Annotated in this window: 55 protein-coding genes and 1 other RNA gene (2 of these 56 only partly in view); 25 read left to right on the plus strand and 31 right to left on the minus strand. The window is 39.1% G+C overall.

Annotated features, from left to right (window positions below):
• Nucleotides 1-71: 71 nt before the first annotated feature.
• The 8 genes from H5159_RS17225 to H5159_RS17260 all read right to left on the minus strand — a co-directional run bounded on the left by H5159_RS17225 (nt 72) and on the right by H5159_RS17260 (nt 9,307).
• A complete protein-coding gene (locus H5159_RS17225) occupies nt 72-602 on the minus strand; it encodes a peroxiredoxin-like family protein (RefSeq protein WP_039489283.1) in 531 nt (176 codons plus the stop codon).
• A 113-nt stretch (nt 603-715) separates the two neighbouring features.
• Entirely contained in the window at nt 716-2,113 is a 1,398-nt protein-coding gene (locus H5159_RS17230; RefSeq protein ID WP_082007326.1) for a sigma-54 dependent transcriptional regulator, read from the minus strand.
• A 9-nt stretch (nt 2,114-2,122) separates the two neighbouring features.
• Nucleotides 2,123-2,497 carry an Hpt domain-containing protein gene (locus tag H5159_RS17235; protein ID WP_039489282.1) on the minus strand — a complete coding sequence of 125 codons (375 nt, stop codon included), beginning with the start codon at nt 2,495-2,497 and terminating at the stop codon, nt 2,123-2,125.
• A 108-nt stretch (nt 2,498-2,605) separates the two neighbouring features.
• On the minus strand, nt 2,606-3,418 hold the full coding sequence (locus H5159_RS17240; RefSeq protein WP_253947700.1) for a bifunctional diguanylate cyclase/phosphodiesterase: 813 nt from the start codon (nt 3,416-3,418) through the stop codon (nt 2,606-2,608).
• Between the two features lie 428 nt (nt 3,419-3,846).
• Nucleotides 3,847-4,137, minus strand: coding sequence for a hypothetical protein (locus H5159_RS17245; RefSeq protein WP_182780730.1), 291 nt, complete (start codon nt 4,135-4,137; stop codon nt 3,847-3,849).
• 695 nt (nt 4,138-4,832) lie between these two features.
• Nucleotides 4,833-7,643 (minus strand): PAS domain-containing hybrid sensor histidine kinase/response regulator, encoded by a 2,811-nt coding sequence (locus H5159_RS17250; RefSeq protein ID WP_182769104.1) that lies wholly within the window; start codon nt 7,641-7,643, stop codon nt 4,833-4,835.
• A complete protein-coding gene (locus H5159_RS17255; protein WP_024595979.1) occupies nt 7,636-8,247 on the minus strand; it encodes an isochorismatase family cysteine hydrolase in 612 nt (203 codons plus the stop codon). Before H5159_RS17255 ends, H5159_RS17250 begins: the two co-directional genes overlap by 8 nt.
• A gap of 22 nt (nt 8,248-8,269) precedes the next feature.
• Nucleotides 8,270-9,307 carry a response regulator gene (locus H5159_RS17260; protein WP_024595980.1) on the minus strand — a complete coding sequence of 346 codons (1,038 nt, stop codon included), beginning with the start codon at nt 9,305-9,307 and terminating at the stop codon, nt 8,270-8,272.
• Nucleotides 9,308-9,565: 258 nt separating this feature from the next.
• Here H5159_RS17260 and H5159_RS17265 point away from each other — a divergent pair, with 258 nt between their 5' ends.
• The 3 genes from H5159_RS17265 to H5159_RS17275 all read left to right on the plus strand — a co-directional run bounded on the left by H5159_RS17265 (nt 9,566) and on the right by H5159_RS17275 (nt 12,661).
• Nucleotides 9,566-9,829 (plus strand): GrxA family glutaredoxin, encoded by a 264-nt coding sequence (locus H5159_RS17265; RefSeq protein WP_024595981.1) that lies wholly within the window; start codon nt 9,566-9,568, stop codon nt 9,827-9,829.
• A gap of 160 nt (nt 9,830-9,989) precedes the next feature.
• The gene (locus H5159_RS17270; RefSeq protein ID WP_024606656.1) at nt 9,990-11,834 is read left to right on the plus strand and encodes a DEAD/DEAH box helicase; all 1,845 of its coding nucleotides are present in this window, start codon (nt 9,990-9,992) and stop codon (nt 11,832-11,834) included.
• A 236-nt stretch (nt 11,835-12,070) separates the two neighbouring features.
• Nucleotides 12,071-12,661, plus strand: a complete 591-nt coding sequence (locus H5159_RS17275) for a membrane protein (protein ID WP_024596511.1) — start codon at nt 12,071-12,073, stop codon at nt 12,659-12,661.
• Between the two features lie 76 nt (nt 12,662-12,737).
• Here H5159_RS17275 and H5159_RS17280 read toward each other — a convergent pair whose 3' ends face one another.
• The 9 genes from H5159_RS17280 to prmB form a co-directional block, all read right to left on the minus strand.
• Nucleotides 12,738-14,291 carry an AbgT family transporter gene (locus tag H5159_RS17280; protein ID WP_182693393.1) on the minus strand — a complete coding sequence of 518 codons (1,554 nt, stop codon included), beginning with the start codon at nt 14,289-14,291 and terminating at the stop codon, nt 12,738-12,740.
• Between the two features lie 142 nt (nt 14,292-14,433).
• Nucleotides 14,434-14,709 (minus strand): YfcL family protein, encoded by a 276-nt coding sequence (locus H5159_RS17285; protein ID WP_024596509.1) that lies wholly within the window; start codon nt 14,707-14,709, stop codon nt 14,434-14,436.
• Nucleotides 14,706-15,869, minus strand: coding sequence for an ATP-NAD kinase family protein (locus H5159_RS17290; protein ID WP_182780731.1), 1,164 nt, complete (start codon nt 15,867-15,869; stop codon nt 14,706-14,708). Before H5159_RS17290 ends, H5159_RS17285 begins: the two co-directional genes overlap by 4 nt.
• Nucleotides 15,859-16,413, minus strand: coding sequence for an elongation factor P hydroxylase (locus tag H5159_RS17295; RefSeq protein WP_039489259.1), 555 nt, complete (start codon nt 16,411-16,413; stop codon nt 15,859-15,861). Before H5159_RS17295 ends, H5159_RS17290 begins: the two co-directional genes overlap by 11 nt.
• 118 nt (nt 16,414-16,531) lie before the next feature.
• Nucleotides 16,532-16,993 (minus strand): zinc-ribbon domain containing protein, encoded by a 462-nt coding sequence (locus H5159_RS17300; protein WP_220496473.1) that lies wholly within the window; start codon nt 16,991-16,993, stop codon nt 16,532-16,534.
• Nucleotides 16,994-17,054: 61 nt separating this feature from the next.
• Nucleotides 17,055-17,702 carry a glutathione S-transferase family protein gene (locus tag H5159_RS17305; RefSeq protein ID WP_182780732.1) on the minus strand — a complete coding sequence of 216 codons (648 nt, stop codon included), beginning with the start codon at nt 17,700-17,702 and terminating at the stop codon, nt 17,055-17,057.
• 106 nt (nt 17,703-17,808) lie between these two features.
• Nucleotides 17,809-18,186 carry a DUF4112 domain-containing protein gene (locus H5159_RS17310; RefSeq protein ID WP_182673896.1) on the minus strand — a complete coding sequence of 126 codons (378 nt, stop codon included), beginning with the start codon at nt 18,184-18,186 and terminating at the stop codon, nt 17,809-17,811.
• Nucleotides 18,187-18,305: 119 nt separating this feature from the next.
• On the minus strand, nt 18,306-19,403 hold the full coding sequence (gene aroC / locus H5159_RS17315) for a chorismate synthase (RefSeq protein ID WP_008138551.1): 1,098 nt from the start codon (nt 19,401-19,403) through the stop codon (nt 18,306-18,308).
• Nucleotides 19,404-19,467: 64 nt separating this feature from the next.
• Nucleotides 19,468-20,403, minus strand: coding sequence for a 50S ribosomal protein L3 N(5)-glutamine methyltransferase (prmB, locus tag H5159_RS17320; RefSeq protein WP_007377743.1), 936 nt, complete (start codon nt 20,401-20,403; stop codon nt 19,468-19,470).
• Between the two features lie 152 nt (nt 20,404-20,555).
• Between prmB and smrB the strand changes: the two genes are divergently transcribed.
• Both smrB and H5159_RS17330 read left to right on the plus strand, forming a co-directional pair.
• Nucleotides 20,556-21,113 (plus strand): endonuclease SmrB, encoded by a 558-nt coding sequence (gene smrB, locus H5159_RS17325; RefSeq protein WP_007377742.1) that lies wholly within the window; start codon nt 20,556-20,558, stop codon nt 21,111-21,113.
• A 27-nt stretch (nt 21,114-21,140) separates the two neighbouring features.
• Nucleotides 21,141-22,070, plus strand: a complete 930-nt coding sequence (locus H5159_RS17330) for an AEC family transporter (protein WP_182780733.1) — start codon at nt 21,141-21,143, stop codon at nt 22,068-22,070.
• A gap of 1 nt (nt 22,071) precedes the next feature.
• Here the strand turns inward: H5159_RS17330 and H5159_RS17335 are convergent, their stop codons facing one another.
• The 3 genes from H5159_RS17335 to sixA are packed head-to-tail and all read right to left on the minus strand — an operon-like array spanning nt 22,072 to nt 23,660.
• The gene (locus H5159_RS17335) at nt 22,072-22,809 is read right to left on the minus strand and encodes an SDR family oxidoreductase (protein ID WP_182780734.1); all 738 of its coding nucleotides are present in this window, start codon (nt 22,807-22,809) and stop codon (nt 22,072-22,074) included.
• An 8-nt stretch (nt 22,810-22,817) separates the two neighbouring features.
• On the minus strand, nt 22,818-23,171 hold the full coding sequence (locus H5159_RS17340) for a RidA family protein (protein WP_165743672.1): 354 nt from the start codon (nt 23,169-23,171) through the stop codon (nt 22,818-22,820).
• An 18-nt stretch (nt 23,172-23,189) separates the two neighbouring features.
• The gene (gene sixA / locus H5159_RS17345) at nt 23,190-23,660 is read right to left on the minus strand and encodes a phosphohistidine phosphatase SixA (protein ID WP_024593905.1); all 471 of its coding nucleotides are present in this window, start codon (nt 23,658-23,660) and stop codon (nt 23,190-23,192) included.
• 191 nt (nt 23,661-23,851) lie between these two features.
• On the opposite strand from sixA, the gene H5159_RS17350 reads away from it, so the two are divergent.
• Both H5159_RS17350 and H5159_RS17355 read left to right on the plus strand, forming a co-directional pair.
• Complete coding sequence (locus H5159_RS17350) at nt 23,852-26,575, plus strand: insulinase family protein (RefSeq protein ID WP_182780735.1); 2,724 nt, start codon at nt 23,852-23,854, stop codon at nt 26,573-26,575.
• 54 nt (nt 26,576-26,629) lie between these two features.
• Complete coding sequence (locus H5159_RS17355; protein WP_182780736.1) at nt 26,630-28,882, plus strand: EAL domain-containing protein; 2,253 nt, start codon at nt 26,630-26,632, stop codon at nt 28,880-28,882.
• Here the strand turns inward: H5159_RS17355 and H5159_RS17360 are convergent.
• Nucleotides 28,879-29,073: a hypothetical protein gene (locus H5159_RS17360; protein WP_024604473.1), complete on the minus strand. Its 195-nt coding sequence runs from the start codon at nt 29,071-29,073 to the stop codon at nt 28,879-28,881. The two genes, H5159_RS17355 and H5159_RS17360, sit on opposite strands and share 4 nt — an antisense overlap.
• 139 nt (nt 29,074-29,212) lie before the next feature.
• Nucleotides 29,213-29,785 carry an elongation factor P-like protein YeiP gene (gene yeiP, locus H5159_RS17365; protein WP_002962153.1) on the minus strand — a complete coding sequence of 191 codons (573 nt, stop codon included), beginning with the start codon at nt 29,783-29,785 and terminating at the stop codon, nt 29,213-29,215.
• Between the two features lie 194 nt (nt 29,786-29,979).
• Between yeiP and H5159_RS17370 the strand changes: the two genes are divergently transcribed.
• The gene (locus H5159_RS17370; protein WP_024596739.1) at nt 29,980-30,366 is read left to right on the plus strand and encodes an MmcQ/YjbR family DNA-binding protein; all 387 of its coding nucleotides are present in this window, start codon (nt 29,980-29,982) and stop codon (nt 30,364-30,366) included.
• A gap of 35 nt (nt 30,367-30,401) precedes the next feature.
• On the opposite strand, the gene H5159_RS17375 is transcribed toward H5159_RS17370, so the two are convergent.
• From H5159_RS17375 to fadI, 3 genes are all read right to left on the minus strand, one after another.
• The gene (locus H5159_RS17375) at nt 30,402-30,911 is read right to left on the minus strand and encodes a GNAT family N-acetyltransferase (protein ID WP_024596740.1); all 510 of its coding nucleotides are present in this window, start codon (nt 30,909-30,911) and stop codon (nt 30,402-30,404) included.
• Nucleotides 30,912-30,985: 74 nt separating this feature from the next.
• Nucleotides 30,986-33,193: a fatty acid oxidation complex subunit alpha FadJ gene (gene fadJ, locus H5159_RS17380; protein ID WP_182780737.1), complete on the minus strand. Its 2,208-nt coding sequence runs from the start codon at nt 33,191-33,193 to the stop codon at nt 30,986-30,988.
• Entirely contained in the window at nt 33,193-34,503 is a 1,311-nt protein-coding gene (fadI, locus tag H5159_RS17385; protein WP_004335629.1) for an acetyl-CoA C-acyltransferase FadI, read from the minus strand. The genes fadJ and fadI overlap by 1 nt, the downstream gene beginning before the upstream one ends.
• A 306-nt stretch (nt 34,504-34,809) precedes the next feature.
• Here fadI and H5159_RS17390 point away from each other — a divergent pair, with 306 nt between their 5' ends.
• The 9 genes from H5159_RS17390 to H5159_RS17430 all read left to right on the plus strand — a co-directional run bounded on the left by H5159_RS17390 (nt 34,810) and on the right by H5159_RS17430 (nt 44,115).
• Nucleotides 34,810-35,766 carry a MoxR family ATPase gene (locus H5159_RS17390; RefSeq protein WP_007377762.1) on the plus strand — a complete coding sequence of 319 codons (957 nt, stop codon included), beginning with the start codon at nt 34,810-34,812 and terminating at the stop codon, nt 35,764-35,766.
• A 3-nt stretch (nt 35,767-35,769) separates the two neighbouring features.
• Complete coding sequence (locus H5159_RS17395) at nt 35,770-36,714, plus strand: DUF58 domain-containing protein (RefSeq protein WP_004335626.1); 945 nt, start codon at nt 35,770-35,772, stop codon at nt 36,712-36,714.
• A gap of 2 nt (nt 36,715-36,716) precedes the next feature.
• Nucleotides 36,717-37,151: a DUF4381 domain-containing protein gene (locus tag H5159_RS17400; protein ID WP_004335624.1), complete on the plus strand. Its 435-nt coding sequence runs from the start codon at nt 36,717-36,719 to the stop codon at nt 37,149-37,151.
• The gene (locus tag H5159_RS17405; protein WP_182780738.1) at nt 37,144-38,130 is read left to right on the plus strand and encodes a VWA domain-containing protein; all 987 of its coding nucleotides are present in this window, start codon (nt 37,144-37,146) and stop codon (nt 38,128-38,130) included. The genes H5159_RS17400 and H5159_RS17405 overlap by 8 nt, the downstream gene beginning before the upstream one ends.
• Entirely contained in the window at nt 38,130-40,073 is a 1,944-nt protein-coding gene (locus tag H5159_RS17410; protein ID WP_182780739.1) for a VWA domain-containing protein, read from the plus strand. The genes H5159_RS17405 and H5159_RS17410 overlap by 1 nt, the downstream gene beginning before the upstream one ends.
• Nucleotides 40,067-41,725, plus strand: coding sequence for a BatD family protein (locus tag H5159_RS17415; RefSeq protein ID WP_182780740.1), 1,659 nt, complete (start codon nt 40,067-40,069; stop codon nt 41,723-41,725). The genes H5159_RS17410 and H5159_RS17415 overlap by 7 nt, the downstream gene beginning before the upstream one ends.
• Nucleotides 41,726-41,786: 61 nt before the next feature.
• Nucleotides 41,787-42,344: a sigma-70 family RNA polymerase sigma factor gene (locus H5159_RS17420; protein WP_032827217.1), complete on the plus strand. Its 558-nt coding sequence runs from the start codon at nt 41,787-41,789 to the stop codon at nt 42,342-42,344.
• Nucleotides 42,344-43,096, plus strand: a complete 753-nt coding sequence (locus H5159_RS17425) for a DUF3379 family protein (RefSeq protein WP_138489429.1) — start codon at nt 42,344-42,346, stop codon at nt 43,094-43,096. Before H5159_RS17420 ends, H5159_RS17425 begins: the two co-directional genes overlap by 1 nt.
• A gap of 164 nt (nt 43,097-43,260) precedes the next feature.
• Nucleotides 43,261-44,115: a Tim44 domain-containing protein gene (locus H5159_RS17430; RefSeq protein ID WP_182780741.1), complete on the plus strand. Its 855-nt coding sequence runs from the start codon at nt 43,261-43,263 to the stop codon at nt 44,113-44,115.
• Nucleotides 44,116-44,162: 47 nt separating this feature from the next.
• On the opposite strand, the gene ggt is transcribed toward H5159_RS17430, so the two are convergent.
• Entirely contained in the window at nt 44,163-45,836 is a 1,674-nt protein-coding gene (ggt, locus tag H5159_RS17435; protein WP_182695810.1) for a gamma-glutamyltransferase, read from the minus strand.
• Between the two features lie 98 nt (nt 45,837-45,934).
• Nucleotides 45,935-46,477: a GNAT family N-acetyltransferase gene (locus H5159_RS17440; protein ID WP_182780742.1), complete on the minus strand. Its 543-nt coding sequence runs from the start codon at nt 46,475-46,477 to the stop codon at nt 45,935-45,937.
• 51 nt (nt 46,478-46,528) lie between these two features.
• Here H5159_RS17440 and H5159_RS17445 point away from each other — a divergent pair, with 51 nt between their 5' ends.
• Nucleotides 46,529-46,894, plus strand: a complete 366-nt coding sequence (locus tag H5159_RS17445; protein WP_024596750.1) for a hypothetical protein — start codon at nt 46,529-46,531, stop codon at nt 46,892-46,894.
• Between the two features lie 101 nt (nt 46,895-46,995).
• Here H5159_RS17445 and fabB read toward each other — a convergent pair whose 3' ends face one another.
• Nucleotides 46,996-48,207 carry a beta-ketoacyl-ACP synthase I gene (gene fabB / locus H5159_RS17450; protein WP_182780743.1) on the minus strand — a complete coding sequence of 404 codons (1,212 nt, stop codon included), beginning with the start codon at nt 48,205-48,207 and terminating at the stop codon, nt 46,996-46,998.
• Nucleotides 48,208-48,386: 179 nt separating this feature from the next.
• Between fabB and mnmC the strand changes: the two genes are divergently transcribed.
• The 3 genes from mnmC to H5159_RS17465 all read left to right on the plus strand — a co-directional run bounded on the left by mnmC (nt 48,387) and on the right by H5159_RS17465 (nt 51,605).
• Entirely contained in the window at nt 48,387-50,396 is a 2,010-nt protein-coding gene (gene mnmC, locus H5159_RS17455; protein ID WP_182780744.1) for a bifunctional tRNA (5-methylaminomethyl-2-thiouridine)(34)-methyltransferase MnmD/FAD-dependent 5-carboxymethylaminomethyl-2-thiouridine(34) oxidoreductase MnmC, read from the plus strand.
• Between the two features lie 67 nt (nt 50,397-50,463).
• On the plus strand, nt 50,464-50,787 hold the full coding sequence (locus H5159_RS17460) for a hypothetical protein (RefSeq protein ID WP_182737328.1): 324 nt from the start codon (nt 50,464-50,466) through the stop codon (nt 50,785-50,787).
• A gap of 182 nt (nt 50,788-50,969) precedes the next feature.
• Nucleotides 50,970-51,605 (plus strand): NAD(P)-binding oxidoreductase, encoded by a 636-nt coding sequence (locus H5159_RS17465; protein ID WP_182780745.1) that lies wholly within the window; start codon nt 50,970-50,972, stop codon nt 51,603-51,605.
• A gap of 176 nt (nt 51,606-51,781) precedes the next feature.
• On the opposite strand, the gene H5159_RS17470 is transcribed toward H5159_RS17465, so the two are convergent.
• On the minus strand, nt 51,782-52,540 hold the full coding sequence (locus H5159_RS17470) for a sulfite exporter TauE/SafE family protein (RefSeq protein ID WP_182780746.1): 759 nt from the start codon (nt 52,538-52,540) through the stop codon (nt 51,782-51,784).
• 186 nt (nt 52,541-52,726) lie between these two features.
• Here H5159_RS17470 and H5159_RS17475 point away from each other — a divergent pair, with 186 nt between their 5' ends.
• The 3 genes from H5159_RS17475 (at nt 52,727) to H5159_RS17485 (ending at nt 55,332) form a co-directional block, all read left to right on the plus strand.
• Nucleotides 52,727-53,731, plus strand: a complete 1,005-nt coding sequence (locus H5159_RS17475; protein WP_024596755.1) for a YHYH protein — start codon at nt 52,727-52,729, stop codon at nt 53,729-53,731.
• Between the two features lie 35 nt (nt 53,732-53,766).
• Nucleotides 53,767-54,063: a hypothetical protein gene (locus tag H5159_RS17480; RefSeq protein ID WP_024596756.1), complete on the plus strand. Its 297-nt coding sequence runs from the start codon at nt 53,767-53,769 to the stop codon at nt 54,061-54,063.
• Nucleotides 54,064-54,225: 162 nt separating this feature from the next.
• Complete coding sequence (locus H5159_RS17485) at nt 54,226-55,332, plus strand: hypothetical protein (RefSeq protein WP_310742397.1); 1,107 nt, start codon at nt 54,226-54,228, stop codon at nt 55,330-55,332.
• Nucleotides 55,333-55,430: 98 nt separating this feature from the next.
• On the opposite strand, the gene ssrA is transcribed toward H5159_RS17485, so the two are convergent.
• Nucleotides 55,431-55,787, minus strand: a transfer-messenger RNA (tmRNA) gene (gene ssrA, locus H5159_RS17490).
• A 263-nt stretch (nt 55,788-56,050) separates the two neighbouring features.
• Here ssrA and H5159_RS17495 point away from each other — a divergent pair.
• Nucleotides 56,051-57,671: the 5' portion of a DUF342 domain-containing protein gene (locus tag H5159_RS17495; RefSeq protein WP_182737335.1), read on the plus strand. The gene runs 5 nt beyond the window's last position; only the first 1,621 of its 1,626 coding nucleotides appear in the window; the start codon lies at nt 56,051-56,053; the stop codon falls past the right edge of the window.
• Nucleotides 57,660-57,671 carry the 3' portion of a ribonuclease T gene (gene rnt / locus H5159_RS17500; RefSeq protein WP_002961267.1) on the minus strand. It continues 693 nt past the right edge of the window, so 12 of the gene's 705 nt are visible here — the last part of the coding sequence; its start codon lies beyond the right edge, outside the window; it ends in the stop codon at nt 57,660-57,662. The genes H5159_RS17495 and rnt overlap by 17 nt on opposite strands.

Raw genomic sequence — 57,671 nt, forward strand, 5'->3', positions numbered from 1 at the left:
AAAATTAAAAATAAATAAAAATAAATAAAAAAAGCACTAAAAAGTGCCTTTTGAAACCATGAAAATGAATGTTATTTAATAAATGTGCCTCGGATTGGATAGTCGTTTTCTCTAGAAAACTTAATTCCACCTAGCAGTTGCTCTAAATCAGGACGAACAAATGGGCTGTTTGATATATCGACCATTTGAAGCTGATTTTTTTCATTAAGTACAAAAATGCCTGGCTCAGCAAATGGATGATCAGTTTCTGCATCACTGCGAGGCTCGCTGATATGTAGCCCTAAATCGGTCATTTGTTCGATTGTTAAACCATAGTAAATTGGGAAGTTAATATCTATTTTTTCAAGATGTTTATTAAGCTGCTCATGGCTATCACCACTTACTGCAACAACTTCAACACCAGCATCTTTAAAGTCTTTATGAACTTTAGCAAGCTCGTTAAGTTGCGCAGTACATTTAGGGCAGTGCTGGCCTCGATAAACAACAATCATTTTCCAAGGAGAGTCACTTACTCTATCAACTAAATCTACCTTATTCTCATCAACATCACTCACTACTAGTGATGGCATAATATCCGCAGGTTTTAAACTAGTGTTACTCATTGCGATCTCCTTTTACTGTTTCAGATTAAAAATTAATTTGCTCTTACCCATAGAGCTTAGGGTAACTTTTATTAATTCAACCTGAAAAGTGTAATTAAAAATCGATTATGACTTTAAGACCATCCCTTTATTTTTCTATAAATGGTAGATGCACTAACCCCTAGATAAGCAGCAGCAAGAGGAATATTGTCTTCACAGCTTTTAATTGCATTTTCAATCGCCCTTTTTTCAACTTGCCACAAAGGTTCTATATCGTGAACAGACATAGGCGATAGTTGAACACTCTGCTCGTTTGTATTGTGAACTGACTTAGCGGATATCGAATGCTTAACAGCGCCTAATCCAAATGAGCTTGGTAGCATGTCTTTTTCAATTACATCGCCATCATTAATAACGACGGTGTTTTCAATTACATTTTGTAGTTCGCGAATATTTCCTGGCCAATCGTAATTACAAAAAAGCGCCTTAACTTCATCAGAAAAACCAGTGAAATGCTTTGCATTACTATCGCTTTTTTGTTTCAAAATATACTCAGCAAGCAGTAATATATCGCCTCCGCGTTCTCTTAAAGGGGGGAGCTTTACGGGGATAACATTTAAACGGTAATATAAATCTTCTCTAAAGCGCCCTTCTGCAACCTCTATGATTGGGTTTCTGTTTGTTGCACAGACTAAACGAACATCGCTGTGTAATACTTCACTACTACCAACCTTACTAAAAATGCCTGTTTGTAAAAAGCGTAATAACTTTGCTTGTAAGTTAAGTTCCATTTCACATAATTCATCTAAAAATAAGGTACCGCCGTTGGCCACTTCAACAGCCCCTTTTCGATCGCTCAATGCCCCACTAAACGCACCTTTAACATGACCAAAAAACTCTGATTCAAATAGCTCAGCAGGTATAGCTGCACAGTTTATGGCAATAAATGGTCCTGTATTTCTCGGGCTTGTATCATGAAGGGTTTGTGCGCAAACTTCTTTACCGGTTCCACTTTCACCTGTAATAAATACACACGCTTTACTTCTAGCTGCACTATCAAGTAATCTAAAAACGGTTTTCATTGCCAGTGATTCACCAACAAAATCTTGATTTTTATCTCTGTTTTTAACCAATGGTTGAACTTTAACTTGCTCTTTTGGCGTCAACGCACTTTCTACTGAGCTAATGAGTCGTTGACTTGTGAAAGGTTTTTCTAAAAAATCAAAACCGCCTAAACGCATTGCTTCCACTGCAATATCAATAGAGCTGTTTGAGGTGATCATGACTACATTAGCAGGATTTTTCTGCTTATTTACAAATTGTAATACCTCAAGCCCACTTATATCTGGCAAGCATACGTCTTGTACTATGACCGCTGGCATTTTTTCTTTAATACCGACTAAAGCAGAGTACCCATCTGTAAAGTGTTTGCATTGGAAACCAGCCTGCTCAAGCTGACTTGCATATAAAGCACCACTGGCAATGCTATCTTCAACAATATAAACAAGACCTTTATCAATTATATCTGACACAGCTTTCTCCTAAATAGCTATACTATTACTCATTATTTGATACGCATCTCGGGTTTTATCCAAGTTGTGTTTAATAACAAGCGCTGCGTGCAAGTTTTCTTGTGTAGTTGACGGTGGCGAATCGTGTAATTGTGTTGCTAACGCAGCTAAAGCAGATGCACCATATAAAGCTGCTGAATTTTTTAAGACATGCATTACTTCTTTAATTTTTATAGTATCTTCACTACTAATTGCCGTATCTAATTGGTTAGCCATAGTAACTAATTCATCAATAAATAATTTAATTAAACGAGCTAACACGGTTGTCCCAACATCCTTTTCGAGTTGAGTTAATACATTTAGCTCGGTAATACTTTTATCGACAAACTGCTCTGATATGGGCATAGATAACCTTTGTGTAAGTTAAAACTTCGTACACTAATAAAATGTAAGAGTTGTAGTTTAAGAGTAATTTGTTTTTTGCATTTTGCAAATCAAAATGAATATAAACATTTACAAAGCCCAAGTATCAATACTTTTAGTTAACGTTTGCGGCTTATCTAGCAGGTATCCCTGAGCTATATCGCAACCAAGTTGTTCTAATATTTGTAATTGCTCATTCTCTTCAATACCCTCTGCTACCGTTTGTAAACCCAATCGTTGAGCCATCGCAATAATTGCGCTACATAACGTAAAGTCTTCATTATTAGTTGCAATACCACTTACAAAACTGCGATCAATTTTTAAACCATCAATATCAAATTGACGAAGTAAACCTAAAGAGGCATACCCAGTGCCAAAATCATCAATCCACACCTTTACGCCTTCTTTATGGAAGTTTTCAAACGCCTTAGCTATTTTATCAGGACTATGAATGAGCGCTGTTTCCGTTAATTCGACTTTTATAGCCTGTGGTGGTATTTGGTGCTTTTCTAGCAAAGACATTACTTTTGCAAACACATCACCATCTAAGATTTGTACCGGTGAAATATTTAATGAAACAGCAATATCTGTCATACCAAACTGCCGCATATGTTTTAAATCAGACAAACATTGCTCAAAAATCCAGTCACCTAATTCTAAAATCATTCCCGATTGCTCTACATGAGGGATAAACTCATCAGGGCCAACAATGCCAAAGCGCGGTGATTGGCACCTTACTAGCGACTCAAAGCCGACCAGCTTTCCAGATCCCAATGATACAAGCGGTTGATAAACCATTTTAAAATAATTATTTTGCATTGAATCAGACATGATCCTCTCTAACTCATGCCATCTTGCTAGATTGACTGGTTTTTCCGATTCTAGGTATTTAAACGCACTCATGATTTTGCTCCGGTTTCACTCTTAGTGACTTATTATATTAAAGAGCAATTTACAGGCCATTTTAAATACAAAAAAACAGAAATAAAAACCAATATATTCAGGTAGTTAAATTAGAATATTAAATGGATTTACTTCTCCCATTTCATTCGCATTTTGCAATTCAGTTTGCAATGCAGCTACATTGGCAATGTGAGTGCTTAATCGAGCTTATAAAACACAGATAAGCCAGTTAATAGATACTGACCAAATCTAATATTAGCAATTGTATATGAGAAAAGAGAAAGCTTTGATAAAACCCTGTTTAGGTTAAGCACCATCTAAATTTAAGAGAAAATAAATAATTTTATGGGGAGGGATAAAAAATTAAATTGGTGGTAGGAACATAAAAAAACGCAGGCAACTATAAATAGTTACCTGCGCAAAAGTCTCTAGTTTGAAAGAGTGTCGTTATTTTCGTTTTTAGAAGAATTTACATGTTGTGCATAGTTGGTATTTTGCGAGTCAAACGTATTACTCATCAACTGAGCGTTTTCAACATCAGCTTGTGTAAAAGTAATTGGCTGAATATCTGCCAGCGGTTCAATCGAATCGCTACCTCGTAAAACTGTTATACCTATTACTAAAGTGGCAACAAGCAAAATTGACAAAACCATAATTTCAGGTGTTAGTACCCAATTGTTACCTTTAGGCTGTTGTTTGGCTTTTGTGTTTGTTTGCATATTGCACCCCTTAAAAATTTAACTAAATTCGTCTTGATTTGATATTTAATATATTGCGAAAGTCGTGCCAACCAGATAACAACTTTACAAAAAAGTAAAAACCTTACAAAATCATGTCGTTAAAATAAATTAAAGGTATGGTTGAGTATTTAAATAAAGTTCATAACATTTTATTTTTATTTTGAATTGCAATTTGCGAATCAAATTAAAAAAACACACACTAAAAACACTCATTAATTACTAAAAAATAAATTTAACTTACCCCTAAAATACTAGGTTAATTTCTCCGTTTATCAAGTTTTATGCAACACAAACCCACTTTTTATATTGTCTGTTGATCTTTGCGGATTAAAATTCGTTCAAACTACAGGCGGTTTAATCGCGGCGCGAGGTTTATAACCTAGCGGGATCGGTAACTGCTCCTGCGTTACCCTACTGACTTACATCGATGTAAGACCGAGCAAAGCTTCCGCGTTCTGCTCACGCCCCTTACCCCTTCCCTACATGCATGTTGGCAACAAAGAGTAAATAGCCCTTAGGAAGAAACCTTTGGGCAGCGCCTGTTTGGCATTAATGCTACGTTATCGCCCATTTATGGAAAATAACCACACTGCATAGGCTCAACTTTGCCTAAATACCAAACACACTGCTACAAACTTAACCCTAAACGTTTAACAAACCCTAGCCTTCATTGCTCAACTCAGCTTTTCCCACACTTGCGCTAAACGAGAGAGCTTTAAATGTTTAGATTCAATAACCTGCTCTGGGGCATATTTATCAAGTAATAAATAAAGTGTCTCACTTACAATTGGCTTAGCTAAATAGTCATTCATCCCCGCGTCTATAAATCGCTCTTTATCACCATGAATCGCATTTGCAGTGAGTGCTATTATGGGGGTGGTTATACCTAACTTTCTGATTGCTTTAGTTGCAGAAATCCCATCGAGTATTGGCATTTGGATATCCATAAAAATAATATCAATTTCACCGCTTTGCGCCTTTATTATTGCCTCTTGACCATCACTAACAATATGCACACGGCAACCTTTTTGTTCTAAAAACTGCCGAATTACAATTTGATTATTCGTATTATCTTCAGCAACCAATACCTTGGTTCCGCTTAACTGAGTTAACCCTAAGGGGCTTTCTAAAGTTTCTTTTTGCTCACGATTGGTAAATATAATATCCAAATGAAACAGCTGCTCTTCTAATAAACTAATTGCCCGTAGTACATGCGATACTTTATAAGGGCCATTTAACCTAAGCTCTCTGTCGTTAATATTTTGCGGTAATAAGCTTTTACCTAGCAAATCTAGGATGAGTAAACACGGTGAATTAAGGGAGTTGTATGTATTTATACGCTCGCGTGTTTGGGCTAACATTTGAGGATCAGTTAGTACAATTGCATCAGGAAAACTATCGTACTTGGGTATATCTGGGCATACTTCGTAGTGTTCAAAAGTGATAGAAAACCGAGTGAGCGTATGCTCCAAGGCTGTTTTTAGAATTTCGTGACTTCCTACTATCCATACTTTTGGCTTTTTACTTCGTGCTGCAAACCCTTCTCTTAAAATTGAGTCAGTTGTGTCTATTTGCAGCGGGTAATTAACTATAAACTCGCTTCCTTTATTAAACTCAGAACTAACCGAAATATCTCCACCTACCACATCACAAATTTGCCTACATATCGCAAGCCCTAAGCCACTGCCACCATGCTTTCGAGTAATTGAATTATCGGATTGAATAAAAGGCATAAACATACTGTCAATTTTATTTTTTGCAATTCCCATACCCGTGTCTTTTACAGATATATAAAGGTTTAAATTATTACCTTCAATATGAGTGAACTTAACAGTAACCGTTATTACACCATGTTGAGTGAACTTAATCGCATTGGCTAATAAATTTATGACTATTTGTCTTATACGGGCATGATCACCAATTACTTGAGCTGGTACATCAGGATAAAAATCAAAAATAACCTCAAGCCCTTTTTGTAAAGCGCTTTGGGAAATTATATCTATTGCTTCTTCAATACACGTATCAATACTAAATGGCTGATTATTGAGTGTTATGGCTTGTGCTTCAAAACGTGAGTACGTTAATACATCGTCCAATACACTTAATAGCGCGTCAGAACTTGTTTTAATCATTTGTGTATAGCGCATTTGTTCAGAAGTTAAACCGGTATGATGCAAAATATCTGCAGATCCAATTACAGCATTTAATGGTGTGCGAATTTCATGACTAATATTTGCCATGAATCGGCTTTTTGACTCCGCTAGGGTTTCTGCCTGATGTTTAGCTTCAAGTAATATTTGCTCGCTTTCAATACGCTCTTGTATATCCACAAGTGTCGCAGCAATTGATGATAAATCACTTTCGTAGCCACCAACAATTGGAGTAAGTGTAATTTCGACCCAGTTATTTATACCTTGTGCATTAATTAAACGTATATCAAAGCGACGAATGTCACGCTTACCTTGTTTATAATCAAGTAAAGTGCTACTAATTTTTTCTACATCTTCTTTAGCTATAAACTTAATTATAGGTAAGCCAAGGCTCTCATCTACCTTGCTGTGTAGAACTCGCTGCCATGCTTGATTTATAAATAATAGATTGCCAAATGTATCAAGGCGTAAAACAATATCAGGGATATTATCAACGACAGAGTGATAATTATATTCTATCTCTGCCATTGCTTGTTCGGCTTTAACTCGCTGCGTAATATTAGTTTCTATAGCGATAAAGTGCTTTACTTGGCCTTCATCATCTCGCACTGGGTTTGCATCAATAGCAACCCAATAAATATTACCGTTTTTATCGTAATTTGTAGTTTCAACTTGAAAAGGAAGTCCATTTTTTACGGCATGAGACATGACCTTACGGCTTTTTTCACATGTTTTTGGCCCTTGCAGTAAATGACCAGGACTGGTGCCTATAACCTCATCACAGGTGTAACCTGTAAGTACTTCAAAACTATTGTTAACCCACTCAATTACGCCAAATTTATCTGTAATTATCACTAAGTTATTTGTATGGCTCGCAACAAGCGATAAGCGTTTTACATATTTTTGCTGTTGTGTAAGCAAAAGTTGTGAGTCTTTATGACGTTGAATGTCATAGAGTGAACCTATAAAACCGCTTTTTTCATCATAAACTAGCCTCAACTCAAACCAGTTTAAGAGTCCGTGACTATTTTTTATTTGTATTTCTACACTAGGAGTCTGCTTTCCTTCAAGCAAACAACAACTGTATGCAACAAAATGCATAATATCATCGCAATTCATTAACTTAGTAATATTAGAACCAATTAATGAATCGCTTGAGTAACCTAGTTTCTTCTCCCATGCTTCGTTAATATAGGTAAGATTTAAATGTTTATCACACTCAAAAATACATTCATCTAAAATAGCTAATAGCTTTGCTTGACGTCGATTACTATTGGAGAGCTTTTCGACCAATGCATATTGGATTTGCACTTGTAGTTCATCGTTGTTATCCATGCTCTCTCCAATGCTTAATAAAAGTTTTACTATCACAAACTCGCGCATAAAGAGGAAAAACCTCTTCACAGTAAAAAGTTTGTTCAAAAGGAGTGCGACTCGATGTACAGTCACTTAAAATAGTGACGTTAAAACCAAGTTCAACAGCCGTTCGCGCAGTTGAGTCAATACAAATAGAAGTCACCGTACCGGCTAAAATTACATTAGTGACACCATGTTCTTTGAGCTTTTGCGCTAGAGCAGTATGTGTAAAAGCATTTAAACCTCTTTTCCCAGGCACCACTTCTATAACATTGCTAAAAAAATCTAGCTGCTCAATGGTTTGAGCGCCGTACGAACCTGCTTTAAATGCGCCCACATCTGCAATAGCTTTTAATATGCCAATCGGATTTTTAAGCTCACTGTAGTTTTGTGTAAAATGAATGGGTGTATTAACAACTAGCGCAAAATGCTCTGCACAGGCGGTCAATAAAGAGAGTGTATTTTCTACCACGCCAGTAATTCTTGACGACTCTTCAACTACGTCATACAAAATACCTTTTGGTGAAAAGTAATCATTTTGAAAACCAATCAAAATAAGCGCTGTTTTAGAAAAGTCATGCATCATTGCCACCTTATTAACCAATTTAAGACGCTAATTGCCAAGGTTTAATAAACTTTTCAAGCACTGCTTTGGTCACTGGTTTTTGTAAATAGTGCGTAATACCTTTTTCAAATAACTCAGCTATCTGCTCATCCCCTGTTAGCCCAGTTAAAATAACTTTGGGTGTATCATTATTAGGGGTATTTTGACGCACCAATTGCTGTGCTACGTCACTGCCAAACATTCCTGGCATGCGCTCATCTAAGAGCAGTAAATCAAATGGTTCATTTTGAGCAAGCGTTAAGGCACTAGCGCCATTTTCTGCACATGTTACTAAGCAGCCCAGCATTTCGAGCATCACTTTTGTTGCAATTTGACTTGGTAAGCTATCATCCGCCACTAATACAGATAAACGTGTTTGCGTATGAAATGTTGTTAAAATGGTAATGAGGTCAGTATCAAAAAATGGCCAACCTAATATTTTTTTAGATAGTTTGTTCTCTTGGCTCAGCTCACTAATGTCGCTAATAGTGCATAACTTTATGTGTCTATTTATGCTGTCACCATTTAGTTTATCAGTTAGCGCATCACCACTAAGGTGACGTAAATCCTCAATCTGTACCGTTTCCTTAAAAGTGCTATTGAATAATTTAAAATTTAAGCCAAAGCGCTCATGGGTATTATCCGATGTTATTAAACAACTTTTAAATAACGCCTCACAATCAGTTAGAACGTCTATATTTTGGCTAATATCAAGTGCCAAACTAACAGACTCTTTTGTTGCTAAAAGCCCATGAAAATCCAGCGTGCTTACTTGCTCAGAATCATCAATCTGGTAATGAAGGCTAACCCCTTGTATATTTGCTTCTAGGTTAAGTAAAAAGCTCTGCTTTACAGATGCTAGCGCTGGAATCAGAAATTCCTCGCATTGCGCAATCATTTGCTCAAGAGGGATTTGCAAACAAACGTAGTTACATTGCAACTTGTTAATTAAAGTAACTGAAAAATTTCGATTTTGGGTTTTACAATATTTACCGATTACCCCTTGGATAATTTCTAAAACGTGACTATTAATATTCATAAAGTATTCTCGTTAACCCAATGTATAGCTCTTAATCATCAAGTTATGTGCCACAAATTAGTTCTTGTAAACACACTTGCATTCATATACTTAAGTATTAGACAGACAGCGCTTTAGTTTCTCATTCGCATTTTGCAAATCATATTGATATGCAATATATGATTTATAGTTTTTATTAGAATGGTGTAATCGATTTTTTTTGCTTTAAATAATTTTTCAATCATTTAAACTGATTTTAATCAAATTGAGGAGAAAGCTATGTTAACTGTAATTTTTGGCCGTGAAGGTTGTCCATATTGTGTTCGTGCAAAAGATGTTGCGGAGCAACTATCAAATGAACGTGATGACTTTAAATTTCGCTACATCGATATAATTAAAGAAGGCATTAGTAAAGCCGACCTTGAAAAGTCAGCAGGTAAACCTTGCCCTACCGTTCCACAAATTTTTGTGGATCAAAATCACATCGGTGGATTTACAGAATTTGAAGCTTACGCAAAAGAAAACCTAGGCTTGTACAAATAAGCGTTGTATTAAATATGTTAACCAGTTTAATAAACCCCAAATCAAACTGGTTAAATTTCGACCAACATCAAACACATAGAAATTAGTTTCAATTTATACAAGCATTTGCCTCGCGAATCCTATATAATGCGCGCCTCTTTAAATTCGTTGAGGCGTATTAATGTCAGAACCAGTCACGTTTGAATCTCTAAATCTTTCTCCTGCAATTTTGAAGGCAGTTGAAGAGTTGGGTTACAAGACACCATCTGAAATCCAAGCTCAATGTATACCGTTATTGCTAGAAAGAAAGGACGTACTGGGACTAGCTCAAACGGGTACAGGTAAAACCGCAGCATTTGCACTGCCATTACTAAATAATATTGACCCGTCTGTGAAACAGCCACAGATCCTTGTACTCACACCAACACGTGAGCTTGCGATCCAAGTTGCTGAGGCATTCGAACAATATGCTAAACATGTTCGTGGTATTGAAGTATTGGCACTATATGGTGGCCAAAGCTACAGTATCCAATTAAGCGCACTTCGTCGTGGCGCTCAGGTTATTGTTGCAACTCCAGGTCGTTTAATCGATCACATTAACCGTGGCACTATCAAGTTTGATGCTCTACAAGCACTTGTACTTGATGAAGCCGATGAAATGTTACGTATGGGCTTTATCGATGATGTAGAAAGCATCATGGAAAAAACACCGCGCGAAAAGCAAACATGTCTTTTCTCTGCGACTATGCCTAAGCAAATTCAAAACATCAGCAGCAAGTATATGAATAACCCTGAACAGGTTCATATTTCTGCGCGTAACTCTACAGTATCATCTGTTGAGCAAGTGTTTTGGAATGCAAGCGTACATAAAAATAAAGCAATTGTTCGCTTCTTAGAAGCTGAGCAATATGAAGGTGCTATTGTTTTCGTACGTACGCGTAACGATACAGTACAACTTGCTGAGTTATTAGAGCGCGAAGGTTTCTCTGCTGCTCCACTTAACGGTGACATGAACCAGCAAGCACGTGAACGCACTGTAGATCGCTTAAAAAGTGGCATGCTAAACATTGTTATTGCAACAGATGTAGCGGCACGTGGTCTTGATGTTGACCGTTTAAGCTTAGTTATCAACTACGATATCCCACAAGATTCTGAAGCCTACGTTCACCGTATCGGCCGTACAGGTCGTGCTGGTCGTACTGGTAAAGCAATCTTATTCGTAAAACATAACGAACGTTATTTACTTAAAAATATCATTCGTCATACGAAGTCTGAAATTGCTCAAGTTGAATTACCTACAGCAAAAATTGTTGAAGAAAAACGTATCGAAGCGTTACAAGCAAAATTAACTATTGCGCTTGAAAACAAAGACATCACGTTCTTCAATGAAGTAGCTACTAACATGGCTGAAAAACTTGATCTTCCTCTTGAAAGCTTAGCGGGTGCGTTACTGTGTTTAGCACAGCAACAATCGCCAATTAAAGTTGAAGAAGTTAAGATTCAACCTCGTGAACGTAACGAGCGTAACGACCGCAATTCACGCAACGATCGTGGTGACCGTGGACGTCGTAACGAACGTGGCGGCGAACGTGGTGGTGAACGCGCTGAGCGTAAACCTCGCGAACGTAACAGCCGTGATGCAGGTCCTATGGATACGTACCGTATCGAAGTAGGTCGTGAACATGGTGTTCAGGTTAAAAATATTGTTGGCGCTATCGCTAACGAAGCTGACATCTCAAGCAAGTTTATTGGTGATATTCGTCTACACGACAATCACAGCACGGTTCAATTACCGCAAAACATGCCTAAAGATGTACTTGATCACTTCCAAAAAGTGTTTATTTGTAAACGCCCTATGGGCTTAACAATTACAACTGATCAAGGTCCTGCTGAACCACGTGGCGAACGCTCTGAGCGTCCAGCTGGTGATAAGAAACGCAGCTTTAATAAAGATGACGGCGCACGCGGTGATAAGCGCAGCGGTCCTCGAAAAGAACGTCGCCCTGTAAGCTTCACAGCTAAATAAGCAACGACTCTTTAATAAAAAAACCTTGCCACGAAAGTGACAAGGTTTTTTTGTTTTTAAGCTGCTGCTACAGTGAAAACAAAGTAAACTTTCGCGTCAATTCAATAGCGGCTTGAGATAGTTTTTTTAGCCTGAGTTCGGGTTGCTTAATGCCTATAAATACATTTCTCTGATTTTTAAAATAACAAAAATTCTGTAAACTAGACAAAGGCTATAGTTCACGGACGAATTAAAAATTGAAAAAGATTTACGACAACTTGCTCTTTGTAGCAATAGTACTCCCCATTTTATTATGCATCACTATACCTATTTTAATGGACTTTACAGATCCACCATTCATCTCAAATGAACTATACGACGCTGTTTTCTTTATAACCCTCCCTATTATCTGTTGTGCACTATTTATCTATTTAAATATACTTATATTCAATAAATATAAACGCTGCAGTAAATATAGAGAATCACTTAAATACAATTTCTCAGATACTAAAATAAAATTAGCATCCATTTTCATGTACCCATTATCCCCTTTATTAATCTTTGGAATACTCTATGTTTTTATCTCTGATCCTATTAAATTATGGGCTTACTACACACAAGGCGACTATTGGTATAAAGAATACATCCTGACCGATGTACAAGAGTGTGGCACTGAGTATGAAGATAGCTGTACTCGTTTATACTTCAAAGACCCTAAAACGAATAAGATTCATGATTTTAGGTGGTATGACGATAAGTCTACAATAATGAACAACAAAAATGATTATGTGTATATTGTTGGAGAGGCCAGCTTATTTGGCTATATAGTGAGAGATTTAGAAAGATAACTTAGACTTACTTTTACATTACAGGACTTTTATTTAAAAACCTCACTCAAGTGAGTGAGGTTCATAAAGGTTTAGGCTAAGGCAATGCTGGATAAATGTAGCTTGCATCTAAACCTAAAGGAATACCAAGTGCCCAATAACCTAATAAAAAGATACTCCAGCCAATCATAAAGGCAATTGAGTACGGCAGCATAATAGCAATTAAAGTGCCTATACCGGTGCCTTTGACATACTTTTGACAGTACACCACCACTAATGGGAAGTATGGCATTAACGGTGTAATAATATTAGAGCTTGAGTCACCTACACGATAAGCGGCTTGAGTTAAGTCTGGCGAAATGCCAAGTTGCATTAACATCGGTACAAAAATGGGGCCAAGTAACGCCCATTTTGCTGAACTTGAACCTACAAACAAGTTAACAAAGCCAGTTAAAAAGATAATGCCTACAACCGTTACTGCACTTGGCAATTCCATCGCCTTTAATAACTGCGCACCTTCAATTGCGAGCAGTGCACCTAAATTTGATTTACTAAATGCAGCAATAAATAGCGAACAGAAAAACGCCATGACGATATAATATGCCATGCCGCTCATCGCTTTACTCATAGCATCAATCATATCTTTTGAAGTATTAAAGGTACCTACCGTAAAACCATATACAGTGCCTGGGATCCAAAAAAGTAAAAATATTAGTGGTACAATTGATTGCATTAAAGGAGAGCTAAAATTAGTAAGGGATCCGTCACTACTGCGCATTGCAGAATCGTCTGGAGCAGAGACAAATGCTAATAACGCAAGTCCAGCAATCATCACGGTACTGGCTATATAAAAGGCACGTTTTTCATCACTACGTGCATCTTCAAATACAGGTAAATCCTCTTTAGCACCATCAACTGCTGTTTTTTGTAAACGTGGTTCAATAATTTTATCGGTAATGTACCAGCCTAATGCCACAATAAATAAGCTAGATGCTGAAGCAAATGCCCAGTTATTTAACGGGTTAATTGTTATTGCAGGATTAATTATTTGCGCCGCACTTTGGGTAAAGCTTTGTAGTAATGGATCAATCCCTGATGGAATAAAGTTAGCCCCAAAACCACCACTGACTCCTGCAAATGCAGCTGCAATACCCGCAAGCGGATGGCGTCCTGCTGCATAAAATATAACACCGGCAAGTGGAATAACTAATACATAACCTGCGTCAGTAGCGGTATGGCTCACAATGGCCACTAAAATGATTGAAGGCGTTAATAGCTTTTTAGGAGTAACTTTAAGCATTAACTTAAGGCCGGTATTAATAAATCCCGAATGCTCTGCAACACCGACACCTAACATAGCTACTAAAACGACACCTAAGGGAGCAAAGCCAGTAAAGGTTTTTACCATAGAGGATAAAAAAGTAGCGAGCGAATCACTTGCCAGCATATTATTAATAATAATCGCTTCACCGGTACGTGGGTCTATTGCATCAAAGCTCACGCCTGAAAACCACCACGACAAAAACCAAATTAATAACATTGCAAATAGAAATATTACGGCTGGATCTGGAAGCTTATTTCCTACTCGCTCAACAAAATTTAAAAAACGCGCTACAACCCCTGAAGGTAAAGCGTCTTGATTATTATTCATTTTTATTGTTCCTAAAATTTATTTTAGTAACAATATCGCATAAAAACAAAACAGTAAATTAACATGGGAATGTGCTTTAAAAGTTTTGGGCACAAAAAAACACGATAGTGATAAACAAATCGTGTTTTTTTGCCACTTAGGGTTAAGCGAGGGCTTTAACTTCATCCCACAAGCGTGCAACTAATGCCTTGTCTTCTTCGTTAAGCTCGCCGTTGCGATATGCTTTAACTAAGCTTTGCTCTACAGTTTCATTTAGCTCATCTATACTGATTGTCAGCTTTTCTACTTCGGCATAACCAACTGCAAGATCAAAATGACCTCGTAGATAGCCGCCAGCAAATAACTCATCGTCAGTTGCTTTTATTACTAAATCATCGAAGTACTGCTGGGCTGCATCGATATAGTTCACTAAACTCATTTATTAATCTCCTGGTTTTGCAAAGCACCTGTATTTTCAAGGTTTTGGTGCCCTACTGCATACATAATATGGTCGTTAAATCCGGTGGTTACTTTAATATAACCGGTTAATTCATCATCTAATTCGCTATCGCCTGTATCACAAATAAGGGGGCGACCATTAAGCGCTAGTAGTTTTGTTTTTGTTGCTACTACAATAATATTTTCTTTGCCAATTGCGCGTATAAGCACAGGACTCAATTGCTGGTTACCACGGCCAAATATATGCCCTTGCCCGCCAATGAGCGTAATGACTAACTTAGTACTTTGATCATGTGTAAGCTCAAGTAATTGTTTAGCCGTTAAATCTTGGGCAACTAAGGTTTGATCTTTTATTAAATCAACACCAAGTAACGTATTTTCAAGCCCCATTTCTTCCATTATGGCTTCAACCGTTGAGCCGCTACCCATAATATAAAATGTGTCTTCATCCATTTGCGATACAACATGCGCTGCAATGTCGGCAAGTACGAGTTCGTCGGTTTCTTTACCGCCATTTTTAACCGCTTGCATATAGCGTACTTCGCTAGGTGTTTGCATTTCGCCGTAGCGTTTGGCTTTTACTGTGCCTTGCCTGAAAGCATCTTCATCTATATCCATTACATCTGCATCGGCTAAGGTAACTAACTCCCCCTTAACCAGCATTTCGACTACGCGCCCTGCAGCCTTTGGCGTAATAGCGTAAACACCAGAATGAATTTTACAACCTGCGGGAATACCAAGTACGGGAATGGTACCCTCTATTGCATGGCAAATGTTACGTGCTGTACCGTCGCCTCCGGCAAATAAGACTAAATCAACACCAAAGTCTTTAAGTACTTTTGCTGCTTGTTCTGTGTCATCTGGGGTTGTTATTGCAGAAGTGTTATATACAACCTCTACATTAAAGCCTAAAGCTTTTGCTGTTTGCTCACCCATGTCACCGTTAACAGTGTAAATAGTTAAGCGTTCTTTATAAGGTAATAGCACCTCAAGCGCTGCTTTTGTTCGGCTATTTGCTTTTGGCTCTGCACCTAGTTCAATTGCTTTAGCGGCTGTGAGTGCTCCATCACTGCCTTTTAAGGCAACTGCGCCGCCTAAACCTGCTACAGGGTTTACAATTAAGCCTAATTTAAACGCCATTACAAAGCTCCTTTGGATGTTGCCAATTAAATTGCTGCGCTGTTAATGGCCACGGTGTATTGTAAAAATCACAGAGTGCTTTTAAAAATGACTCTGTACGAGAGTTAAAGCCATTTTCGATTAGCGATAATACCCGTGCATGTACGCGCTGCTGAAAATCAAACCGACACGTTTGTTCGCCGTTTAAGTTATCCACCGACACATTAAAATTAAACCCTGCTGCGGTGCTTAATAACCACTCTATAGCTTGGGGCTTTATTTCTACCTTTTCAAACTCAGCTTGTTTTTGTTTGTCGCGCCCGTCTGGGCAGTACCAATAGCCGTAATCTTCTAATAACCGGCGTGCATCACCGGCCACCAGCCAGTGTGCTATTTCATGTAATGCACTGGCATAAAAACCATGCGCAAATACAACTTGGTGATATGGCACCTGCTCTGTTGCTGGTAAATACACAGGCTCACAATCGCCTTTTATCAGTCGTGTATTGTGACTTTGATAAAAAGTGCGCTCAAAAATTGAAATTAGATCAGCTATTTGATGCATAAAAATTGATTAATTCGTCTCGGTTACAGCGCCATATTAGCGCACTAAAAACGAGACGAATTGTACGGGCTTTTACAACTAAAGTAAAAATAAGGCGAGATAGTAAAATATAAGCGGATTAATCTTTCACTTTATTGATATTTTTAATAATACCTAAACAGTAAAGCGTATTGGCAAGTTCTTTACACTGTGTTTTTTCACTTGAGGTTTTATTGGCTAAGCTAGTTAACATACCGTACCGTTTACGTAGAGTTAGTATATATCTGGCATGCTTACGGCATTCAAAACAAGGTGTACAGTATGAATCGACCCAAAAATCAAGTACCTCAAACCAATATTGCTGCTCTTGAGCAAAAAAAATAAATGCCTTAGAGCAACTTTCGCACTTCTTTTCAATATCAACATAAAGTGCCCGAGGGTCAATGGCATAGTTTTGCTTTTTTATATCTGCCAATATTACCGTATCAGGGAAGTATTTAAGCCTCGAGTAACGCCAGTGCGCATTCTCTATCGTCTCTATTGTCACTGAGGTATTGGTAGTTATCGGTTTATTGCCATACCTTGGGTGATTTAGATACATGAGCTGCCTAGTTTAAACTTATGATTTTAAAGCATAGAACATGCCATATGAAAAACAATAATTATACAGGCGTTCCTGCTTCATCACACTCTACAATATCGGTTTCGGTTAATGCCTGAGTGATCCATACTTGTAATACTGGGCAACGCATAACAAAGTCACAATATTGTTGCGCCTCTGGCGATAACGTAATTTGATATGTTTTTAAACGCAATACAATAGGTACGTACATAGCATCAGCAATACTAAAGTCACCAAAAAACCACTCATTTGGAAACACATCTTGTTGCTGTGCAAATATCTCGTCTATACGGGCTATGTCTTTTAATGCTTCGCTCGATAGGTCTACTTTACGAGTAGCTCTTATATTCATTGGCATTTCGCTGCGCAGCGCCATAAAGCCTGAATGCATTTCAGCGCTTAGCGCACGCGCTTTAGCTCTTTGGGTAATATATTTTGGCCATGCAGCGCCCGATAAGTAAGCATCGTTAATATATTCACAAATTGCTAGCGAATCCCATACCTGTAAATCGCCATCAATTAACGCTGGAACTTTTTGCACAGCAAAGGTCTTTTTTAGTTCATTGTAAAAATCAGGGGTGTCGAGTACCAGCTGGGTTTCACTAAACTCAACATCAAACCTACTCATTAAATACCATGCGCGTAATGACCAGCTGGAGTAGTTTTTATTACCGATGAATAATTGCATATTGTAAATACCAAAGTGAATAGACGCTCCTACCTTACTAGGTGATTAAACAACCAACAACATTTTGTTTAAAGTCTCTTTGCTAACGGTTACTTAAAGCTATTAATTACTCACTTAACTGCTTGTTTAAATGTTTTTTTAATAGTTGTGTATTACGCGTGTTAGCTTTAAAAAACGCATCAAATATATCGCCAAAAAATGGCACTAAGCCGCCCACAAAATCTATGAGCATATTAATGATCATCTTAGTCTTTATACGTTTACTCACACCTAAACGCTGCGCTTCTATAAGCACATAGCTTGATAAAATTAGCCCTGCGGCATCACCTATAACAGGGACTAAGCCAATCACAGCCTCCAAACCTATATTAAATTTAGTAAAAGGAATACCAATGCTGCTATCCGTTAACTTACTGAAACGTTCTAAGCGGGCTATTGCAGCTTGGGCTTTTATTTGTGAGTGTTCATTAATATTATCGTTCATGATTACTACCCTCCTTCTTGCAGTATATAGGGCTTACTTGAACAACTCCTGAAAGGCTCCTAACTAAATTACAGACATAAAAAAACGCGGTAATCCGCGTTTTTTATAATTATAAATACTTACACAGAGCCATTAATTGGCCCGTGTTCGTGATTTACATGCGGATTTTGTCCGCGTTGACGCAGTAAGTGGTCCATTAAGGTAATGGCCATCATTGCCTCAGCAATCGGGATTGCACGAATACCTACACACGGGTCGTGACGACCTTTAGTGATCATCTCAACCGCTTCGTTACTTGTATTAATGCTGTTACCTGGAATAGTAATGCTCGACGTTGGTTTTAGCGCAATAGAAGCAATAATATCTTGCCCTGTCGAAATACCCGCAAGTACACCACCTGCATGATTTGATGTAAAACCTTCAGGGGTTAGCTCGTCGCGATGCTCAGAGCCTTTTTGCTCAACCACATCAAAGCCATCACCAATTTCAACGCCTTTAACCGCGTTAATACTCATTAATGAGTGTGCAAGTTCGGCGTCAAGGCGGTCAAATACTGGCTCACCAAGACCAACAGGTACATTGCTTGCCACTACTTTTACTTTAGCGCCAACTGAGTCACCTTGCTTTTTAAGGTCACGCATATATTCGTCAAGCGCTTCAAGCTTACTTGCATCAGGGAAGAAAAATAAGTTATTTTCCACTTCATCCCAGTCAAACGTTTCCGCCTTAATAGGGCCAAGCTGACTCAAACATGCTTTAACTTCAATACCATGAAATTGCTTTAAGTATTTTTTAGCAATAGCACCAGCCGCTACGCGAATCGCGGTTTCGCGTGCAGATGAACGACCGCCACCGCGATAATCGCGCAAGCCGTACTTATGCCAATACGTGTAATCGCCATGGCCTGGGCGAAATACATCTTTAATTTTGCCGTAATCTTGCGAGCGTTGATCGGTATTTTCAATCAATAAACCAATGCTGGTACCTGTGGTTTTACCTTCAAAAACGCCTGCTAATATTTTTATTTGATCGCTTTCACGGCGCTGCGTTGTATAACGGCTTTGGCCTGGTTTTCGGCGATCTAAATCAATTTGTAAGTCGGCCTCTGTGATTTCAAGACCTGCGGGAGTACCATCAACAACGCCGCCTAATGCAACGCCGTGGCTCTCACCAAAGGTGGACACTTTAAATAACTGCCCAATGCTATTACCTGCCATTAACTTTCCTCATTCCTAATGACTACCAATAGCCAAGCACAGGGCTTGGCTATTCATTTTTTACTTATTTTGCAAAATACTCATCTAGCTGCTTTTTACTAATTACAAATACACCTAAGCCGCCTTGTTCAAATTCAATCCATTCAAACGGCGCGCCCGGATACAGTGCATCCATATGTACCATAGAGTTACCAACTTCTACAAATAACAAACCGTTATCAGTTAGATGTTCACTCGCTTCGCTCAATATAGTACGGGTTACATCTAAACCATCGTGGCCTGATGCAAGCCCAAGCTCTGGCTCATGATGAAATTCGCGTGGTAAGTCAGCCATATCTTCTGCATCAACATACGGTGGGTTTGCTACTATAAGGTCGTATTTTTGACCTGGTACACCGCTAAATACATCAGACTGAATCGGTAACACGCGATCACTCAACATGTAATCGTTAATGTTAATGTCTGTGACTTCAAGCGCTTCATACGATATATCTACCGCATCAACTTGTGCCTGCTCAAAAGCTTGCGCAAGTGCAATTGCGATACAACCCGAACCCGTACATAAATCTAATATACGGTTTACCGATTGTGGCTCTTCAAGCCACGGCGTAAAGCGGTTACTAATAAGCTCGGCAAATGGTGAGCGAGGTATAAGTACACGTTCATCAACATAAAACGGCATACCCGCAAACCATGCAATGTTTGTTAAGTAAGGTACTGGTGTGCAGTCGTTAATACGTTCTGCAATAAGACCCGCAAGTCGGTTTTTTTCTGTGCTTGTTAAACGCGCGTGCATTAATTCTTTTGGCGCATCAACAGGCAAGCTAAGCGCAGGCAGTAATAAGCTTACAGCTTCATCCCATGCGTTATCTGTACCGTGTCCAAAAAATATACTACTACTTGCAAATTGGCTTGTAGTCCAACGTAACCAGTCATGTAAAGTTGACAGTTCTGCAACGGCTTCTTCGAGTGTTGCTTCTTCTATTTGTAAATCGCTCATATATTTTTACCTGTATTAGCTTACTGACTGTTTTGAGTCTTTAAGACGATTGCATTGCCTATCTGCGCTGGGCAAATTACAATTGCCCCTCATTTAAGTATTGTACCGCCTTTTGCGCTGCGTTTTTACGTTTTTTTGTTTAGGTAATAGTTATGAAAAAAGACACTCCATCACATTCGTCCCTAAGCAATGACGACATAAGCTTATTTCGTCAAACGATCACAGGCGCCAAAGTATTTAAACAAGATACTCATCGTTTTGATACAAAGCCTAAGGTGTCACAAGCTAAGCAATTTGCCCAGCAAAAAAAGCAGGCTCAATCTGAATTTTTCTTCTCAGACGTTTATATTCCCGATATAGACACCCACGGCACGGTTAAATATGTAAAACCTGGCCAAGATACTTTCCTAGCTAAACAGCTTCGCCGTGGTGACTTTGCACCCGATTTGACGCTAGATTTACATGGCTTAAATAAAGAACTTGCTAAAGACGAACTCGCTGGACTCATTCACGAATGTAAAAAGCAGCATTATTATTGTGCATGTGTAGTGCACGGTATTGGTGGCGGCGTACTAAAGCACAAAGTGCCTCAGTACTTAGTACAGCACCCTGACGTAATAGCGATGCACCAAGCCCCTCTCGAATATGGTGGAAGAGGCGCTGTACTTATTTTAATTAATTTACCGCAAAGTGATGAATTTAGACGCTAACTTTAGCCATTACTAGGATGTAACTACGTGCATATTTTTTCAATTATTTTTCCGCTCATTTTTATTGTGGCACTGGGTTATGGATGTTGCCGATTAAAATTTTTCGACAAGCAGCATATCGCAGGCCTGAGTAAGTTTACTTTTTATATTAGTTTGCCTGCTTTTTTATTATTAAATATGTCGCAAATTAACTTACAGCAAAGTATTAGCCTTTTTGCATTTTTGAGCTTTTACATACCTGTTTTGAGTGTATTTGGGGTGGGTATATTAATTGATCGCTTTTATTTAAGTAAAAAACATTTAAAAAACTACCAACAACACGGTGTATTTGGACTTGCTTCTAGCTATTCAAATATGGTGTTAGTGGGTATTCCTATTGTTATTGCCTCGCTTGGCAAAGAAATGATAGCCATTGCATTTATGATCATTACTTTTCATAGCACATTGTTATTTGCACTTACATTTTTAATAGGCGCTAAAGGTAGCAGCGATAAATTTTCGTGGTCGCACTTTGGAAAAAGTATGGTACTAAATCCTATTGTACTGAGTATTGGGTGCGGGCTTATATTAAACATATTAGGAGTTACACTGTTTAGCGACTTAGCAAATAGTTTGGAGCTATTAGCTAAACCAGCAATTGCCTGTGCGCTATTTGTACTTGGTGCAAATTTAGCTTTTTATAAAATAGCTGCAAATTGGCAACCGGCGTTAATAGCATCAATTTTAAAAATATTTTTATTGCCTGCATTAGTTTTATTGGTAGGCACTTATGTATTTAAGCTAGACACGCAAATACTTAGTGTATTGGTACTTTTAAGTGCGTCCCCTGTTGGCGTAAATGCTTATCTTATTGCGACTCAAATAAAGCAACATGAAGCTACTCTTGCTGGGGCTGTCGTACTTTCTACTATCTTAAGTGTTATTAGCTTTACGTTTTGGCTAGCTTTACTACTTTAGCTTACAAACCGCCGGCTACATCAACAAAGCTACCCGTTGTAAAAGAAGCGTGCTCTGAAGCTAAAAAGTAAATTGCTAAAGCAACTTCCTCGGGTGTACCGCCTCTGCCAAGGGGTAATTTACTTTTAAGACGATCGACTCGATTTTTTTCACCGCCATCGCTATGCATATCAGTGTAAATAAGCCCAGGTCTAACCGAGTTAACTCGAATACCTTTACTTGCCACCTCTTCTGCCAAGCCAATAGTAAATGTGTCCATTGCACCTTTAGATGCTGCATAATCAATGTACTCATTAGGAGAGCCCGTTTTAGCGGCCCCCGATGAAACATTAACAATACTACCGCCATTTCCCATTCGCTTTATTGCCTCACGGCTACATAAAAAAGCACTGGTAATATTTGTAGTCAAAACTTCGTTTATGCGCTCAGCACTCATTTCTAACAAGGGCATTTGTGGTTTTAAAATACCGGCGTTATTTATTAGTACATCAAGTTGACCAAAGACTTTATCTATATGCATAAATAAAGCTAAAACGTCAGCCTCTAGTGACACGTCACCTTGAATTACTTCAGCCTCAACTCCTAATTGCTTTACTTTTTCTGCCACCAATATTGCACTAGCTAAATCTGCTTTATAATTAATGCAAACATTATAACCGTGCTTTGCAAAATATAGTGCGGTAGCTGCGCCAATACCTCGGCTAGAGCCTGTGATAAGTACAACGGGGGAGCGATTCATTAAAGCTATTATTCTTTTAAAGCTGCGACTACTGAAATTTCAACAAGTAGTGCTTCACGTGCCATTTTAGCTTCCACACAGGCACGTGCTGGTGCATAACCCTCGGGTACCCATGCATCCCATACTGCATTCATATCAGCAAAGTATTCCATGCTCTTTACATAAATAGTCGCGCTAAGCATATGTTCTTTTGAACTCCCTGCTTCATCAAGCAGCGCCTCTACTTTATCAAGCATAGTTTGAGTTTGCTCTTTAATACCTTTTTGCGCGTCGGCGCATACCTGCCCACATAAATAAACAGTGCCGTTGTGTTTTACTATGCGGCTCATGCGCGCACCTGTTTGTAAGCGTTCTATCGTCATAATACTTTTCTCAATTATTTAAAGGTTTTCTGGGGCATTTATACTTATATAACTACTACGCTGGGTTTGCTCATCATAACTAATAACAGCAACAGCACCTGTATTAAAAATTGGCATATTACCGGGGCTTAATTGATCCACTAAATAACTTACAATAGGCATGTGTGCCACTATAAGCCATGTATTGCATTGGGGATGAGTAGCAATAAGCGTTTCAAGATAGTCAGCAGCAATTTGAGGTTTGCCTTCGGGGATAATATCGGACGTGGTTTCGCTAAATTTAAATACGTTATTTTTAGCCACACCTGCAGCTGTTTGCTGTGCACGAATGTAAGGACTAACTAACAGTGCATCAGGGCAATGTGCTTTACTGAGCCAAAGGCCCATTTTTTCAGCTTCATCGTGCCCTGCTTGGGTTAAATTTCTACCTGCATCATCAGCCTGCATGGGTGTTGCTTCGCCGTGGCGCATTATTAGGATTGTTTTCATAAAAAATCAACCGATTAAAGAATATAAAACAGTAGCCAGTTTGCCCATTTGTCAGCTATATTAACAACATAAATCTATTTATTTCTAAATAATTCTTTCATGAGATTCAGGTAAATCTTTAAGCTGTATTTCGCTTTCCTGAAGCCATCATCTGTTGTTAACAAGTAAACGTTTAGTTTCAGGAGCATCATTTGAATATCAGCCGCAATGATAACAGAGCATACCGCGCCTTTACACTGGACAATGGTCTAAAAGTACTATTAGTGCAAGATAAAGATTCTACAAAAGCGGCAGCATCAATGGCAGTTAACGCCGGGCATTTTGACGATCCTCTTGATAGGCAAGGCCTAGCACACTTTTTAGAGCACATGCTTTTTTTAGGCACAGACCAATACCCAGATTCAGGCAGTTTTAATAATTTTGTTTCGCAAGCTGGCGGCAACACGAATGCGTGGACTGGCACTGAGCATACCTGTTACTTTTTTGATATTAATAACCAAGAATTTGAACAGGCGCTTACCCAATTTAGCCGTTTTTTTATTGCGCCACTTTTAAATTCAGCCGAAACAGAAAAAGAACGCAACGCAATTGAAGCCGAGTTTAAACTAAAAATAAAAGACGATGGTCGCCGTATTTATCAAGCCCACAAAGAAACGGTAAATCCAGCTCATCCATTTGCTAAATTTTCTGTAGGAAACCTACAAACCTTAGCTGACAGAGAGCGCTGTATTAGTGATGAGCTTCGCGACTTTTTTAATAGTCAGTACCAAGCTCAGTGGATGACTTTAGTTATTTGCGCAAACGAAACATTAGACACACTACAAAGCTGGGCACAAACTTACTTTGGCGCAATTAAGGGTAATAAAAACCTCAAAAAGCCAGAGATCAGTGAGCCACTTTATCGCAAACAAGACATAGGAAAAACACTTCATATTGAGCCGCATAAGCATATGCAAAAACTTATCATAAGTTTTGCTATGCCTAATATTGACGACTTTTATCGCCACAAAACAGTGAGTTTTATTGCCCATTTACTTGGCTATGAAGGCGCGGGCTCTCTTTATTCTATTTTAAAAGAGCAAGGCTGGATAAACGCGCTTTCTGCTGGCGGTGGTATTAATGGCAGTAACTTTAAAGATTTTAATATTAGCTTAGCGCTTACCGATGAAGGTATTGAATACTTCGAAGACATTATTGAAATGGTGTTTGAATATATTTGCTTAATTAACGATAACACCGAAAAATTGCCGCGTTTATATCAAGATAAAAAAAATCTATTACAAATAGCATTCGATAACCAAGAAAAGTCACGCTTGATTGATTGGGTCAGTAATTTAAGCATTAATATGCAGCATTACGATGAAGCAAACTACGTGCAAGGCGACTATTTAATGGAAGGCTTTAAAAAAGCGACCCACGAAATGGCCATGCAGTGGTTAACGCCACATAATATGCGCATCGTACTTATACATCCAGATGTAGAGCCTGAACATAAAACCGCATGGTACAACACACCATATAAAGTAGAACATATTTCACCTAGTTGGCTTGATGCACTTAGCGAGATAAATAAACCGCTGAGCGAAATGCTGCTGCCTACCGCTAATCCTTATTTAACAAAAGAAGTGGTGTTATTTGATGTCATAAAACCACAAACAAAACCCGAGTTATTAGTAAAAGAACCCGGTTTTGACTTTTGGTTTAAACAAGACAACACATTTCGTGTTGCTAAAGGTCATTTTTATTTGGCCATGGATTCTGATTTTGCCGTAAAAGATGTAAAGCATATGGCACTCACCCGCTTATTTACAGATTTATTTATGGATAGCGTAGGCGAGCAATTTTATCCTGCAGAACTTGCAGGACTTAGCTACCACTTAACCTCGCATCAAGGTGGATTAACTCTACATACCGCTGGGCTTTCATCCAGTCAGTTAGAGCTTGTTGATCAATTAATAGATGCTTTATTTAATGTAGAAATTTGTGCAAAACGCTTTGCTGAATATAAAAAACAACTTGTAAGGCATTGGCGCAATAGCAACCAAAACAAACCAGTCAGTGAGTTATTTAGTATTTTAGGCGCAAAAATAATGCCTTGGAACCCTCAACCTGGGGAGCTTGCATCGGCATTAAAAAACACCTGTTTTCAGCAATTTAATGAGTTCAGAACAGACTTTTTTAAAGCACTACATGTTGAATCATTTTTACATGGTAACTGGCAGCAAAGTGATGCATTAGCCTTTCAAAAAAAGGTCGCCGAACACCTAAAAAACGCAGCCATAATTGAAGATTTAAGACGCCCTCTTTTTGAAATTAAAAAAGTAACTCGCTACGAGTTAGAACTTCCTTGTAGCGACCATGCCATGGTTGTTTACTATCAGGCCCAAACGGATTGCGTGGCCGAAAAAGTAAAAATGATGGCGTTAAATCATTTAATTAATCAAGATTACTTTAACGAATTACGAACAACACAACAGCTAGGTTACTTAGTGGGCGCAGGTTATGCACCTTTTAATACTCGTGCTGGAATAGCATTTTATGTGCAGTCACCTAAGTTTGATGCAAAAACATTATTGCATCGTCATAACAGCTTTATTAAAAAATACCTTGATAACATTGATGCACTTGATGAAAACGATTGGCAACAGCAAAAACATGGCCTTAGTACTCATATTGCAGAAAAAGATAAAAACTTGCGCCTGCGCTCACAACGGTTATGGCTTGCTATTGGTAACAGAGATCATGAATTTCATATGCAGCAGCGACTTTTAGATGCCCTAAACGCACTAACACTAAGAGAAGTAAAAGTTTATGCACTAAGCCTATTTGATGATAATAGACCAAGATATGAGCTTTTAAGCTCTGCAAAAGTCAGTAAATCTCAAAATATGCCCGTTTACTCTCAATCTCTTTGACACTAGGTTTAGCTTGTTTTAAATTATCATTTGTAAATTAGAAGTAATCAAAAAATGATAAAAACAATAATAAAACTAAGCATGCTTGTAGTACTTGCTTACTCATTTGAGCTTTTTGCCTTTGAGTCATCACTTAATTACAACTCAGACAATATACTTATACTAGCAAGCGCCATTATAGCGCTTGCTTTGCCGTACCTGTTATTTGTAATCCATAAACTTAGACGTTCACGCCGCCAACTTCGACTTTCGGAAAAACGCCTTAAAAGTACTGTAGAAGGTAGCGGCGATACACTTTGGGACTGGAACATAAAAACAGGCGAAGTTATTCGTATTAACGATAAGTATTTAATGGACTCAACTACGTTAATGGGGTTTCCGCCAAATAAAGGCCTTATCCATCCTCACGATATTAATAACGTTGAGCACTTGCTAAAAGTGCACTTTGCCGAGCAGTCTGCTTTTTTTGAAGCCACCTACCGAATAAAAGATACTTTTGGTCGTTGGCATTGGGTGCTCGATCGCGGAAAAATAATTGAAAAAGACACCAACTTATCACCCCTTAGAATGACAGGTACCGTTCGCGATATATCACAGTTAAAATCAACTGAAGAGCGCTTAAACCTTTTTGCAAAATGTGTTGAGTCGCTTACTGACGCCTTAGCAATTTACGATAAAAACTTTAAACTGGTTGATATAAACCCTAGCTTTTTAACCTTGTTTGGTGGCGTACGCGAACAATACTTAGGAAAAGATTTTAGCCTATCTGGGTATGAGCCAAGCTACACAAACAGAATTATTGAAATAGTAAAAGAGCGCGAACATATTCAACAAGAAGTGAAGCTTCGTAATAGTGAGCGCATTTTATTACCGATAGAAATATCGATAGATGAAATTAAAAACGATCAAAATCAAATAACTAATTATGTCGTTGTTTATTCAGATTTAACAGAGCGTAAAAAAGCAGAATCGCAGTTACATAACTTATCGAATCGAGATCGCACAACCAGTCTGCCTAACCGAAATTTATTTTTTACTGATTTGCAAAAGCTAGTAAAGCTCAATTCGCATCACGCCTTACTTGTGTTCGATTTAGATAACTTTAAAAAAATAAATGACTCGTTAGGACATCAGCTAGGTGACAGCTTATTAGCTAAACTAGCAATGCGCTTAAATAAACTAACCCGTGAAAATGATGTATTTTATCGTTTAGGCGGCGATGAGTTTGCTCTGGTAATGTCTGACACTAACGACATACATGTAATTACACGCATGGCTAAACAGTTTTTAGCAGCCATTGCTACACCATTTAAAATGGCAGGCCACGAACTGGCAATCACCTCAAGTGTAGGTATTGTATTATTCCCTGAAGACGGTAATACACCTGAACTGCTTTTAAAAAATGCAGATACCGCGATGTATCATGCTAAAAAGAAAGGTAATAGCTACCTATTTTTTAACGACACGATGAACCGTCAAGCCGTTAAACGACTGCAAATTGAAAACCTCATGCGCTTTGGTTTAAAAGAAGACCATTTTGAAGTGTACTACCAACCAAAAATGAATATTCGCACAGGCAAGCTAACCGGAATGGAAGCATTAGTGCGCTTTATTACACCCAAAAAAGGCATTATTAGTCCGGGAGTTTTTATACCTATAGCCGAGGAAACGGGCCAAATAGTTGAAATTGGTGAGGTGGTATTAAACAAAGCCTGCAGAGACGTAAAAGAATGGCTAGATAGCGGTTTATTTAGCGGCCGAGTAGCTGTCAACTTATCAGCAAAGCAATTTAGCCTCCCCGATTTAACCTCTCGTATTGACGTTATTTTGCAAAAAAATGAATTACCTTCTTACTTTTTAGAGCTTGAAATAACAGAAGGTACTGTAATGGATGACCCTAAAGAAGCCATTGCAATTATGCGTTCGTTAAGTGCCCGAGGTATTCATTTAGCAATGGATGATTTTGGTACTGGTTATTCATCATTAGCGTATTTAAAGCAATTTCCGCTTAATACACTTAAAGTAGATAAAGCATTTATAGATGACATGACCAACGAACGTGGCCGTAATATGGTCGACTCAATAGTCACTATTGCGCATAACCTTGATTTACATGTAGTGGCTGAAGGTGTAGAACAAGCCCATCAAATTGATATACTCAAAAAGCTTAATTGCGAAACAGTACAAGGTTATTATTATTCCAAGCCACTATCAAAAAGTGAATTTACTGAATTTTTAAAGCAGCAACAAACTAAAGCAGCCCCAAGCTTAATTAGAAAAAATAAAAATGTGGCGTCGATAAATTAAGGGCGCCATATACACGCATTTATTCCTACATTTCTAACTAAAGCGCGACGATAATGTAGATTAAACAAGCACCAGGCTACAGGTCCAAGTAAACCGCCTAAAATCAGCCATCGTTTAATTGGCATGCCTTTTTTAATGGTTTCTAAATACATTAAAGCTATAAATGCACTGCTTAGTAAAACTATAAACAAAGCTCCCCCTTAAAGTTGCTCAAAAATACGGCGCTTATTCTAACGCTAACGTGATTAAATTTAAAGCAACAAATCCCCGCGCACAAAAAAGCCGAACCTGTTAAACACAGATTCGGCTTTTAAAATTATAATTTACGCGTTACTTTTCAGCACGACCCATAAATTTGTGTTCAACAGTATTAATACGGATACGGTCACCTGTTGAAATATGCTCTGGCACAGAAATATTTAAGCCAGTAGACATACGTGCAGGTTTTGAACGAGCACTTGCAGATGCACCTTTAATAGATGGGTCTGTTTCTTCAACAACAAGTTCAACACTTGATGGTAAATCAAGTCCTACTGGCGCGCCATCAATAACAATGACGTGTACGCCTTGCGTTTCTTCATTAACAAATAAAATTTCTTCGCTAATAGCATCTTTGTTTAAGTTGTAAGGCGTGTAATCTTCATTATCCATGAACACATACTCGTCGCCATCAATGTACGATAGCATTACTTCACGGCGTGTTAAATCAGCCAGCGTTAGCATGTCACTGTCTTTAAATGTTTCGTCAACTTTACCACCGGTTACCACATCGTATAAACGCATACGGTATAAACTACCACCAGCACGACCTTGCGGCACAGAGCGCACAATATCTTTTACAACTAAAACGCGGCCATTGAAGTCAATAGCAGTACCTTTTTTAACATCACTCGCCTTTGGCATGTGTGAATTCCTATTATTTTTTTGATTGGCAGAAACATACCACGAACTGGATTTTGTTCAACTAAAATTACGTTGGTTTTACGCTACATGTTGTATTAGCTTGTAAAATTTTAATTTATACTAAAATACATATAATCAAATGTGAAAAAAACTGCTATGGTAGCTTTACCGAGTATGACTTCAAGGAATGGATCATGGACCAGAAAAAAGTACATGAGTATTTAGTTAAAAAACCACTTGTTCAGGTTACAAAACCATTTGCGCAAGAGGTTGATGTATATAAAGTGAATCATAAAATGTTTGCGACTCTTGCTATTGGCAATGACGGTCAAACTAATGATGATGGTGAGGTTATTTGGTGGCTTAACTTAAAATGCGATCCTGATGAAGCAATATCATTGCGTGATACTTTCCCGGCAGTGATCCCTGGTTACCATATGAATAAACGCTTATGGAACACAGTAATTTTAGACGGCACAATTGCACAAAGTGAAATTGAGAGAATGATTGATAACTCATTTAATTTAGTCGTAGAAAATATGCCAGAAAAAGACCGCAAAGCTATCGCACTTCACTTGTAGCACTTTTTGGGCTAGGCTACTAGCCCATTAAAACCTTAAACCTTAAGCGTATAAATTAAATCGTCATATAACTTTTCGCCTATTGTATGCACTTTAAAAAGTGTATCGGTATGGGTTAAGCCACACTTACTAAGCACCTTTTCAGAACCAATATTGCCACGCGTTACGACAGCTTTAAACTGCCTAATACCACATTCTTTCCAAGCCCAATCAATCACAGCTCTTAAAGACTCTGTCGCGTAGCCTTTATTAAAATACTCTGGCAATAATAAATAACCAAGCTCTGCGGTTTCTCCGTCATAGGCAAAGCCTGTAACACCCACTGGTTGTTTTGTTTTATTATTAATAATGAGTAAGCACAGTGGGTGGCGTGATTTAGTATTCCACTTAGGTAAGCGTATCTCAAAGCGGTTTCTTATCAGTGACTCCATTGGCATATCAAAACAATACTTAAGGACTTGAGGATCGCGATGAAGCGCTAGAAAAAGAGGCCAATCAGATTCTTCCATTTGGTACATGCTCAATCTTTGTGTAAATAATGTCATTAAGCTCCTCATTTAAATATTAAAAATCATAAAAAAACCGCATCTAAATGCGGTTTTTATAAACAGTAGAAACTTTATTCTTTTGTTTCAATCTCTTTAGTAACTTCAGGCTCAGTGACACTTTGCTCTTGTGGCTCAGTGCTTTGTACTTCAGGAGCTACAACCTCAACAGTTGCTGCATTATAAAAAGTAGTACCAGAGCTTGCCATTGTTACCAGTGACTCACATGGAGCAAAGTTAGCATCGCTGTTAGCTAATGTAGACATATCAGAGCTTATTTTACTTGCGCCTAATTTATCCATATAGCTAAACGGGCCACCTAAAAATGGTGGGAAACCAATACCAAATATTGCACCAATGTCGCCATCACGAGGGCTTGCAATAATGCCATCATCTAAACAGCGTACTGCTTCGTTAAGCATTTTCGATACACATCGCTTAGCAATTTCGCTTTTGTTTAAACGTGGAGCTGGGGTAACACCCAATAGTTCGTAAACTGACTCATCAACCTTTTTGCCTTTTTTGTCGTATTCATAAAAACCACGACCGGACTTACGGCCAAGGCGTTTTGAATCAATCATACGCATAAATGCATCAGGGCCTTTAAAACGCTCACCTAATTCTTTTTCAAGAATTGGAGCAATTTTAGAGCCAATATCAATCCCTACTTCATCAAGTAGAGCCAGCGGTCCTACCGGAAAGCCAAACTCAACCAGGGCTGCATCAATCTTTTCAATTGGCTCACCCGCAAGCATTAAATTAGCAGCTTCGTTTAAGTAAGGCGCTAAAATACGATTTACGTAAAAACCGGCCATGTCTTTTACAACAATTGGCGTTTTACCTTGCTTACGTGCAAAGTTAACAACGCGAGCAATAGTCTCTTTAGATGTACCTTCGTGTGGAATAATTTCCACTAATGGCATTTTTTCTACTGGTGAAAAGTAATGTAAGCCAATTACATTTTCAGGACGTGCTGCCTGCGCTGCAATTTGCGATATTGGTAATGATGACGTGTTACTAGCAAAAATTGTATTTGCTTGGCATTGCTGCTCTACGTCTGCAACCATACCTTGCTTAAGTGCAAGATCTTCAAACACCGCTTCGATTACTAAATCAATGTGTTTAAAGCCACTGTAGTCAGTTGTGCCTGTAATACGGTTCATTGTTAACTGCATATCAGCTTTAGACATAATACGACGTTTAAGGCGTTTATCTAAAATTTTGTAGGTGTAGCTCATTGCATTACTAATGCCCTGCTCTGCTACATCTTTAATACGTACCGGCACTTTAGCTTTAACAGCACTTACGTGCGCAATGCCAGCGCCCATTAGTCCACCACCTAAAACAGCGGTTTTGCTAATTGCTGGTGCGTCATCATTGCGCCACTCTTTTTTCATTTCAGTGGTTGCAAAGAAAATACCGCGAAGCGCTTTAGATTCGTCACTCATTACAAGTGTTGCAAAGCTTTCAGCTTCTGTTTTATACGCTTTTAGCTCATCAAGCTCTACACTAGCTCGCACTGCTTTAATAATAGCGAGTGGTGCTGGGTAGTGCCCGCCCGTTTTTTTAAGTACGTTTTCTTTAGCTTTTTTAAAGATAAAGTTACGACCAAACGGGTTTGATTCTAATAATTTACTGATGTTATCGAGCTTTGGCTCTTTTGCTTGTGGCTTTTTCTTAGTCGCAAATTCTTTTGCAACTTTTAGCAGCACACTGTGTGGTACACAGTCATCAAGCACGCCTGCTTTTTTAGCTTGCTTAGGGCGAATTTGTTTACCTGTTAGCATCCACTCAAGTGCTTTTTGAATACCAACAATTTTAGTTAAGCGCTGCGTACCGCCGCCACCTGGTAGTAAACCAAGTTGCACTTCTGGTAAGCCAATTTTTGTTAAATCGCTGTCGGTACCAACACGGTAGTCACACGCTAAAGCAAACTCTAAACCACCACCTAATGCAGCGCCATGAATCGCACTTACTGTTGTGTATGGCAGTTTTGTCATATCAAAAAATGCTTGATGGCATAGTTCGCTAATAGCTAAAGCATCATCACGCTTTTGAACGCTATCAAGCATTTTTACATCGGCGCCCGCGATAAAGTTATCGGTTTTTCCGCTTATAAATACCATGCCTTTTACATTTTGCGACTTAGCGTCTTCTAATAATGCTTTTAAGTCATCGGCAAAACTACTGCGCAGGGTATTCATTTTCTCCCCTGGCACATCAATCGTTACTACGGCAATTTTGTTTTCATCTACCACTAAATTAAATACTGAATCAGTCATTACGCGCTCTCCAATACAAAGGCTGCACCTAAACCACCAGCAGCACACGCTGTTGTTAATGCCAAACCGCCACCACGACGTTTAAGCTCGTGTAAGCTTTGCGTAATTAAGCGTGCACCTGTTGCTGCAAATGGGTGACCATATGCTAAAGAGCCGCCGTTAACGTTAAACTTATCCATGTTAATTTCGCCAATTGCTTTGCTGCGACCTAAATGCTCTTGTGCAAATTTGTCTGAGGCAAACATTTTCATATTGGCAAGTGTTTGCGATGCAAACGCTTCGTGCATTTCAATTAAATCTAAATCAGCAAGCGTAATACCCGCTCTATCTAGTGCAATAGGCGTTGAATGAGCTGGGCCCATTAACATGTCTTTTTCTACGCCAATTGCCGAAAATGCAAAGCTACGTACGTAACCTAGTATTTCATAGCCAAGTGCTTTTGCCTTGCTTTCGCTCATCATAAGTACGGCCGCTGCACCATCAGTTAATGGTGTTGCATTTGCAGCGGTAACAGTACCGTGCTGACGGTCAAAAACAGGTTTAAGCTTGGCGTAGCCTTCAACCGTTGAGTTTTTACGAATGTTGTTGTCTTCTGAAATAAAGCTTTTATATGGCGGTAAATGCGCCGTCATTACTTCATCTTTTAACTTACCATCAGCCCATGCTTGCGTTGCAAGTGAGTGAGAACGATGCGCTAACGCATCTTGATCTTCACGGCTAATGTTGTGTGTTTTAGCCATTTGCTCAGCAGTTTGCCCCATTGAAAGGCCTGTTGAGTACTCTGCAACTGCAGGAGGCACTGGTAATAAGTCTTTTAAACGCAGTTTTGAAAATATTTTTAAACGTTGACCAAGCGTACGCGCTTTATTTAAATCAACTAAGCTGCCTGCTAGCTTTTTACTTACACCAATTGGCAATACTGATGACGAATCTGCGCCACCTGCAATACCTACACTTACAGATCCCGCCATAATAGACTCAGCTACATTAGCAATAGCCTGAAAGCTGGTAGCACATGCGCGCGATACAGAATATGCATCAACCGATACAGGCATACCTGTGCCCAATACAATTTCACGTGCAATATTTGGCGCTTCTGGCATTTGTACTACTTGACCAAATACAAGTTGATCAATTTCTGACTTATTGAAATTTAATCGTTCAAGCATTTCGTTAACCACCAATTTCCCCATATCAAGTGCAGGTACATGGTGAAACGCTGTTGCTTGTTTTGCAAAAGGTGTACGTAAGCCGCTAACGATGGCAATACGGTCGCCCTTTGGTGTTTTTAGTATGTTTTGCTCAGACATTTATGCTCTCCCGCTGACAGGTCTGACCTGTTTGTTTTCCTCGATTCTAAACAACCCGTGCCCTAAAGCCAATAGATAAACACAAATTTATATAAACAGTGTTTAATTACGACTATCACAATAGGCTTTTTTAGACGCATTTACAAAGTTTTGTGGTACGCTAAAATTCGTTAAAAAATAACGAACTATTTTAAAAAATACAGTCTAACTCTTGAGTTACCCAATTATAAACCTTATAAATAGGTCAGTATTTATCACCTAACACTATTAGGTACAAACCCAGCTGACGAGGACAGTCCACTTATTATGGCAGCTAACGCATTTTCACAATTAAAAACGTACTTAGATACACAAATCATTGGCCAGCCAGAGCTTACTCAAGCGCTACTTATTGCTATTTTAGCTGATGGTCACTTATTAGTAGAAGGCCCTCCTGGGCTTGCAAAAACACGCGCAGTTAATGCACTTGCTAAAGGCATTGAAGGCTCATTTCAGCGCGTACAGTTTACGCCAGATTTATTACCAGCTGATGTAACAGGTACCGATATTTACCGCCAACAAACTAGCGAGTTTGTATTTGAAAAAGGCCCTCTTTTTCACAACCTAATTTTAGCTGACGAAATTAATCGTGCACCAGCCAAAGTACAATCAGCACTATTAGAAGCCATGGCAGAGCGACAAGTTACCGTGGGTAAAAATACCTATCCGCTTAGCGAACTGTTTTTAGTTATGGCAACGCAAAACCCGCTAGAGCAAGAAGGGACTTACCCGTTACCAGAAGCCCAGCTGGATCGCTTTTTACTGCACCTAAGTATTGACTACCCTGGCGCAGAGCATGAGCTTGATATACTGCGTTTAACACGCGGCGAAGCGCTTAACGAGCAACAACCAGTAATGCAAAAAATTAGTCAAAGCGATTTATTTGCAGCGCGTAAAGAAATATTAGGCCTTTATTTAGCAGAGCCACTTGAGCAATATTTAGTACAACTTATTATTGCCACTCGTGAAGGCGCTAAATTAGACGCGCAACTAGGTAGCTGGATTGAGTTTGGTGCAAGTCCGCGTGCAACAATAGCACTTGATAAATGTGCTCGTGCTCATGCATGGCTTCAAGGCCGTGACTTTGTAGCACCTGATGATATTCAAGCTGTTGTGCATAACGTACTGCGTCATCGCATTATTTTAAGTTACGAAGCCCAAGCCGATGGCATTACTAAAGATCAAGTAATAAGCCGTATAGTTGAACTTGTAGCCGTACCATAAGTTATGCAAAAACAATTAGAAACCCAAGCATGGCTCAAACAGAGCCATAGCCACGGTGTTAATTTAGCACTCAAAGAGCTGATGTATTACAAAGCCAAAGCGCAATTGCTTGAACTTGCCCCTAAGGTAAAAATAAAAAACACCTTAACAGGGCAATACCTTGCACCGCACAAAGGCCGAGGAATGGAATTTGCCGAAGTGCGACATTATCAGCAAGGTGACGATATTCGCTCTATTGATTGGCGAGTTACTGCGCGTACCGGCGAGACTCACACAAAGCTCTTTCAAGAAGAAAAAGAGCGCCCTGTGTTTGTGTTCACTGATTTTTCTAACTCAATGCTGTTTGGCTCAAAGTTACTGTTAAAGTCGGTGCAAGCTGCGCATATAAGCGCTCTTGTTGCATGGTCGGCGTGTCAGCGCGGCGATAGAATTGGCGGTATTGTGTTTAATCAGCACTCGCATTTAGAGCTAAAACCCAGCGCCCGTGAAAAAGCCGTGCTTAAGCTTTGTCATAATTTATGCGACAACCACCAGCAAGCGCTTAACAATATTGATAAAACAGCCACTAACAACTTTAGCGATAACCTAAAGCGCCTTAACCATTTAGCAAAACCAGGCAGCTTAGTGTATTTAGTGTCTGATTTTAACGCTCTCGATGATGCCAGCTTTAAGCAACTTGAAATATTAAGCCGCCACTGCGAGCTGATTGGTTGCCACATAAGCGATCCGTTTGAGCATCAGTTACCTGCGTTTAAGCAAGCCGTTACCGTTAATGCAAATGGTCAAGACTTTGCCCTACCATTAATGGATAACAGCTTTAGAGAACGCTTTGCTAAAAATGCTGAGCAAGCATTTAGCGCGCGCTTTAATCGCCTAACTAAATCGGGTCTTAATTTAATATCATTCAATGCAGCAACACCGCTTGAGCTGCAATTAGTGAGAAAATAACCATGCAAACCAATCCACTCGATGGCCTGCACGATATAATAGCGCCAAGCCAAGTTAATTGGTGGCCACTCGCCCCTGCTTGGTGGGTTATTATTGCACTGCTGTTTTTAGCACTGTGCGCAGCTATTTATATATTTTATAAAAAACATAAATTTAAAAAGCCTAAACGCTACGCAATACAATTGAGCCAAAGTGAGCAAAACCCTCAGCAACTGCATATTATTTTAAAACGTTTAGTGATTGAATATTACGACAAGCGACTTGCTGCGCAATCTACCTCTAAATGGTGCACAACACTTAATACACTCACCGGTTTAAGCTTTACAGAACAAGAAATACTAAGCTTGTATAACCCCAGCCAAAAAGATACAACACTGTGCGAAAAATTTCGCCAAGGTATTAAGCAATTTAAAATAAAGGAGTCAGTAAATGTTTGAATTTAGCTGGCCATGGTTATTTTTATTACTACCCTTGCCTTTATTACTTTTACTATTAAAACCCGCAGCAAGTAATGCCAGTACGCGTTTACGTATACCCAGTTTTGCAAAGCACAATTTAACCAGCCAAAGCATCGAGCCACACGCACGACGTTTAAACCCTTTCGAGTGGATAATTTGGTTATTACTTGTTACTGCTGCTGCCAATCCAACATGGTTAGATGAGCCAATTTCATTACCAAATGAAGGACGCGATATAATGTTAGCAGTTGACTTATCAGGCTCGATGACCGAACAAGACATGGCTTATAATGGCCAATATGTTGACCGCCTTACCATGGTAAAAGCTGTACTCAGTGATTTTATAGAGCAACGTCAAGGCGACAGGCTTGGGCTAATATTATTTGGCGACACCGCGTTTTTACAAACCCCGCTCACCCGCGACGTTAAAACAGTAAGTAAAATGCTCAGCGAAGCGCAAATTGGTTTAGTGGGGCGCGCAACAGCAATTGGTGATGCATTGGGTCTTTCGGTAAAACGCTTTGCCAATAAAGATGAAAGTAACCGAATTGTGGTGCTATTAACCGACGGACAAAACACCGCGGGCAATCTAAACCCAGAAGATGCCCTACTGCTAGCTCGCGAAGAAGGTATTAAAGTCTACACCATTGGTGTTGGCTCAGATAATCCGCGCGGCTTTAGTCTCTTTAATGTGGGTGGCTCTAGTGGCAGTAATTTAGATGAAAGCTTACTTAAAAAGATTGCCGAGCAAACTGGCGGATTATACTTTAGAGCTAAAGATGTAGCTGGCCTTCAACAAATTTACGCAGAGCTTGATAAGCTTGAACCTATTAGCGCTGATGAACAAACATTTCGCCCACAAAGCTCATTATTTTACTACCCGTTACTTATCGCTATTTTACTTATTAGCTCAAAAGTAATGCTTAGTACACTGCGTGCATTAAAGGAGCCAAACTAATGGATTTTGAATTTATTCGCCCCGCTCTTTTATGGTTACTCATACCTGCTGTGGCATTATTTTTTGTTGCCTTAATTAAGCATAAAAAAACCACCAGTGAGCAGCTAATTGCACCTCATTTAGCACAATTTATAATGAGCGAAGCAAACACTAAAGCCAGCCAGCCACTTTGGTTAGTTGCTTTGTTTTGCAGCCTTGGCATTTTATTTAGTGCTGGGCCTAGTTTTGAGAAAAAACAAGTTCCTGTATTTCAAAGTAAAAGTGCCCGTGTAATTGTTATGGATATGTCGTACTCAATGTACAGCACCGATATTTTACCAAATCGTTTAATGCAATCACGCTTTAAAGCGCTTGATATGATTGAGCTATTTAAAGAAGGTGATACCGCGCTTGTAGCTTACGCAGGCACGGCCTATGTAATTTCGCCACTAACAAACGATGCCACAACACTCAGTAATTTAATTCCAAGCTTAAGCCCTGAAATAATGCCAGACAAAGGCTCAAACGTTTTAGCCGGTCTTGATATGGCCAAAGAGCTATTAACACAAGCAGGTTATATTGATGGCGACATTATTTTAGTGACCGACGGTATTGACCAACAAGAACAAAGCGACGTTAGTAGCTTTACCAGTAACACCCAATATAGATTAAATATATATGGTGTAGGTACCGCTCAAGGCGCACCAATTAAGTTACCTGAAGGCGGCTTTTTGAAAGACAGAAACGGCCAAATTGTAGTACCTACACTTAATGCCTCTCAGCTTAAAAATTTAGCATCAAGCAGCGGCGGTAAATTTGCGAGCTACCAACCTAGCAATAACGACATAAATACGTTTGCTCCAAATGCACAGAGTGAATTATTGAAAGACGAAAAACAAAGCCACGCACTTTGGCGAATAGATGCAGGTATATACGGACTATTGTTATTACTGCCATTTGGCTTGTATTTATTTAGACGCGCTGCCTTGCTAGGCGCATTTTTAGCTTTTGGCTTTTTACCGCAGCAAAATGCGTATGCCATAGAGCTCCCCACTCTTTTGCAAAATGCAGATCAACGTGCATTAGAGGCTTACAATAATAAAGAATACGATGCAGCAACACAGGCTCAATCGAGTGAGTTAAAAGGCGCTGCGCTTTACCAGCAAGGTAATTTTGATGCTGCACTTAGTGAGTTTAGTAGTGATAAGTCGGCTAGCGGTTTATACAACTACGGTAATGCCCTCGCCAAAGCTGGCAAGCTTGAGGAAGCAATTGAAGCTTACAAACAAGCCCAAACCTTACAAGACGACTTTACACAAGCAGCTGATAACCAAGCTTTAGTTGAACAATTACTAAATCAACAAGAACAACAAAACCAGCAAGATCAGCAAAGCGACGGCGACGACTCTCAAGACCAAGATGATAGCCAGAAAAAAGATGAGCAAAACCAAGGGCAAAATTCTGATGAGTCAAAACAGGATCAGCAACAAAATGGTGATAAAAGCGATTCTGAAAAAGGCGAAAACGAGAGTCAAAACCAAAGCGATGAAAAATCTGATAAAGAATCAGATAAAGAGTCTGAACAATCAAAAGATCAACAAGGTGAGCCAGGCGAGCAATCAGACAAGCAAAATGAACCTGATATGCAAGCTCAGCCAAAAAGTGAGCAAGGGAAAAATAAAGACGCTGACCAGCCTAAAGAAGACGATCAGCAACAAAGTAAGCCACAAGCAATGAATGAGCAACCTGCCACTGATGAGCAAAAACAAAATGCTCAGCAACAAGCCATGCAAGCCCAAGCAAGTGAGCTCACTAATGAAGAAAAAGAAAAAGCACAACAGCTTAATCAACTACTGAGAAAAGTTCCGGACGATCCGGCTATTTTATTACGGAATAAAATGCAATTAGAAGCCCAAAAAAGACAATATAAACGTCGCCCTACAGGAGTCGAAAAATCATGGTAATGCGATTATTTTGCTGTTTATTGCTATTAAGTGCGATGCCTTCGTGGGCTGCCACCAAATTAGAAGCCAGCGTAGATAAAAACCCTGTATTAGCGGGTGAATTTTTTATGCTTAATATATCGGTAGACGATACAGTTAAAGGCGAGCAACCAGACACCTCATCGCTGTTAAAAGACTTTGTAGTAGGCCCGACGAGCTTAAGCTCTCGTACCAACATTATTAATGGCAGCATTAATAAACAAACTACGTGGTCAGTTAAACTAATGACCCGTACAGAGGGTGATTACACGATACCGGCATTTAGCGTTGCAGGGTTAACCTCACAACCTATTAAATTAAAAGTGGCAAAACGCTCAGTTGATGCAGATAAAAATAACGAAATATTTTTAAAAACGTCGCTCTCGAGTAATTCATTATTTGTGCAAGAAGCCGGTGTTTACACTGTTAAGCTCTACCTTGCCAAAGAACTGCTTGATGGCAGCTTAAGCACACCAAGTATGGAAGATGCTCAGCTAACCCAATTAGGTAAACAAACTGAGAGTTATGAGCTAGTTGATGGCAAACGCTACCTTGTTATTACTCGTGAGTATTTGATTCAGCCACAAAAAAGTGGTGCCTACACGATTGCAGGCCCTGCGTTTCAAGGACGAGTACAGCAAAATTACCGCCAACTGGAGGTATCTGCTCTTGGCGATGATCAGCAAGTAGAAATAAAACCAATCCCGAGTGACTATAAAGGTGCATGGTTACCAAGCGAATTGGTTAACCTTGATGAAGAATGGCAACCTAACGACAACACAGTAGAAGTAGGTACGCCTATAACTCGTACTATTACACTTACCGCGCTTGGAGTTACAAAAGAGCAATTACCTGAAATCTCTATGCCTACTATTGATGGCATACGCAGCTACCCTGATAAAAAAGAAAATAACAATGCAGTGCGAGACGGACGCGTTGTGTCGCAGCAAACGGCATCATATGCCTTACTGCCGCAAAAACCAGGTACTTATACTTTGCCTGAAATAAAGCTGCCTTGGTTTAATACCAAAATGAACCGTATTAGCGTAGCTACATTACCAAAGCGTACTATTACAGTAACGCAAAGTACTACCGCGCCTAATACAGCCATAGCAAACCCACAACCCAGCACAAATAATTCACCTACTCTTGAAAATATTTCGAATCAAGCAACTGGCACACAACCTATTGAAACTAAAAGTGATACTCCTCTTTGGTTAATAGTCGTTGCCGCTTTAGGGTATATTTTATGGATTGGTACTGTAATTTTTTACTTAATAAGCCGTTCTACTAAAAATACGACTGAAAAATTACAGCTAAACACCCGTGGTACTTCTCAGCCAAGCTTAAATGAGCTTAAAGCATTAGCTAAAACACACGATGTGAAAGCCTTTTACACCGCATTAAATAACTTTTCTGTAAAGGTGACCCATAAAAATGTTGGCGCGATTGATGAGCTCTGCATCCGTGTAAACAGCAGCGAGCTTAATGGTCTTATTAGCCAATTGCAGGCACAACTTTATAGTAATAAAGGCGCAAACACGGATCTTAATGCTATTATTAAAATTCTTGAGAACTATCAAACTCAGGCATCAAAGTCGCAACAAGCTGTATTAAAAGACCTTTATGATTAATAACTACGAACCTCAGGTCTTTTTTTGCAATAACTAATAATTTTTAATTAAAAAAGTGCTTATGCTTGGAAAGAAAAAATCAAACAATCAGGTCTTAATCGATATGGCAGAGAAACAAAAGCGTTATGAAGCCTTGGTCCACGTTTACAATAAAGAGCTTTATCGCTTTGCTTATTGGTTATGCCGTGATCCGCACATAGCAGATGATTTAGTACAGGAAACGTTTTTGCGCGCATGGCGTTCACTTGACTCTTTACTTGATCAAAAGGCAGCTAAACCTTGGCTGCTTACTATATTACGAAGAGAAAACGCACGCCGATTTGAACGTAAACAGTTTGATTACAGCGACGTAGAAAACGATACGCTTGTTGATGAAACCAGCCATTCATTAGACGATGAAATGGAACAAACGGTAATTCAACGCCAGATTGCACTGCTATCTGATGAATACCGAGAGCCATTATTACTGCAAGTTGTAATGGGCTGCTCTGGTGAAGAAATTGCAGGCATACTTAATTTAAATAAAAACACGGTAATGACTCGTTTATACCGTGCCAGAAATCAACTTAAAGAGGCTTTAAGCCGTGATGATGAACAACTTAAAGGGGCATCAAAATAATGGATGAACTTGAGTTTCGTCGCCGCACTATTGCGCAGCCAAACGACATTGACAAGGAGCTTATGGAGTTTGCTGACAATAACCCAGAGCGACAAAGTTTTATTAACGATATGAAAGATTTTGATAAATTCATTCAAGATTCTTTAGATATACCTGTGCCTGAAAATCTTGCAGACCGCATTCTTTTAAACACATCGTTAAAAGAAAAAGCACTCCAAGAAGAACAAGCAACTGGTAAAAACGTGGTTGATGCTCGATCGCGTTTTAAGTTTGATCGTGTACATCTTGCGTTAGCAGCGTCTTTTGTAGTGGCGATTAGTGCCTTCTTTTTTAGTACAGAGCAAAATATTGCACATGAAGCAGGTGAGCATGCGCTTGCCCATGTGTACTACGAAATTAATGCGCTTGATAAAAAAGAGCCCATTAGCCTACAAAGCGTCAACGACAAGCTTGCAGTATTAGGTGGTCATCTTGATGAACTTCCTGGCGCTGTAACTTATGCGATGTTTTGTGATTTTAAAGGCGAAAAAGGACTGCATTTAATATTTGAGTCTGACTTTGGTCCTATGACGGTATTTATAGTGCCTTCTGAAAATAAATCATTTGGTTTTGGGGATGACAACTTCCGCGATGAGCGCTTTGAAGGTCACATTAATCGTGGCTCACAAGCTGATACTATTTTAGTGGCAAGTCTTGGAGCACCTCTAGATACATACAATGAACGCGTTACTGGCGCAATTCGTTGGCTTTAAAATAGACAAATTTACCGCTTAGTTTCTACTGAGCGGTTTTTTGATTATATACTCACCAACAAAGCGTTTCTTCACTCCCCAAAACCTCTGATTTTTAAAGTAATTAATTAAATTCCTAAAGAAAGTAAATTATAATCGCGGCTCGATTTTAATTAGGGAATTTCATGAAGAACATCATCGTTATTTTTTCATTATTGGCATTGTTATGTACAGCCAGTTTTGATGCACATGCACGTAAAAAGTTTGGCAGCAGTAAACGCGGACAGACACCTGCAACACAACAAACAGCGCAAAAACAACAAACAGATACAACAACACCTAACGCTACACCTAAAGCCACATCAAATAAAAAAGGCATTATGGCAGGCGTTTTTGGGGGACTTTTAGCGGGTGGCTTAATTGCAGCAATGCTAGGCGACGATTTTGAAGGTTTTCAGCTATTAGAAATGATTTTATTAGCTGGCGGACTCTTTATTTTATTTAAGCTAGTAACGGGCTTTTTACGTGCTAATCGTGCCCCACAACTTGCCAGTGCAAGTACAAGTGCTCAGCAAAATGCTTTTAAACAAGCACCTATCGAGCAACCAACAAGTACAGCCTTTGCAAGCAGCGCCCCACAAGGTGAAAGTGTGCCTTTTAATTTACCACCTAACTTTGACGTTAATGGCTTTTTGCAAGGTGCCCGTAGTCATTACCATATGCTACAAACTGCATGGAACAATGCCGATTACACCACAATGGCTGAATACTTAAGCCCTGCACTTGTTGCCGAGTTTAAAGCTGAACGTGAAGCTATACAAAGCGTAGAAACAGAAGTGATGTTTATTGATGCCGAACTTGTGCGCGCAGATACAAACGCGCAATCGTGGCAGATTAGTGTTCGCTTTAAAGGTAAGTACCGTGATTTAGGCGATAAAAAAGAAGAGCCTATTTTAGAAATTTGGCACTTAGAGCGTCTAATTTCAGACGATGCTCCATGGCTAATAGTGGGTGTTGAAGATTTAATTGATACTCAATAATTTTGTATTGTTTAAAGCACCGCGCTTTTAGCGCGGTGTTTTTTTATTTAAAAAACAATTGATTTACCACGTCCGGATGCTTCAGAAGCGGCATCTAATTGGCCCTCTTTATTAATAATAACGTGTAAGTCACCAAAGTGATTCTCATCTATGGTGTAGCCCATTTTTGTAAGCTCTGCTTTTACGCTATCGGTTAAACCTATGTGTGTTCTAATTATATTTTTAGGCCACAGTTGATGATGAAAACGAGGGCTATTTACAACCTGCTCTGCAGTCATATCAAACTCTACCGCATTTAAAATAGACTCGTACACAGAGCTAATAATTGTTGTGCCACCAGGCGAGCCAGTTACCATTTTAACAGTGTTGTCTTTAAGTAGAATTGTAGGCGTCATAGAGCTAAGCATACGCTTGTGCGGCTGTATTTCGTTAGCTTTACCGCCTATTGCACCAAACACATTCATAACGCCTGGTTTTGCACTAAAGTCGTCCATTTCATCATTTAAAATAAAACCTGCACCTTCAACAACTACACCGCTACCAAACCCTAAGTTTATTGTGGTGGTATTTGCGACAGCGTTACCCATTTTATCAACGATTGAAAAGTGTGTAGTTTGCTCACTTTCTTTAAGGCCCGGTTTAATATTTTCGGTAGTCGAGATAGCGGTTAACGAAATGCCATTACTGCGCTCTTTGAGGTAGTTAATATTAGTTAATGCGTTGACTGGTACATCAAAAAAATCAGGATCGCCTAAATACTCCGCCCTATCTGCAAATACACGTTTACCTATTTCAGAAAGTAAGTGTACATACTGAGTAGAGTTATGCGCTAAGCCCGCATCTGGTTTTTGTAACTCATACATTTTAAGCCACTGTAAAATAGCAATACCACCTGAACTCGGCGGTGGAGAAGTAAGTACTTCATAACCATTCCAACTCGCTTTAATAGGTGTACGTGATTTAGCGGTGTAACCTTTTAAATCATCTTGATTAATTATACCGCCATGTTGGTGCATAAATTTAGCAATAATATTTGCAGTTTCGCCTTTATAAAACCCATCTTGGCCGTTATCACGGATACGCTTTAGCGTTGCCGCTAACTCGGGTTGCTTAAATACTTTATTAGCTTTTACATCAGCAAAGTATTTTTCGAAGTTTACATTTATTTTTTGCTCTTTTAGGTGGGCTATATAATTGCTCACACCTTTTGCTAACTTAGGCGGAACTACAAACCCTTGCTCAGCCAACGTTACCGCTGGTTGTACTAATTCTTCCCACTTTAAAGTGCCATGTTTTTGATGGGCAAGCCACATGCCCGCTACACTGCCAGGTACACCGCTTGCGTGAATACCATATATTGATTTGTTTGCAATAACATTACCTTGCTCATCTAAATACATATCACGATGAGCCGCTGTTGGCGCTGTTTCGCGATAATCTATAAAATCGCCCTTGCCATCTTTTTGAATAAGCATAAATCCCCCGCCGCCAATATTGCCGGCTTCAGGAAGCGTTACTGCAAGTACAAATTGTGCCGTAATAGCCGCATCAACAGCATTACCGCCTTGCTCTAATATACTTTTAGCAGCATCGGCACTGAACGAGTCAGGCATTGCTACCGCACTTTGCGATAAAGGCTGCGCTAAAACACTAAAAGCAGCGAACTGTAAAACCAGCACACTTTTGACGATTAATTTACTTGGTGAAAAAAGCAATCCCATACAACATCCTTAATTTATTATTTTTTAGTTACGCATTCTTATTAATGCACGTCACTTAAGGACAGGTCAATCTTTATACTGTTGATATTTAATCATCTTTAAACACTTTTTGAATAAAGCACCGCAGGTAAGTCGCCTTGCTCGTCTGTATGTGTATAATTTTTTATAAATTGCAGACCTAGCTTTTTCATTATATTTATAGAAGCCGTATTATCTTTTAGTGCCGTTGCACTTATCGCCTTAACGTCATCTTGCTTTATAAGTTCATCACATAATGCTAAAGCCGCCTCGGTTGCATAACCATGCCCCCAACTTGCTTGCTTAAAGCGCCAGCCTATTTCAATATCACAGTAGTTTGGTGCATCAGTAAAAAAGCACATAGGCCTTATTAATACCCAACCTATAAATGTATTGGTTTGCTTTATAGTGATACTCCACAGCCCCCAGCCTTTTAGATCATTTCGATATGCGAGCATACGAGGCACACCCTCATTTTTTATATGCTCTAAAGAGGTAGGTTCACCTCGTGTTAAATACTGCATTACAGCTGGGTCTTGGTCGAGTTCAAATAATTGAGGCCAATCATGCTCATTCATTAATTTAAAATTTAATCGTTTTGTTACGGGGGCGTTCATTTTCATTGTTGTATAGTCTGCCTCGAATTAATTATCAGTCTCTAAAGGAGATAGCACATGAATAAATTAGCAGGTTTAGCTTTATTAGGCACTTTAATTACATTAACTGGTTGTGAAGATGCCAACGAAGTTAAAGAAGATGCAAAAGATAAAAGCGCACAAATGCAAGAAAAGCTTGGTGATGCATGGAACGACGTTAAAGAGACAACTAACGATCTTAAAAATGACGAGTCTTTAAACGAGCTATTAGAGCAAAGTAAAGCAATGGGCTTAGACATGTACGACGACGGCAAAGAGATTGCGGTTGACGCATGGATTAAAAGCAAAGAAGCTGCTGGCGAGTTAACTGAAAAAACTAAGCAAAAAGCGCAAGAAATTGCAGACGAAATTGAGCAAGCGCGTCAAGAACATAACGAAGGTTAATTAAACTTTCGATAATAAAAAAGGAAAGCCTCGGCTTTCCTTTTTTGTTTTGGACTATTTAGCCCAGTTATGCGTTTGCATATAGGGCTTATAAGCTCAAATTAACCTTTGTACTTACTCATCACTAAAGTCGCGTTTGTGCCACCAAAGCCAAAGCTATTAGACATTACAGTATTTAACTCAACATCACGACGCTCAGTAATAATATCTAAACCTGTCGCTTGCTCATCTAGCTCATCAATATTAATTGAAGGTGCTACAAAGCTGTGCTCTAGCATTAATAATGAGAAGATAGCTTCGTGAACACCTGCAGCACCTAGGGCATGACCCGTCATTGCTTTAGTTGCGCTGATCATTGGTGATTTACCACCAAACACTTCTTGTATCGCACCTAGCTCTTTAACGTCACCTACTGGTGTAGATGTACCATGCGTGTTTAGGTAATCAATACTATCTACATCTTGCATAGCTTGGCGCATACAACGTGCTGCACCTTCGCCAGATGGAGCAACCATGTCGTAGCCATCTGATGTTGCACCGTAGCCAACAATTTCAGCGTAAATGTGCGCGCCACGTGCAAGTGCATGTTCAAGTTCTTCAACTACAACAATACCGCCACCGCCAGAAATAACAAAACCATCGCGATTTGCATCATATGTACGAGATGCTTTTTCAGGTGTTTCATTGTATTTAGTAGAAAGTGCGCCCATAGCGTCAAATTCCATTGCCAATGTCCAGTGTAGCTCTTCACCACCACCAGCAAACACAACGTCTTGCTTGCCAAGCTGGATTTGCTCTACGGCATTACCGATACAATGCGCAGATGTTGCACATGCAGAGCTAATTGAATAGTTAACACCTTTAATTTTAAATGGTGTTGCTAAACAAGCAGATGTAGTGCTCGCCATAGTGCGTGGCACCATATAAGGCCCTACACGTTTTACGCCTTTTTCACGTAAAATATCAGCAGCTTCTACTTGCCATTTAGACGAACCACCGCCAGAGCCAACAATAATACCCGTGCGCTCATTTGATACTTGGTCGTCAGACAAACCTGAGTCTTCAATTGCTTGCGTCATTGAAATATAAGAGTAAGCAGCAGCATCTCCCATAAAGCGCATTGCTTTGCGGTCAACGTGTGCTTTAACGTCAATATCAATTTTACCCGATACGTTACTACGTAACTTATAATCGGCAAATTCTTGATTAAAAGCGATGCCGCTTTTGCCCGTTTTTAACGATTCTAATACTTCATCTTTGTTGTTACCTATACTTGATACAACACCGATACCTGTAATTACAGCTCTTCTCATGGGTAATTCCCTTAGCTTAATACTTAATTGCATTCTATTTTACGCGAATTTAATCACCTAAGTGGTCAGCTTTCTAGCGTACACTTGTACTCTGAACTGCTAGCTTATAAATAACGCCAGACTATTTCAAAGAAAACCCGTAAAATAATTAAAAAATATATCTATAAAATTAAAAAATCATGATCAAAAATGCACATATACACTTTAATAATTTAGGTACACCTTTCGCTAATGACTTCGGTGATATTTATTTTTCTAATGACGATGGCTTAGCTGAATCGCATTATGTGTATTATGAGCAAAATAATATAGATGCACGATTACAAAATCATGACCAGCCACATTTTGTTATTGCCGAAACCGGCTTTGGTACAGGTTTAAACTTTTTAAATACATGGCAACGCTTTACTGACCACCTTGCACGTCAACAAGTTCAAAATCAATTAGATAATGGTGTTAAACGCTTACACTTTATTTCATTTGAAAAATATCCTCTGCACATAGACGATTTAAACAAAGCACTACAGGCATGGCCTTCATTAAGCGCCTTTAGTAACAAATTATCTAAACAATACCCAATTAATTTAGAAGGATGCCACAGACTCGAATTTGACAATGGACTTGTTGTTCTCGATTTATACTTTGGTGATGCACTTGAATCAATACAAGCAATGAGCTATCCGCAAACAGGAATTGTTGACGCTTGGTATTTAGATGGTTTTGCGCCAAGTAAAAACCCCGAAATGTGGCAGCAAAGTTTATTTAATTCTATGGCCAATATATCAAGGGCAAGTGCAACCTTATCAACATTTACTTCAGCAGGTTTTGTTCGCCGTGGATTAATTGATGCAGGGTTTAATACTAAAAAAACCAAAGGCTTTGGCCAAAAAAGAGATATGCTTGTTGGCCAGCTAGAGTGCGTAAATGATGCTCAATCAGCTCCTACATATTTTCATCAAGATAGCAGCGCTTTAAAAAATGTAGCGGTCATTGGCGGCGGTATAGCCAGTAGCTGCATTTTATATAGTTTGGCTAAACGAGGCATAGCAAGCCAATTATTCTGCCAAGATGAAAAACCAGCTATGGGGGCATCGCACAATGTGCAAGGCGCTATCTACCCTCACCTACAAGCTAAAAATTCACCGCACAGCGAATTGTTTGCACATAGCTTTTTATACGCAAAGCGCCTATATAACAACTTACTTAGCAGTGGTTTTAATTTTGATTACGATTGGTGCGGCGTATTACAACACGCAGTAAAAAAACCTCTGGCCGATAAACATGAAAACTTAGCACAAAAACAACTGTGGCCAACCCAGCTAATGCACAACGTAACCGCAGAGCAAGGCGACGAAATAGCCGGCGTAGAAACAGGTTATTCGGGCGTGTTTTTTGAACAAGGCGGCTGGGTTAACCCTCCGCAATTAGTAAACGCCATGTTAAGCGCTGCAAATAGCATAAACCCATTTAAAAGCGTATTTAACTGCAATATAAAACAGCTTAAAAAAACTGACAGCGGTTGGTTTTTATTAACGAATGATGAGCAGTTAGGTCCTTTTAGTGATGTAATTATTTGTGCAGGCGAGCACAGTGATGCATTTGAGCAAACAAAAGCGCTACCAATAGTAGGCGTACGCGGGCAAGTTTCACATATTGAGGCAAGTGAGCAATCACGCAAACTTAAAACAGTGCTGTGCCATAAAGGGTATTTTACCCCAGCCTATTTAGATCATCACTGTATGGGAGCCACGTTTGAAAAAAATACCAAAAGCCGTCAAGTTACAGCGCTCGACAACCAATTAAACCAAGAGCAACTACTTAGCTTTTATCAGCAAAGTGAATTTGCCTTAACCCTTGGCAATATTACCTCGGCAAAAGCAGCTGTACGATGCACATTTATAGATCACCTACCAATGGCAGGGCAATGGTGCGAACAAAGTGATTATACAATGGCCTTTGCTAACTTACGCTTAGGTAAACGCTATCAGTACGAGCAACTTAATAAGCCACAACAAGGCCTACATATTTTTACCGGCTTTGGCGCCCGCGCTTTATGTAGCGCACCGCTAAGCGCAGAACATCTCGTAAGCTGTTTAAATAACGAGCCTCGCCCATTAAGCGAACGTGTAAGCCAAGCTATTCACCCTGCTCGGTTTATAGTACGAGATTTAATTCGTAATAAAATTTAAATGACAAAGGTGCTTATTGAGGTAAAATGAGTACCAATAAATGGAATTTATTATTTAAAGGACTTTAATGAAAATTTTAGCATTTTTAATAATACTGCTATGCACTCTATCGTTTAATGTACTTAGCCAAAACGTCACTGAAATCCCACTTCCTGAAGAGTTTGTTACAACAATGGATGTAGCCGGCGAATATCCAATGGTTCGCACTGGTTATTTAACAGATTCAATTTCTGATATCGCTCGCTTTTATCAGCAAAAATTAGGTGAGCCGTTAAAAACAAACGGCAATAATACATATCGCACTTTGTTTTATAATTACCAAGAACATAAGGTTCGTATTAGTCTATATCGCCGTAGTTATGTGACCGAAGTGAGTATAATGGTTGAATAAAAAGTTCTAAAAAACACGCCAAAAGCAGCTAATTTTAATGCTCAGTTAAGTATTGAATTTTAATTAAAGTATTTTTTGAAATTAGCTCATTTAAACTCTTTTTTACCCTTTAAAAATTATCCCCTACCCCAAGGTCTGTTTGTAAGCACATTACTTTTACTATTTATTGGAAGGAGTTAATTATGAGTAAGACCCTAATTATTGGCGCAAGCGGACAAATAGGTAAAATGGCAACTGAGCTACTTTTAAAAAATGAGCAAAATGTTGTGGCATTAGTGCGCGACAAGAATAAGCTAAGCGATTTAAACAGCTCTTTTTTAACTATCGTTGAGCAAGATCTTGAAGGCGATTTTGGTGATGCAATGAAAGGCTGTGACCAAGTGATTTTTGCTGCAGGTTCTGGCGGAAGTACAGGCGATGATAAAACTGTACTTATTGATTTATGGGCTGCAACTAAAGCAGCTACCTTTGCAAAAGAGCATGGCGTTAAACACTTTATTATGGTCAGCTCAATCGGTGCAGACGACCCAGATTCGATTCAAGATGATTTAAAACCTTACTTAGTTGCCAAGCACATGGCTGACGAGCACTTAATAAATAGTGGTTTAAATTATACCATTGTTCGCCCTGGTACACTGACTGATGATAGTGCTTCAATGCAAGTAACAACGCAGCGACCAAGTGATCGTTCTGAGGCTAAAATTAGCCGCGAAAACGTAGCCAATGCATTATTACATATTGCGACTAACTCATTTATTAGTAACCGCATTTTTGAGTTATTTGATGGCGACAAACCAATTAAAGCCGCTGTTAAATAAGCTTTAATACCAATTTATTTAAACGTATAAACAATTATTGCAGATTAGTATAGTTCATCGATAAGCCCAAAAATTACAGTGTAGTCGCTCTGCACCGGTAGTTTTTAGGCAATGAATTGTTTAATTCGCTTAAGTGATTTATGTTTAATAAAATTAAATTTACTCCACTAAGTAAATTAGTGGAGTAATATTTTAATACCTTGCCAACCGAGTTGTAGCGTTAAAAACGTTAAAACGACTCTAAAAATACGCTCAAATCTATCCCCAGACATACTTTTAAGTAATTTAATTCCAAACCAAGTACCTACAGCACCACTTATTATCATAGCAATTACAAGCGGCATCCATTGCCAAAAACTAAAGCCAACAGCACCATAAATTACCGCTTTTAATAAATGCTGCACACTCATAATGCTCGAAAACGTTGCCGTAAATTTTAACTTTTCGTAATTATTTATATATAAACAGCTACCAACTAATGGCCCGCTCGCTCCCACAAACATAGAAATAAAAGTCGTTATGCCACCGGCGACCATACGCCATAACTTAGAAGTTAATTTTACTGGCGGTGTTTTACCCCACAGTAAATAAATAACAAAAATAGCGACCACTAACTTCATAGCATCAAGCGATATATCATCAATAACAAAACTTGATAACCCCGCCCCTACTAAGCCGCCTAACGCAAAATATACAAACATGCTTTTATCAATTTGCTTAAAGCTGAGTAATAACCTATTTGCATTAGAGCCAAGCTGCACTAAACCATGCACAGGCACAACAACTGCCATAGGCATAAACGACGCCATAACAACAAGCAACATTAGCCCGCCACCCGCACCAAATGCAGCAGATATAAAAGAAGTAAAGCCAGCGGTGATCATCATTAATAGAAACAAAAATAAAGACATACTGTCGGGAAATAAAAAGTCCATAAAACTCCACTGCCTATTTAGGTACTTTAAAGTCGCAGTATTTTAAACAATAAAAGGTACAACATACACCTATAGCAAGCGTTATAAGCCTCTATTTCAGTCAATGTATTATGTTGCGTTGTTTTTGCACTTTGTTTGCACATTTAACAAATATTATACATTCAACTTCATTACCGGATATTTCTGATGAGAAAACTTAACGCACCAATTTTAGCACCGCTTACAGTGTGCATACTTGCACTGGGCTTAGCTGCCTGTAACGGTAGTGATGCTGAAAATACCGTCGTAACTGAAACAACCACCGATGAGGGCACTACAACAGATACTTCAACCGATTTCGTTGTTGAAGTTGACCCTTTTAACTTTGAAAGCGATGCGCTCATTTCATCAATTACAACTCAAACATGTACGCTAAGTAATGGCGATGAAGCTTCATGCTACAAAATTGATATAGCCGGTGCGCCTTCAAATTACGAGATTGGTGTATTCTGCCCTAGAAATATCACATCAACAGCAGACGAAGCCGGTATTTGGTTTGATGGCACCGGTGAGGTTTACGATATAACTGGCGACTTTATTTTAAATCTACCAACATTGTATAACGATAGCCATTGGAAGCTATACGACGAAGGTACAGGCCTTGTAAATGTAACAGACACACAAGAATCGTGTGATGGTGCTGCACGTCCAAACGTAGAGGAGCAATACCAAAATCACTGCGTAGAATGCTCTATTGATTATGTTGATGGCGGTATATCAGAATCATTTTTAATACCAATAACGCCTGTTGCAACCACTCAAAATAGCAGTATTGGTAACACTAATGTAGGTGTTGCTCTAAATGGTGTTGTACTTGCTGCACCCGCCCCTGTTGAGGCTATTTTAGGCGCATACACTATTGCAGCCTTTGATGATTGCGCCGGGCATATTAACTTAGTAGCAGGTTATCACTACCACGGTGAAGCAGGCTGTAGCCAAACACAAATCCAATCAGACGGTCATGCCGCCATGATGGGTTATGCACTCGATGGATTTGGTATATTTGGCATGCTTAACGAAGATGGATTAGAACCCACTGATTTAGACGAATGTAGAGGCCACACCGACGATACACGCGGATACCACTACCATGCAGCCGATGTATCTGAAAACATGTTTATTGGTTGTTTTAAAGGTGCTACCGCAAGATAACTCGCATTCTGGCCAAATAATTAACTGAGATACTAATGAAAATATTTAACGTAATAAAAGCACTAACCACTGGCTTTTTACTTGCTACCTCATGCTCAGCGCTAAGTCATGCAGGCCACGGCTCAAACGCGCCTTGGGAAGCATGTGAAGAAAAAGCCATTAATGAAGGTTGTAGCTATACAAGCCATGATAAAAAAGCGACAGGCACATGCCAAGCAATGAACAAAGTACTTATGTGCGTTCGAAATAAACCACTTGAAACATTAATAGACAAAGCAACTCAACCTGCCAGTGATCAAAAGCAATCTGTAAAATCACTCGCAAAACGATAAAGTAAAGTAACAGCTACACGCCAAAGTCTTAACGCTGTTTGTTAAGGCTTTTTTTAATCACAAATCATTAGAAAGCATACCCTTTATCTGTTAAATTAGCTTTGTGTATCAAATAATAAAAATAAAATTCCAAAAATGGAATTACACAAGCAAGGTACTAACGTGAGCGCTACATTTAAAATTGTTTTTAATGGTCAGTTATATCAAAATACTGACCTTACCTCTGCCCAAGAAAAACTTAGCCAACTTCTAAATATTCCTCATAATATTGTTGTTCAGTTATTTGATGGGAAAGCTTACGCTTTAAAAAAAGACTTATCGAGTATTGATGCTGTTAAAACAGAATCCTCACTAAAAAAGCTAGGATTAATTACTAAAGTAGAACCGCAACTCTCTACTGTAACCTCTCAATCTCAAAATAATCAAATAGCACTCACTGAGCACAGTAAAAATACAGATAAACACATTAGTGAAAGTACTGAAGGCAAAAGTATCTCAGTACAAAGTGAACGCCTAGATACGGGCAAAGCCCCAAATACAGCTGCCGCTATTAAGCAAAGTTATAATAAATATAAACTACTGCGTAACACTTTAAAAAGCGCATTGTACTTTTGCTATAGCGCACTTTGTATTATTACCTTAATAGGCGTAGTGATCAGTGTTAATGCACTGAAAAACAACTTTGGCATTCTAAATAACGGAACTACAAATAACACAACTACAAACAACTTAAGTTACCAAAATTATAAACAATATTTGATTGATCAAAATAGCCTAAATCAACCAGCAAAAAAAGTAACAAACGAGCAAGCAGCTAGCCCTACACAGCAAAAAAGTAATGAATACTTTAGACGCTTTTCATCGCTAATAAATAGCTACGCGCAAAGTACAGGACAAGCTGATATAAAAACGATGGGGGGCGATAAATTACAACAGCACCTGCAAGAAATAGATGACCTAGGCCCTAAAAATGAATTTTGGCAGCAACTGGTACAACTTTCAAAAGGCTTAGATAACGATAAACATGCAATAGGGATGCTAAACAATACTGATCCCGCCAAAGTACAATGGATAAACGCGGTAGATTGGATCAGCCAAAGCTATATTAGGCAACAGCAAAACTCGCAAACTACAAACAATTCTCCTGTCACTACCTACGAGCCAAGTAACCCTATACTTAACCTAACGTTGTTAATAAGTATGCTGTCGTTATTTAGCCTGCTTGTGATTGCAATAAAAATGAAGCTACGCGCAATAAGACATTCTTAAACTTTATTTTATAAACTCCATAAAAAAACCCGCAAATTTGAATTAACAAATTTGCGGGTTTCTTATGGTTTTCGAATAACGAGTTCAAAAACCTTTATTGGTGGAGCTGGGGGGATTTGAACCCCCGTCCGAAAAGCCTCGACCGTCGGTACTACATGTTTAGTATTGTCATTTAATTAACCTTTAAGTCCCGGACAAACACGGTAAATAAAGGCGAGGCCGCTTAGTTTTAACGCTTCAACCCCGGCCAGGGTTTCCGTCGCGATCAGGTGTTAGGGTGACACTCCAAAATCCAGTCCACAAGAATACATGGAAGGAGCGCTAGCCAGCCTAAGCTGCTAGAGAGTAGTTATCGTCGTTTGCGATTACTTTAGGTTGCGGCTGTTTAACGAGGCAAACCGCACCTCGACATGCACCTTGGGCTTCTTGAATTCCGTCGAATCCTAATCAGCCCCTGAATTAGTAACTCAATTCAGAGCGTGCAAACAGTATAACTGAGTAAAGTACTGATACTCAAGGCCTAGTAACGCTTTATTTTAATTGCGTGCACTAACCGAGCATTAAGTAACCAAAATTTAGTTTATGCAAGCCCATATAAACATTTGCTTAACAATGTGTTTAACCTGTGTTCAAATAAGGAGTTAAGGTTTTTGTCATTTCTAAACCTTTAGTTGTAAAAAACAAAAATAATAACAGGCATAGAGTAGGGAATTAATAAATGTCGGTTTTTTCATTTGATCAAAATACAGGGTTTGTCTCTTTAGTTAGTCACCCTATTGATAGTGGCTTTCCTGTTACGAGTACTCAGCTTACGCAAATGCTCGAACAATCTGAGTTTAGTGAGTACGAAGCTGTCATTGCCAATATTGGAAAGCTTTTTGCGCCAACTAAAAACTATCAGGAAGTATCACTTGTCGTTGCTAAAGCGGTAGATGCGTCGCTTGTCATTAATATTGATGAAAAAAACATGGTCGCAGAAGCAACATTAACTACCGCTAAAGGTGGTGCGCTTTTGTCTATGGAAGGTGCGCAAAAAGCGCTTGCTGATGCAGGTGTTAAAAAAGGAATAAGCCCACGCGCGCTTGATACCTTTTTAGGCCAGCAGTTTGAAAAACCAGCAGGAAGCTCTTATAGCGCCATAATTGCACATGGGCGTAATCCTAAAAAAGGCAGCGATGCTAAATTTGTGCGCTTATGCTCAACAGCCCAAGACCGTGTGCTTAGCCCACAAGCTAAGGAAGGTGGTAAGGTTGATATGAAAAATCTTGGCGCTATTATCACCGTAAAACCTGGTACTCCCTTAATGCAGCGTATTGCCGCTACTCCTGGAGAAGATGGCTATACGGTATTTGGCGATTCAATTAGTGCAAAACCAGGTACAGATCACCAACTCCAGCCTTTCGAAGGTACAAAAGTAGATCCTAATAATCCTAATATGCTTATTGCCGACTGCAAAGGTGTGCCCGTTGCCCTACCCCGAGGTATGCGTGTAGATGACGTTTTATGCTTTGATAACGTAGATGTAAGTACAGGCCACGTTGATTTTGATGGTAGCGTAATTATTACTGGCGATATTAAAGACGGCATGCGTGTAAAAGCCAATGGTGATATTACGGTACTGGGTTTTGTAGAATCAGGAGCTGTTGAAAGTAAAAGTGCGGTAACCATTATGCTTGGCGCAATTGGTAGAAAACGTGAAGGCGAGGAAGCATTTACATGCTCTATAACCGCTCAGCGAACTATTTCTATTGGTTATGCTCAGTACTGCAATATTAAATCCGAACAAGATTTATTTATTGAACGCCAAGCCCTACATTGTGATTTAAGTGCTAGGCGGTTAATACGTGTAGGCAAAGCAAACGATCCGCGAGGTAAAATTATTGGCGGTAATATTTTAGATGCTATGCGCATTGAAACAGGTGAGCTAGGCGCGCCAGCCGGTACTAAAACGCGCGTATTTTTAGCGCAACTCTGGTTTGAGCTTCGCCAAAAGCAAACACAAATAACCGATTTTGAAAAAGTACTTGCGACTAAAGTAACCGCTTTACAACAGGCTCGTGAAAAAGCGAGTAAAATTGCGGGGGCTGCTCAGCGCCAGCAATTCATGAATAAGATAACTGAAAATGAAAAGCATATAAAAATACGCTCTGCACATATTCATCGTCAAAAACTACTTATTAAGCAAAAAATAGTGCAATTACTTGCCAGTAGTCGTTTAAAAGTAAATGAATTAATGCACCCTGGTGTGGAGCTTAAAATAGCGAAAGATTCTAAACAATTTTCGCGTATTTACCCGCCCCACCTAGTTAAGCTAACTGAGGGTAAAATTACTCAGACGT

It is taken from the genome of Pseudoalteromonas sp. SG43-1 (assembly GCF_014164415.1).
Lineage (GTDB): Bacteria > Pseudomonadota > Gammaproteobacteria > Enterobacterales > Alteromonadaceae > Pseudoalteromonas > Pseudoalteromonas distincta.

Bases quoted from the DNA above. Each gene is read 5' to 3' on its own strand.
- H5159_RS17225 (WP_039489283.1), bottom strand. From the start codon at position 602: ATGAGTAACACTAGTTTAAAACCTGCGGATATTATGCCATCACTAGTA.
- H5159_RS17235 (WP_039489282.1), bottom strand. From the start codon at position 2,497: ATGCCCATATCAGAGCAGTTTGTCGATAAAAGTATTACCGAGCTAAAT.
- H5159_RS17240 (WP_253947700.1), bottom strand. From the start codon at position 3,418: ATGAGTGCGTTTAAATACCTAGAATCGGAAAAACCAGTCAATCTAGCA.
- H5159_RS17245 (WP_182780730.1), bottom strand. From the start codon at position 4,137: ATGCAAACAAACACAAAAGCCAAACAACAGCCTAAAGGTAACAATTGG.
- H5159_RS17250 (WP_182769104.1), bottom strand. From the start codon at position 7,643: ATGGATAACAACGATGAACTACAAGTGCAAATCCAATATGCATTGGTC.
- H5159_RS17255 (WP_024595979.1), bottom strand. From the start codon at position 8,247: ATGCATGACTTTTCTAAAACAGCGCTTATTTTGATTGGTTTTCAAAAT.
- H5159_RS17260 (WP_024595980.1), bottom strand. From the start codon at position 9,307: ATGAATATTAATAGTCACGTTTTAGAAATTATCCAAGGGGTAATCGGT.
- H5159_RS17265 (WP_024595981.1), top strand. From the start codon at position 9,566: ATGTTAACTGTAATTTTTGGCCGTGAAGGTTGTCCATATTGTGTTCGT.
- H5159_RS17270 (WP_024606656.1), top strand. From the start codon at position 9,990: ATGTCAGAACCAGTCACGTTTGAATCTCTAAATCTTTCTCCTGCAATT.
- H5159_RS17280 (WP_182693393.1), bottom strand. From the start codon at position 14,291: ATGAATAATAATCAAGACGCTTTACCTTCAGGGGTTGTAGCGCGTTTT.
- H5159_RS17285 (WP_024596509.1), bottom strand. From the start codon at position 14,709: ATGAGTTTAGTGAACTATATCGATGCAGCCCAGCAGTACTTCGATGAT.
- H5159_RS17290 (WP_182780731.1), bottom strand. From the start codon at position 15,869: ATGGCGTTTAAATTAGGCTTAATTGTAAACCCTGTAGCAGGTTTAGGC.
- H5159_RS17295 (WP_039489259.1), bottom strand. From the start codon at position 16,413: ATGCATCAAATAGCTGATCTAATTTCAATTTTTGAGCGCACTTTTTAT.
- H5159_RS17300 (WP_220496473.1), bottom strand. From the start codon at position 16,993: ATGTATCTAAATCACCCAAGGTATGGCAATAAACCGATAACTACCAAT.
- H5159_RS17305 (WP_182780732.1), bottom strand. From the start codon at position 17,702: ATGCAATTATTCATCGGTAATAAAAACTACTCCAGCTGGTCATTACGC.
- H5159_RS17310 (WP_182673896.1), bottom strand. From the start codon at position 18,186: ATGAACGATAATATTAATGAACACTCACAAATAAAAGCCCAAGCTGCA.
- aroC (WP_008138551.1), bottom strand. From the start codon at position 19,403: ATGGCAGGTAATAGCATTGGGCAGTTATTTAAAGTGTCCACCTTTGGT.
- prmB (WP_007377743.1), bottom strand. From the start codon at position 20,403: ATGAGCGATTTACAAATAGAAGAAGCAACACTCGAAGAAGCCGTTGCA.
- smrB (WP_007377742.1), top strand. From the start codon at position 20,556: ATGAAAAAAGACACTCCATCACATTCGTCCCTAAGCAATGACGACATA.
- H5159_RS17335 (WP_182780734.1), bottom strand. From the start codon at position 22,809: ATGAATCGCTCCCCCGTTGTACTTATCACAGGCTCTAGCCGAGGTATT.
- H5159_RS17340 (WP_165743672.1), bottom strand. From the start codon at position 23,171: ATGACGATAGAACGCTTACAAACAGGTGCGCGCATGAGCCGCATAGTA.
- sixA (WP_024593905.1), bottom strand. From the start codon at position 23,660: ATGAAAACAATCCTAATAATGCGCCACGGCGAAGCAACACCCATGCAG.
- H5159_RS17355 (WP_182780736.1), top strand. From the start codon at position 26,630: ATGATAAAAACAATAATAAAACTAAGCATGCTTGTAGTACTTGCTTAC.
- yeiP (WP_002962153.1), bottom strand. From the start codon at position 29,785: ATGCCAAAGGCGAGTGATGTTAAAAAAGGTACTGCTATTGACTTCAAT.
- H5159_RS17370 (WP_024596739.1), top strand. From the start codon at position 29,980: ATGGACCAGAAAAAAGTACATGAGTATTTAGTTAAAAAACCACTTGTT.
- H5159_RS17375 (WP_024596740.1), bottom strand. From the start codon at position 30,911: ATGACATTATTTACACAAAGATTGAGCATGTACCAAATGGAAGAATCT.
- fadJ (WP_182780737.1), bottom strand. From the start codon at position 33,193: ATGACTGATTCAGTATTTAATTTAGTGGTAGATGAAAACAAAATTGCC.
- fadI (WP_004335629.1), bottom strand. From the start codon at position 34,503: ATGTCTGAGCAAAACATACTAAAAACACCAAAGGGCGACCGTATTGCC.
- H5159_RS17390 (WP_007377762.1), top strand. From the start codon at position 34,810: ATGGCAGCTAACGCATTTTCACAATTAAAAACGTACTTAGATACACAA.
- H5159_RS17395 (WP_004335626.1), top strand. From the start codon at position 35,770: ATGCAAAAACAATTAGAAACCCAAGCATGGCTCAAACAGAGCCATAGC.
- H5159_RS17400 (WP_004335624.1), top strand. From the start codon at position 36,717: ATGCAAACCAATCCACTCGATGGCCTGCACGATATAATAGCGCCAAGC.
- H5159_RS17405 (WP_182780738.1), top strand. From the start codon at position 37,144: ATGTTTGAATTTAGCTGGCCATGGTTATTTTTATTACTACCCTTGCCT.
- H5159_RS17410 (WP_182780739.1), top strand. From the start codon at position 38,130: ATGGATTTTGAATTTATTCGCCCCGCTCTTTTATGGTTACTCATACCT.
- H5159_RS17415 (WP_182780740.1), top strand. From the start codon at position 40,067: ATGGTAATGCGATTATTTTGCTGTTTATTGCTATTAAGTGCGATGCCT.
- H5159_RS17420 (WP_032827217.1), top strand. From the start codon at position 41,787: ATGCTTGGAAAGAAAAAATCAAACAATCAGGTCTTAATCGATATGGCA.
- H5159_RS17425 (WP_138489429.1), top strand. From the start codon at position 42,344: ATGGATGAACTTGAGTTTCGTCGCCGCACTATTGCGCAGCCAAACGAC.
- H5159_RS17430 (WP_182780741.1), top strand. From the start codon at position 43,261: ATGAAGAACATCATCGTTATTTTTTCATTATTGGCATTGTTATGTACA.
- ggt (WP_182695810.1), bottom strand. From the start codon at position 45,836: ATGGGATTGCTTTTTTCACCAAGTAAATTAATCGTCAAAAGTGTGCTG.
- H5159_RS17440 (WP_182780742.1), bottom strand. From the start codon at position 46,477: ATGAAAATGAACGCCCCCGTAACAAAACGATTAAATTTTAAATTAATG.
- H5159_RS17445 (WP_024596750.1), top strand. From the start codon at position 46,529: ATGAATAAATTAGCAGGTTTAGCTTTATTAGGCACTTTAATTACATTA.
- fabB (WP_182780743.1), bottom strand. From the start codon at position 48,207: ATGAGAAGAGCTGTAATTACAGGTATCGGTGTTGTATCAAGTATAGGT.
- mnmC (WP_182780744.1), top strand. From the start codon at position 48,387: ATGATCAAAAATGCACATATACACTTTAATAATTTAGGTACACCTTTC.
- H5159_RS17460 (WP_182737328.1), top strand. From the start codon at position 50,464: ATGAAAATTTTAGCATTTTTAATAATACTGCTATGCACTCTATCGTTT.
- H5159_RS17465 (WP_182780745.1), top strand. From the start codon at position 50,970: ATGAGTAAGACCCTAATTATTGGCGCAAGCGGACAAATAGGTAAAATG.
- H5159_RS17470 (WP_182780746.1), bottom strand. From the start codon at position 52,540: ATGGACTTTTTATTTCCCGACAGTATGTCTTTATTTTTGTTTCTATTA.
- H5159_RS17475 (WP_024596755.1), top strand. From the start codon at position 52,727: ATGAGAAAACTTAACGCACCAATTTTAGCACCGCTTACAGTGTGCATA.
- H5159_RS17480 (WP_024596756.1), top strand. From the start codon at position 53,767: ATGAAAATATTTAACGTAATAAAAGCACTAACCACTGGCTTTTTACTT.